At 61.0% G+C, this 48,450-nt stretch carries 44 protein-coding genes and 1 pseudogene; 22 read left to right on the forward strand and 23 right to left on the reverse strand.

Features of this window, described 5'->3' with window-relative positions:
- Positions 1–88 precede the first annotated feature (88 nt).
- The gene (gene xdhC / locus ACM5SV_RS35260; RefSeq protein WP_222014242.1) at positions 89–904 is read left to right on the forward strand and encodes a xanthine dehydrogenase accessory protein XdhC; all 816 of its coding nucleotides are present in this window, start codon (positions 89–91) and stop codon (positions 902–904) included.
- Here the strand turns inward: xdhC and ACM5SV_RS35265 are convergent.
- Positions 880–1,071 (reverse strand): hypothetical protein, encoded by a 192-nt coding sequence (locus tag ACM5SV_RS35265; protein WP_012758544.1) that lies wholly within the window; start codon positions 1,069–1,071, stop codon positions 880–882. The two genes, xdhC and ACM5SV_RS35265, sit on opposite strands and share 25 nt — an antisense overlap.
- 101 nt (positions 1,072–1,172) lie before the next feature.
- Between ACM5SV_RS35265 and ACM5SV_RS35270 the strand changes: the two genes are divergently transcribed.
- The gene (locus ACM5SV_RS35270) at positions 1,173–2,069 is read left to right on the forward strand and encodes a LysR substrate-binding domain-containing protein (protein ID WP_222014243.1); all 897 of its coding nucleotides are present in this window, start codon (positions 1,173–1,175) and stop codon (positions 2,067–2,069) included.
- A gap of 81 nt (positions 2,070–2,150) precedes the next feature.
- On the opposite strand, the gene ACM5SV_RS35275 is transcribed toward ACM5SV_RS35270, so the two are convergent.
- Together ACM5SV_RS35275 and ACM5SV_RS35280 are read right to left on the reverse strand one after the other, a co-directional pair.
- Complete coding sequence (locus ACM5SV_RS35275; protein ID WP_003565666.1) at positions 2,151–2,483, reverse strand: hypothetical protein; 333 nt, start codon at positions 2,481–2,483, stop codon at positions 2,151–2,153.
- Between the two features lie 163 nt (positions 2,484–2,646).
- Positions 2,647–3,333 carry a Type 1 glutamine amidotransferase-like domain-containing protein gene (locus ACM5SV_RS35280; protein ID WP_222014244.1) on the reverse strand — a complete coding sequence of 229 codons (687 nt, stop codon included), beginning with the start codon at positions 3,331–3,333 and terminating at the stop codon, positions 2,647–2,649.
- A 115-nt stretch (positions 3,334–3,448) separates the two neighbouring features.
- Between ACM5SV_RS35280 and ACM5SV_RS35285 the strand changes: the two genes are divergently transcribed.
- The 6 genes from ACM5SV_RS35285 to ACM5SV_RS35310 all read left to right on the forward strand — a co-directional run bounded on the left by ACM5SV_RS35285 (position 3,449) and on the right by ACM5SV_RS35310 (position 10,952).
- Positions 3,449–4,687: a urate hydroxylase PuuD gene (locus ACM5SV_RS35285; RefSeq protein ID WP_222014245.1), complete on the forward strand. Its 1,239-nt coding sequence runs from the start codon at positions 3,449–3,451 to the stop codon at positions 4,685–4,687.
- Entirely contained in the window at positions 4,684–5,994 is a 1,311-nt protein-coding gene (gene guaD / locus ACM5SV_RS35290) for a guanine deaminase (protein WP_017994882.1), read from the forward strand. Before ACM5SV_RS35285 ends, guaD begins: the two co-directional genes overlap by 4 nt.
- A gap of 121 nt (positions 5,995–6,115) precedes the next feature.
- Complete coding sequence (locus ACM5SV_RS35295) at positions 6,116–7,258, forward strand: alpha-hydroxy acid oxidase (protein ID WP_012758549.1); 1,143 nt, start codon at positions 6,116–6,118, stop codon at positions 7,256–7,258.
- Positions 7,259–7,388: 130 nt separating this feature from the next.
- Complete coding sequence (locus ACM5SV_RS35300) at positions 7,389–8,546, forward strand: PspA/IM30 family protein (RefSeq protein WP_222014246.1); 1,158 nt, start codon at positions 7,389–7,391, stop codon at positions 8,544–8,546.
- A gap of 4 nt (positions 8,547–8,550) precedes the next feature.
- Positions 8,551–9,198 carry an OB-fold-containig protein gene (locus ACM5SV_RS35305; protein ID WP_012758551.1) on the forward strand — a complete coding sequence of 216 codons (648 nt, stop codon included), beginning with the start codon at positions 8,551–8,553 and terminating at the stop codon, positions 9,196–9,198.
- Positions 9,195–10,952 (forward strand): flotillin family protein, encoded by a 1,758-nt coding sequence (locus ACM5SV_RS35310; RefSeq protein WP_222014247.1) that lies wholly within the window; start codon positions 9,195–9,197, stop codon positions 10,950–10,952. The genes ACM5SV_RS35305 and ACM5SV_RS35310 overlap by 4 nt, the downstream gene beginning before the upstream one ends.
- A gap of 126 nt (positions 10,953–11,078) precedes the next feature.
- Here the strand turns inward: ACM5SV_RS35310 and ACM5SV_RS35315 are convergent, their stop codons facing one another.
- The 8 genes from ACM5SV_RS35315 to ACM5SV_RS35350 form a co-directional block, all read right to left on the reverse strand.
- Positions 11,079–11,819: a metallophosphoesterase family protein gene (locus ACM5SV_RS35315; RefSeq protein WP_222014248.1), complete on the reverse strand. Its 741-nt coding sequence runs from the start codon at positions 11,817–11,819 to the stop codon at positions 11,079–11,081.
- A 3-nt stretch (positions 11,820–11,822) separates the two neighbouring features.
- A complete protein-coding gene (gene uraH, locus ACM5SV_RS35320; RefSeq protein WP_003541961.1) occupies positions 11,823–12,179 on the reverse strand; it encodes a hydroxyisourate hydrolase in 357 nt (118 codons plus the stop codon).
- Positions 12,176–12,697 (reverse strand): ureidoglycolate lyase, encoded by a 522-nt coding sequence (locus tag ACM5SV_RS35325; protein ID WP_012758554.1) that lies wholly within the window; start codon positions 12,695–12,697, stop codon positions 12,176–12,178. The genes uraH and ACM5SV_RS35325 overlap by 4 nt, the downstream gene beginning before the upstream one ends.
- Entirely contained in the window at positions 12,681–13,043 is a 363-nt protein-coding gene (locus tag ACM5SV_RS35330) for a DUF86 domain-containing protein (RefSeq protein WP_003541963.1), read from the reverse strand. The genes ACM5SV_RS35325 and ACM5SV_RS35330 overlap by 17 nt, the downstream gene beginning before the upstream one ends.
- Positions 13,040–13,540 carry a 2-oxo-4-hydroxy-4-carboxy-5-ureidoimidazoline decarboxylase gene (uraD, locus tag ACM5SV_RS35335; RefSeq protein ID WP_012758555.1) on the reverse strand — a complete coding sequence of 167 codons (501 nt, stop codon included), beginning with the start codon at positions 13,538–13,540 and terminating at the stop codon, positions 13,040–13,042. The genes ACM5SV_RS35330 and uraD overlap by 4 nt, the downstream gene beginning before the upstream one ends.
- On the reverse strand, positions 13,540–14,463 hold the full coding sequence (puuE, locus tag ACM5SV_RS35340) for an allantoinase PuuE (protein WP_222014249.1): 924 nt from the start codon (positions 14,461–14,463) through the stop codon (positions 13,540–13,542). Before puuE ends, uraD begins: the two co-directional genes overlap by 1 nt.
- Before the next feature lie 114 nt (positions 14,464–14,577).
- Positions 14,578–15,285, reverse strand: a complete 708-nt coding sequence (locus tag ACM5SV_RS35345; RefSeq protein WP_222014250.1) for a DUF1045 domain-containing protein — start codon at positions 15,283–15,285, stop codon at positions 14,578–14,580.
- Between the two features lie 114 nt (positions 15,286–15,399).
- Positions 15,400–16,578, reverse strand: a complete 1,179-nt coding sequence (locus tag ACM5SV_RS35350) for an NAD(P)/FAD-dependent oxidoreductase (RefSeq protein ID WP_222014251.1) — start codon at positions 16,576–16,578, stop codon at positions 15,400–15,402.
- Here ACM5SV_RS35350 and mnmD point away from each other — a divergent pair.
- Positions 16,577–17,335: a tRNA (5-methylaminomethyl-2-thiouridine)(34)-methyltransferase MnmD gene (mnmD, locus tag ACM5SV_RS35355; protein WP_222014252.1), complete on the forward strand. Its 759-nt coding sequence runs from the start codon at positions 16,577–16,579 to the stop codon at positions 17,333–17,335. The genes ACM5SV_RS35350 and mnmD overlap by 2 nt on opposite strands.
- A gap of 14 nt (positions 17,336–17,349) precedes the next feature.
- On the opposite strand, the gene ACM5SV_RS35360 is transcribed toward mnmD, so the two are convergent.
- A complete protein-coding gene (locus ACM5SV_RS35360) occupies positions 17,350–20,745 on the reverse strand; it encodes a response regulator (RefSeq protein ID WP_222014253.1) in 3,396 nt (1,131 codons plus the stop codon).
- Between the two features lie 320 nt (positions 20,746–21,065).
- Here ACM5SV_RS35360 and ACM5SV_RS35365 point away from each other — a divergent pair, with 320 nt between their 5' ends.
- Entirely contained in the window at positions 21,066–21,374 is a 309-nt protein-coding gene (locus ACM5SV_RS35365) for a hypothetical protein (RefSeq protein ID WP_113548388.1), read from the forward strand.
- A gap of 127 nt (positions 21,375–21,501) precedes the next feature.
- On the opposite strand, the gene ACM5SV_RS35370 is transcribed toward ACM5SV_RS35365, so the two are convergent.
- Both ACM5SV_RS35370 and ACM5SV_RS35375 read right to left on the reverse strand, forming a co-directional pair.
- Positions 21,502–22,887 carry an MFS transporter gene (locus ACM5SV_RS35370; protein ID WP_113548387.1) on the reverse strand — a complete coding sequence of 462 codons (1,386 nt, stop codon included), beginning with the start codon at positions 22,885–22,887 and terminating at the stop codon, positions 21,502–21,504.
- A gap of 193 nt (positions 22,888–23,080) precedes the next feature.
- Positions 23,081–24,028: a dihydrodipicolinate synthase family protein gene (locus tag ACM5SV_RS35375; RefSeq protein ID WP_012758565.1), complete on the reverse strand. Its 948-nt coding sequence runs from the start codon at positions 24,026–24,028 to the stop codon at positions 23,081–23,083.
- 163 nt (positions 24,029–24,191) lie between these two features.
- Between ACM5SV_RS35375 and ACM5SV_RS35380 the strand changes: the two genes are divergently transcribed.
- The 3 genes from ACM5SV_RS35380 to ACM5SV_RS35390 all read left to right on the forward strand — a co-directional run bounded on the left by ACM5SV_RS35380 (position 24,192) and on the right by ACM5SV_RS35390 (position 28,461).
- Positions 24,192–25,220, forward strand: coding sequence for a LacI family DNA-binding transcriptional regulator (locus tag ACM5SV_RS35380; protein WP_113548386.1), 1,029 nt, complete (start codon positions 24,192–24,194; stop codon positions 25,218–25,220).
- Between the two features lie 151 nt (positions 25,221–25,371).
- Positions 25,372–26,487: a DNA alkylation repair protein gene (locus ACM5SV_RS35385; protein ID WP_128406824.1), complete on the forward strand. Its 1,116-nt coding sequence runs from the start codon at positions 25,372–25,374 to the stop codon at positions 26,485–26,487.
- 246 nt (positions 26,488–26,733) lie between these two features.
- On the forward strand, positions 26,734–28,461 hold the full coding sequence (locus ACM5SV_RS35390; RefSeq protein WP_128406861.1) for a DEAD/DEAH box helicase: 1,728 nt from the start codon (positions 26,734–26,736) through the stop codon (positions 28,459–28,461).
- A 95-nt stretch (positions 28,462–28,556) separates the two neighbouring features.
- Here the strand turns inward: ACM5SV_RS35390 and ACM5SV_RS35395 are convergent, their stop codons facing one another.
- Positions 28,557–29,456: a DMT family transporter gene (locus tag ACM5SV_RS35395; RefSeq protein ID WP_128406825.1), complete on the reverse strand. Its 900-nt coding sequence runs from the start codon at positions 29,454–29,456 to the stop codon at positions 28,557–28,559.
- Positions 29,457–29,674: 218 nt separating this feature from the next.
- On the opposite strand from ACM5SV_RS35395, the gene ACM5SV_RS35400 reads away from it, so the two are divergent.
- The 5 genes from ACM5SV_RS35400 to ACM5SV_RS35420 all read left to right on the forward strand — a co-directional run bounded on the left by ACM5SV_RS35400 (position 29,675) and on the right by ACM5SV_RS35420 (position 34,435).
- Positions 29,675–29,842 carry a hypothetical protein gene (locus tag ACM5SV_RS35400; RefSeq protein ID WP_155248925.1) on the forward strand — a complete coding sequence of 56 codons (168 nt, stop codon included), beginning with the start codon at positions 29,675–29,677 and terminating at the stop codon, positions 29,840–29,842.
- Positions 29,824–31,233 (forward strand): circularly permuted type 2 ATP-grasp protein, encoded by a 1,410-nt coding sequence (locus tag ACM5SV_RS35405; RefSeq protein WP_012758570.1) that lies wholly within the window; start codon positions 29,824–29,826, stop codon positions 31,231–31,233. The genes ACM5SV_RS35400 and ACM5SV_RS35405 overlap by 19 nt, the downstream gene beginning before the upstream one ends.
- Positions 31,233–32,174, forward strand: a complete 942-nt coding sequence (locus tag ACM5SV_RS35410; RefSeq protein WP_003561792.1) for an alpha-E domain-containing protein — start codon at positions 31,233–31,235, stop codon at positions 32,172–32,174. Before ACM5SV_RS35405 ends, ACM5SV_RS35410 begins: the two co-directional genes overlap by 1 nt.
- A 12-nt stretch (positions 32,175–32,186) precedes the next feature.
- Positions 32,187–33,011 carry a transglutaminase family protein gene (locus ACM5SV_RS35415; RefSeq protein WP_012758571.1) on the forward strand — a complete coding sequence of 275 codons (825 nt, stop codon included), beginning with the start codon at positions 32,187–32,189 and terminating at the stop codon, positions 33,009–33,011.
- A 362-nt stretch (positions 33,012–33,373) separates the two neighbouring features.
- Complete coding sequence (locus ACM5SV_RS35420) at positions 33,374–34,435, forward strand: HD domain-containing phosphohydrolase (RefSeq protein WP_012758572.1); 1,062 nt, start codon at positions 33,374–33,376, stop codon at positions 34,433–34,435.
- A 90-nt stretch (positions 34,436–34,525) separates the two neighbouring features.
- Here ACM5SV_RS35420 and araD read toward each other — a convergent pair whose 3' ends face one another.
- The 6 genes from araD to chvE form a co-directional block, all read right to left on the reverse strand.
- Positions 34,526–36,265, reverse strand: a complete 1,740-nt coding sequence (gene araD / locus ACM5SV_RS35425; protein WP_017994899.1) for an L-arabinonate dehydratase — start codon at positions 36,263–36,265, stop codon at positions 34,526–34,528.
- Between the two features lie 61 nt (positions 36,266–36,326).
- Entirely contained in the window at positions 36,327–37,760 is a 1,434-nt protein-coding gene (locus tag ACM5SV_RS35430; RefSeq protein WP_012758574.1) for an aldehyde dehydrogenase family protein, read from the reverse strand.
- A 69-nt stretch (positions 37,761–37,829) separates the two neighbouring features.
- Positions 37,830–38,825, reverse strand: coding sequence for an AraD1 family protein (araD1, locus tag ACM5SV_RS35435; RefSeq protein WP_222014254.1), 996 nt, complete (start codon positions 38,823–38,825; stop codon positions 37,830–37,832).
- A gap of 118 nt (positions 38,826–38,943) precedes the next feature.
- Complete coding sequence (mmsB, locus tag ACM5SV_RS35440) at positions 38,944–40,155, reverse strand: multiple monosaccharide ABC transporter permease (protein WP_003561801.1); 1,212 nt, start codon at positions 40,153–40,155, stop codon at positions 38,944–38,946.
- The gene (gene mmsA, locus ACM5SV_RS35445) at positions 40,152–41,690 is read right to left on the reverse strand and encodes a multiple monosaccharide ABC transporter ATP-binding protein (RefSeq protein ID WP_012758576.1); all 1,539 of its coding nucleotides are present in this window, start codon (positions 41,688–41,690) and stop codon (positions 40,152–40,154) included. Before mmsA ends, mmsB begins: the two co-directional genes overlap by 4 nt.
- A 92-nt stretch (positions 41,691–41,782) precedes the next feature.
- Complete coding sequence (chvE, locus tag ACM5SV_RS35450) at positions 41,783–42,847, reverse strand: multiple monosaccharide ABC transporter substrate-binding protein (protein WP_012758577.1); 1,065 nt, start codon at positions 42,845–42,847, stop codon at positions 41,783–41,785.
- Positions 42,848–43,117: 270 nt separating this feature from the next.
- On the opposite strand from chvE, the gene ACM5SV_RS35455 reads away from it, so the two are divergent.
- The 3 genes from ACM5SV_RS35455 (at position 43,118) to ACM5SV_RS35465 (ending at position 45,967) form a co-directional block, all read left to right on the forward strand.
- Positions 43,118–44,122 (forward strand): LysR family transcriptional regulator, encoded by a 1,005-nt coding sequence (locus ACM5SV_RS35455; RefSeq protein WP_020487016.1) that lies wholly within the window; start codon positions 43,118–43,120, stop codon positions 44,120–44,122.
- A gap of 182 nt (positions 44,123–44,304) precedes the next feature.
- Positions 44,305–44,778: a hypothetical protein gene (locus tag ACM5SV_RS35460; protein WP_113548402.1), complete on the forward strand. Its 474-nt coding sequence runs from the start codon at positions 44,305–44,307 to the stop codon at positions 44,776–44,778.
- A gap of 310 nt (positions 44,779–45,088) precedes the next feature.
- Positions 45,089–45,967: a Hint domain-containing protein gene (locus tag ACM5SV_RS35465; RefSeq protein WP_012758580.1), complete on the forward strand. Its 879-nt coding sequence runs from the start codon at positions 45,089–45,091 to the stop codon at positions 45,965–45,967.
- 120 nt (positions 45,968–46,087) lie between these two features.
- Here ACM5SV_RS35465 and ACM5SV_RS35470 read toward each other — a convergent pair.
- Together ACM5SV_RS35470 and ACM5SV_RS35475 are read right to left on the reverse strand one after the other, a co-directional pair.
- Positions 46,088–46,314: pseudogene (locus tag ACM5SV_RS35470) on the reverse strand (hypothetical protein).
- Positions 46,315–46,484: 170 nt separating this feature from the next.
- On the reverse strand, positions 46,485–46,766 hold the full coding sequence (locus tag ACM5SV_RS35475; protein ID WP_026157448.1) for a hypothetical protein: 282 nt from the start codon (positions 46,764–46,766) through the stop codon (positions 46,485–46,487).
- Positions 46,767–47,079: 313 nt separating this feature from the next.
- Here ACM5SV_RS35475 and iolG point away from each other — a divergent pair, with 313 nt between their 5' ends.
- The gene (iolG, locus tag ACM5SV_RS35480) at positions 47,080–48,072 is read left to right on the forward strand and encodes an inositol 2-dehydrogenase (RefSeq protein WP_222014255.1); all 993 of its coding nucleotides are present in this window, start codon (positions 47,080–47,082) and stop codon (positions 48,070–48,072) included.
- Positions 48,073–48,450: the final 378 nt, after the last annotated feature.

Here is a 48,450-nt window from a genome sequence, read left to right on the forward strand (position 1 = left end):
GCCTCATACTGATCTCCCCCCTTGTGGGGGAGATGTCCGGCAGGACAGAGGGGGGTGACACACCCACCAACCCATCGGCAATCCACCGATGACAGACATCCTCCCCTTCCTCACCGCCCACCCCGACGCGATCCTGGTCGATATCACCGGCACGCAGGGCTCGACCCCACGCGAGGCCGGTACCTTCATGCTGGTATCGCAAACCGCATTGTGGGGCACGATCGGCGGCGGGCAGTTCGAGTTCATGGCGATCGCGAATGCGCGGGACATCTTGGAGGGAACCGGCGGGGTGGCGGAGATGGATATCCCGCTCGGGCCTGATATCGGCCAGTGCTGCGGTGGGCGCACGCAGTTGCGGTTTCGCCGGGTGACGCAGGTGGTTGCTGACGAAATCGAAGCCAGGCTAACCAGTGAGATCGAGCGTCTGCCAGAGGTCTATCTTTTCGGTGCCGGCCATGTCGGCCGGGCGCTGGCAATAGCCCTTGCGCCGTTGCCGCTATCGGTGACGGTCGTCGAGACGCGGCAGGAGGAACTCGCCAACCTGCCTCCCGAGACGAAAACGCGGCTCGTGCCGATGCCGGAAGCACTGGTGAAGGCTATTCCGGCCGGCGGCGCGGTTGTCATCCTGACGCACGATCACGCGCTGGATTTCCTCGTCGCCCGCGAAGCGCTTGAAAGAACGGATCTCGCCTATGCCGGTATGATCGGCTCGGCGACCAAGCGCGCCACCTTCGCCAGCTGGCTTTCCCGCGAAGGCGGCGGTGAGCGCGGCTGGATGGAGCGGCTGACGCTGCCGATCGGCGGCGCGGCGGTCAGGGACAAGCGCCCTGAAGTGATCGCCGCAATGACCGCCGCCGAGATCCTGACGGCGCTTGGCGCCTACCGCATGCGCTCGTCTTCGTAATAGGGATCGCGCCCGTCGAGGAAGCCGAGGTCGCGCTTGACGCGATCTGGCGCCGTATCGAGATCAAGGCTGGGCATGCGCCAGATCCGCGCCAGCCGGCCGCCGATGCGCCGGAAAATTCCGATGGTCGGCTGCGGCGGGCTCTGTTCGATAGCATAGCAATCCATGACATCACCTCGATGGTTTGATGGTAGGAGTTGCAGTTTGCGGCCAAAAATGCTGCAATTCCAATCGAACGACCGTCTGTTTGCATCAAGAGAACTTATCCATGAAACTGTCGAAACAATTCCCGCTGAATGCGTTGCGCGTCTTCGAGGCCGCTGCCCGGCTTGGAAGTTTCACCAAGGCAGGCAACGAGCTCGGCATGACGCAGACCGCCGTCAGCTATCAGATCAAACTGCTGGAGGAGAATGTCGCCGAGCCGCTCTTCCTGCGTCGTCCGCGCCAGATCGCACTGACAGACACCGGCGAGCGGCTGGCGCCGAAGGTAACCGAAGCTTTCGCCATGCTGCACGACGCGATGGCGACGGCGCGCGACAGCGTCGAAGGCACGCTCGCCATCAGTTCGACCCATACCTTCGCCTCGAAGTGGCTGGCGCCGCGCCTTGGCTCCTTCCACTTGAAACATCCGGCGATCGCTGTGCGGTTTCAGGCGAGTTCGGATATTATCGACTTCGGCCGCGAGCAGATCGATGTCGGCATCCGCTGGGGCGACGGCAACTGGCCGGGGCTGGCGCTGCACCGGCTGATGGGCCTGGAATTCACGCCGATGCTGAGCCCGAAGCTAGCGGAGACAGCAGGCGGCATCAATGAACCGCGAGATCTCCTGAAGTTCGATCTCTTCGACGCCGGCGACATCTGGTGGAAACAATGGTTCGAGGCAGCCGGCATCACGGAGACGGATCTCGATCGGCGCCCGCGCAACCAGCTCGGCTCCCAGGCGGTGGAAGCCGATGCGGCGATCGCCGGCCATGGCGTCGCCATTCTGCATCCGGCCTTCTATGCGGCTGAGATCGCGCTCGGCCGGCTCTATCAGCCCTTCGAACTGACCCGCAGCGACGGCAAGGCCTACTGGCTCGTCTACCCCGAAAACCGTCGCAACGTGCCCAAGATCAAGGCCTTCCGCAACTGGATCCTGGAGGAGATGAAGGCAGCCGGCAATTGATGCATGTCGCCTAAAAGTATTTTTCGGACAACGACATGCCGGACCCGGTTCGTGAGCCGGGTCCGGTCTTGTGCTCCACCCTCAATATCCCATCTCCGGCGCATAAAAACAGCGCGGCGTGTCCTCATTCGGGAACAGACAGAGATGGTAGTCATTGTCGCCGGATTGCATCGCCTTCGTCATCGGCAACAGGAAGACATGAGCATGCGTGACCAGCCGATGGTCGCCCGGCAGCAGCGTCACACGATATCCGCCCGGCGTCACCGCCACGCTTTTCGAAGGGATCATCTGGCAATCGCCATTATGACTGTCGCCGTTGCAACAATAGGGGTCATAACTCCACCCCGAAGGTGCGTCGTGAGCCGTCGCCAACGACGCATACGCAATCATCACACACGTCAGAATGCTGCGCATGGGCATCTTCTCCGTCGATGAATGCGCCGCCGATGATCTAACGGTTCTTATTTTATTCCGGCGGCCCGCAAAATAACTGTAATCGAGTCGTCGTAGTTCAAGGCCTGCTGAATTAGCAGATCAAGTATAAGGCAGGGATAATACACAGCCTTCTCGGCAGCTTTTAGGCACGCGACAGCAGATCGGCGATGCGGCTGCGATCGGCAGCTTCGGCAAAACCGCCGGAAATCATCAGCGGAGCGCCGAAGATCTCGACGAGTCCGTTGCCGAGGATGAGACCTTCGCCGTCCCGGCACGCGAGAATGGGTCTTGCCGTCGTCTCGCTGTAGCGCAGCAGCGCGGAGAGATAGCCGGGATCGTCGTTCAGATGCGGGAAGAATTCGAAGGGCAGGAGATCAAGAGCCGCGCCATCCTGCACCGCATCAGGCGAACCGCCGGAAAAGAACGCATCGATGGCGATTGTCGGCGCCATCAAAATCGCCCCGGCGCTGGTTCCGATGAGAATGCCATCGTCCAGTGCCCATGAGCGCAACTTGTCCAGCATGCCGCTTTGTCGCAGCCTTCTCAGAAAATCGCCGGTATGACCGCCGGAAAGATGGATGGCGTCGCAGGAAAGCAGCCGGTTGATCTCCTCGTCGCCGGAGAGTGTGTCGAGATCGACGAAAGGATCGAGAAGAAGCCCGTACGTCATGTAATAACGCCGCTTCTCATCGAAAAACGCCCGCTGCGGGTCCGGACCGGACGTGATATAGCCGACGCGGTTCCCACGCGAGAGGATGAGCGCGGCAAGCCGGCGGTCCATCGGCGCGTTTTCGGCGATGACTTGATCGCTGTAGAGCGCGGTGATCATTCCATTGCTCCTTTGGCCGCGCCGGTCGTTGCGCGTGTGCAGTCGTTCAATCTCCTCTTCCCTCCCCGCCAAAATTTCCGCAATGTCGCGAGTCGGAGGAAGATAGGGGAACTCGATGTATGAATATGCCATAGCATGGGAATGGCTCGCCTTCGCGGCGCGTTGGTTCCATGTCATTACCGCGATCGCCTGGATCGGATCGTCCTTCTATTTCATCGCGCTCGATCTCGGACTGGTGAAACGCCCGCATCTACCGCCCGGCGCCTATGGCGAGGAATGGCAGGTCCATGGCGGCGGCTTCTATCATATCCAGAAATATCTGGTGGCGCCCGCCCAGATGCCGGAGCACCTGACCTGGTTCAAATACGAGAGCTATTTCACCTGGATTTCCGGCTTCCTGATGCTGTGCATCGTCTATTACGGCGGCGCCGACCTCTTCCTGATCGATCGGCATGTGCTGGATATCAGCCCGCCCGTCGCAATCCTGATCTCGCTAGGGTCGCTTGCCCTCGGCTGGGTCGTCTACGATCTGCTCTGCAAGTCGCCGCTCGGGCGGAATACCTGGGGGCTGATGGCGGTGCTCTATGTCGTGCTCGTCTTCATGGCCTGGGGCTATACGCAGCTTTTCACCGGCCGCGCCGCATTCCTGCATCTCGGCGCCTTCACCGCGACAATCATGTCGGCCAACGTCTTCATGATCATCATTCCGAACCAGAAGATCGTCGTCGCCGACCTCATCGCCGGAAGGGTTCCCGATCCCAAATATGGGCAGGTCGCCAAGCAGCGTTCGCTGCATAACAACTACCTGACGCTGCCCGTCATCTTCTTCATGCTGTCGAACCATTATCCGCTCTCCTTCGGTACGCAGTTCAACTGGGTGATCGCGGCTCTGGTCTTTCTGATGGGCGTCACCATCCGCCACTGGTTCAACACGACGCATGCCAGGAAAGGCCGGCCGACCTGGACCTGGATCGTCACCGTCATTCTCTTCATCCTGATCATCTGGCTTTCGACCGTGCCGAAGCTGCTGACCGGCGAAACGGATGCGCCAGCCGTCGCGCCCGCCTTCCAGCAATTCGCCGGCGATCCGCATTTCCCCGCCGTCAAGCAACTGGTCTCGACGCGCTGTTCCATGTGCCACGCGGCCGAGCCGGTCTATGAGGGTATCGCGCGGCCGCCCAAGGGCGTGATGCTCGAAAACGACGCGGAAATCGCCGCCCATGCCCGCGAGATCTATATACAGGCGGGCCGCAGCCATGCCATGCCGCCCGGCAACATCACCGATATCACGCCGGACGAGCGCAAGCTGCTGGTCGCCTGGTTCGAGAGCGCAGTCGAAGGCAAGCAACAATGACGACGACACTCCTGCGCGGCCGCCTGCTTTCCTTCCATCGCGCGCCGCTGAGCCTCGCCGACAGCCAAAGCTATCTTTACGAAGAGGATGGCGGCCTGCTGGTCGAAGATGGGCTGATCGCGGCGGTCGGCCCCTATGCCGACGTCAAGGCAAAAGCATCCGCGGACACGGCCGAGATCGACCACCGCCCGCATCTGATCATGCCGGGCTTCATCGACATGCACCTGCATTTTCCGCAGATGCAGGTGATTGCCTCCTACGCCGCCAACCTGCTCGAATGGCTGAATACATATACCTTTCCCGAGGAGTGCCGTTTCGTCGAAAGCGCCCATGCTGAAAGGATCGCCACGCATTTCTATGACGAACTGATCCGCCACGGCACGACGACGGCGGTCGCCTATTGCTCCGTGCACAAGACCTCGGCCGACGCCTTCTTTGCCGAGGCGCTGAGGCGCAACATGCGCATGGTCGGCGGCAAGGTGATGATGGACCGCAATGCCCCGCAGGGCCTGCTCGACACGCCCGAGATGGGCTATGACGAGACCCGCCAGGTGATATCGGACTGGCACTGCAAGGGCCGCAACCACGTCGCCATCACTCCGCGCTTCGCCATCACCTCGACACCGGCGCAGATGGAAGCGACATCAGCGCTTGCCCGTGAATTTCCTGACCTGCACATCCAGACGCATCTTTCGGAAAACCACGACGAGATCAAATTCACCTGCGAGCTCTATCCCGACGCGCTCGACTATACCGACATCTACGCCCACTACGGCCTGCTCGGGCCGAAAAGCCTCTTCGGCCACGCCATCCACCTGTCCGAGCGCGAAGCCGATGCCATGAGCGAGGCGGGCGCCGTCGCCGTCCACTGCCCGACCTCGAACCTCTTCCTCGGCTCCGGCCTGTTTCCACTGAAGGCGCTGGCGCGGCGGGAAAAGCCTGTTCGCATCGGGGTAGCGACCGATATCGGCGGCGGTTCCAGCTATTCGATGCTGCGGACGATGGACGAAGCCTACAAAATCCAGCAGTTGCTCGGCGAACGGCTGAACCCGCTGGAAAGCTATTACCTGATGACGCGTGGCAATGCCGAAGCCCTGTCGCTGGCGGACCGGATCGGCACACTGGAACCCGGCACCGAGGCCGATCTCGTCGTTCTCGATGCAACAGCGACACCGGCCATGGCGCTGAAGATGGAAGTGGTGAAGACGCTGTCCGAAGAACTCTTCCTGCTGCAGACGATGGGCGACGACCGGGCGATCGCCGAGACCTATGTGGCCGGCATTGCGTTGAAGAAGGAGCTTCAATGACACGCCCTGTTACTCTCGAATTCGGACCGTGAAAGCAGCCCGGCACGGCCAGTTTCCCGTAACGCTCCTGCCAAATTCATGTTATGGCCGATGGCCGCATTCAGATGTGAAGGTTCGATTCATGGCCGCTCCGCTCACCATCGCTGACCTGAAAAAGCTCGCACGGCGCCGTGTGCCGAAGATGTTTTTCGACTATGCGGATTCGGGTGCCTGGACGGAATCGACCTATGCAGCCAACGAGAGCGATTTCAGCCAGATCAAGCTGCGCCAGCGAGTGATGGTCGACATGACCAACCGCACACTGGCGACGACGATGATCGGCCAGAAAGTGTCGATGCCGGTGGCGCTGGCGCCAACCGGCCTGACCGGCATGCAACATGCCGATGGCGAGATGCTGGCGGCACGCGCCGCCGAGGAGTTCGGCGTTCCCTTCACGCTTTCGACGATGAGCATCTGCTCGATCGAGGACGTGGCGTCAGCGACGACGCGCCCCTTCTGGTTCCAACTCTACGTGATGAGGGACAAGGATTTCGTCGTCAACCTCATCAACCGCGCCAAGGCCGCCGGATGCTCGGCACTGGTGTTGACCGCCGATCTGCAGATCCTCGGCCAGCGGCATAAGGATCTGCGCAACGGCCTGTCGGCGCCGCCGAAATTCACCCCGAAACACGTCTGGCAGATGGCGACCCGGCCCTTCTGGTGCCTGGACATGCTGCAGACCAAGCGCCGCAACTTCGGCAATATCGTTGGCCATGCGAAAAATGTCACCAATATCGCCTCGCTCTCCGCATGGACGCACGAGCAGTTCGATCCGCGGCTGTCCTGGGCGGATGTCGCCTGGATCAAGGAACAATGGGGCGGCCCGCTGATCATCAAGGGCATACTCGATCCGGAGGATGCGAAGGCAGCCGCCGACACCGGCGCCGATGCGATCGTCGTCTCCAATCATGGCGGGCGCCAGCTTGACGGCGCCCCCTCCTCGATCAGCATGCTGCCGAAGATCGTCGATGCCGTCGGCGACCGTATCGAGATCCATCTCGACGGCGGCATCCGCTCCGGCCAGGACGTGCTGAAGGCCGTGGCACTCGGCGCCAAAGGTACCTATATCGGCCGCCCCTTCCTTTATGGTCTCGGCGCCATGGGCAAGGAAGGCGTATCGCTGGCACTCGGCATCATCCGCAAGGAGATGGACATCACCATGGCGCTCTGCGGCAAGCGCGACATCAACGATGTGAATTCTTCAATCATCGACGGCCGGCAGTAAAGCTGCCAATAGCGACGTATGTAGCAACGGCTCCCCAAATATCTCGATACTGGACGCTGCCTCAGTCCTTCTAACCGCACGTTAAGCTTAGGTTGTATTTTTAGCGCGACCTCTTGAAAGCACAAAAGCGGTGCTTTATGTTTTACCCATGGCTACCACAGGCAAGACACCGCATCCATCGCTGCTGCGCTACACACTGACACCTGACGACACTGCCCGGCAGGCGCTGGACGACACCATTGCCGCCTATCTCAGGATGATCGAAATCCTGACCGGCCTCGTCTCCGACAGGACCGGCGCAAATCTCGTCGTGCTGCATGACCTTGCCTATGAAACCGTCCGCGACCAGACGGGCCTGCCGGCAAGGTTGGTCACGCTCGGCCTTCGCGATTTCGCCGCCAATCGCGGCGTCACCGCCGATCCGCTGCATCTGCCGCTCGACGACAAGCTCTTCGCCATCAAAGGTCCCTCGGACTTGACGATCGCCACGGTGCACGGACGTGTTGCCGTGCCCTTCGATGTCGCGGGTTATTCACGGGGATGGGAGAGTATTTTTCCGGCCTATCTCGTTGCAGGCCAGGATCGCTACGAGATTCACATTGGCGTTACGCCGAATTCCGCTCGGATGGAGGAAAACATGACGAACGAAGGCATTCTCTCACGCATGGGCCGTCTGATCGCGGGCATCGCGAATGCGGCGATCGACAAGGCGGAAGGCGTCAACAAGATTGCCGTCATCGAACAGGCGATCCGCGAGATCGACGCAGCGGCGGATGAGGCCCGCACCGATCTCGGCAAGGCGCGTGCGGAGGAATACCGCATCCAGAGCCGCAAAGACGAAATCGTCGAAGACCTGAACGCGCTCGACCAAAAGATCCGCATCGCCGTCTCGTCTCAGCGGGATGACCTGGCAAAGGCCGGCGTTGCCCGCCAGATCGATCTCGAATCCCAGATCGCAGCGCTCGATAAGGCACTGGCCGATGCTAGGGAACAGGTGGACGAAGGCCAGAAAGCCTTGCAGGCCGTGCTCGCCACGCGCCGCGAGGCGGACGCCCGCCTTGCTGATTTCAAACGCAGTCTCGCACGGCATCCCGAACAGGCAGCGGCCGGTCACAGCCAGCCCGCACCGGGTGCAGATGCTGCGCGCGCTGCTGCGGCGGTCTCGCGGCTGACCGGAGTTCCCGCTGGCGAGCATGGCCACAGTTCCGAATTGGACGAACTCGACCGGCTGCACCGCGAACAGGCAATCGAAGCCCGGCTCGCACGCTTCAAGGCGGATAACCGATAACACGATGGCACTCCTTTTCGCCCCTGAATGTGCGCCCTTCGCCATCGCCGCAGCGATCCTTGTCGGCCTGACCGCGATCGAGATGCTCGCGATGGTCATGGGTTTTTCGATGACGGAATTCCTAGGAAAGCCAGAGGTTCATGGCCATGACGGCATTCTGGCTTATCTCTCCTGGCTCAATCTCGGCGGTGTTCCGCTACTGATTCTCATGATGCTGACGCTCGGCTTCTTCGCGATGACGGGCTTTGCGTTGCAGGCCGTCGCCAACGCCTTCTGGGCGCCGCTGCCAAGCTTGATAGCCGTCATACCTGCCGCGCTCGCAACCATCCCCATGGTCAGGGCGTCGAGCAGAACCGTGGCGCGGATCGTACCGCACGACGAAACCTATGCGGTCGATCTCGACGCGTTGCTCGGCCGGACAGCCGAGGTGTCGATCGGCCCGCTCGATCAGGGATTGCCGGGCCGCGTCCGCGTCAAGGATCAGCATGGAAACTGGCATGTGCTTCGAGCCCGAGCCGCCAAGGGCGAAGGTCCACTCGCGATCGGCGCTTTGGTTCTTCTCGTCGATCACAAGGCAAATGTGTTTATCGCCATTCCCGCGCCGGTCGACCCCACCGATGCGGACAATCAATCTTTGAGGGAGCAGCAATGATGTACGACGTTATTCTACCAGCCGGCATTGGGATTGTTCTGATCTTCGGCATCGGTTTTGTCCTCGCTTCTCTTTACACGCGCTCCAGCCGCGATGAGGCCTATGTGCGCACCGGTCTCGGCGGCCAGAAGGTCGTGCTCGACGGCGGTTCGGTCGTTCTGCCGATCTTCCATTCGACCGCCCGGGTCAACCTGAAGACGCTGCGGCTCGAGGTTCGCCGCGGTGAAGGCGATGCACTGATCACCAAGGACCGCATGCGCGTCGATATCGGCGCCGAGTTCTATGTGCGCGTGAAACCCGATGCCTCCTCGATTGCGCTTGCAGCTCAGACACTCGGCAACCGCACCAACGACGCCGAGGCTCTCCGCATCCTGATCGAGGCGAAATTCGTCGACGGCCTTCGCTCGGTGGCCGCGACGATGAATCTCGACGCGCTGCAGGAACAGCGCATGGATTTCGTCAAGGCCGTGCAGGAAGCTGTCGGCGCCGATCTCCAGTCGAACGGCCTCGAACTCGAATCCGTGTCGCTGACACGCCTCGACCAGACCGATATCAAGCATTTCAACGCCAACAACTTCTTCGACGCGCAAGGCCTTGCGGCATTGACCCGCATCACCGAGGGACGCAAGAAGGAGCGGAACGAGATCGTTCGCGACACCGAAGTCGCCATCGCCCAGAAGGATCTCGAGGCCCGCCAGCAATCGCTGACCATCGAGCGGACCAAGCGGGAAGCCGAACTCAGCCAGGAACGGGACATCGCCAACAAATCCGCGGCGACACGCGCCGAAACCGCGCAGCAGGAGCAGGCCGCAAAACGCGCCGAGGAGGAAGCCCGCATCGCTTCCGAACAGGCGATCGCCGAACGCGAGGCATCTGCCAAACAGGCTCGCGAAAGCGCCAACATCGACGCCGCCCGCGCCGTCCAGCAACGCGAAACCGAAGCCAAGCGCGACCTCCAGATCGTGGCACAGGAAAGCTCCATCGCCGTTGCCAACAAGAGCCGTGAAGAATCCGAGGCGAAGGCGGCTGCGGAAACGGCCCGCGCGCTGGCGATAGCGGCGGAGGAAAAAGTCGGCACCGCCAAGGCGATCGAGATTGCCGAACGCGAAAAGCAGATTGCCGTCATCGACGCACGCAAGAAAGCCGAGACGGAAGCGACCGCCGTCACCGTCGGCGCCGAAGCCGAAAAACAGGCGGCAAGCGACCAGGCCGAGGCCATCAAGACGCTCGCGACCGCCGAGGCGGATGCGGCGATCATCAAGGCCAAGGGCATTCTCGAAACCGGCAAGGCCGCGGCCGAGAGCGAGGCATTGCTCAACGACGCGCGCAACAAGTTGAGCTCTGCTATCATCGAGTTCGAGATCACCCGCGAACGGATCCGCATCATTCCGCAGGCGCTCGCCGAAGCGGTCAAGCCGATCGAGAAGATCTCCGACATCAGGATATTCGATACCGGCGGCATGCTCGGCCGCGGAAACGGAGCGACCGGCGGAAACGGCATCGGGCTCGGCGAAGGACTGGCCAGCCAGCTCCTCTCCTATCAGGCGAACAAACCGATCCTGGACAAATTGCTGAAGGAAGCCGGCTTCGACGGCGACGATGCAATCTCATCCCTTCTTGGAAATCTCGATGGCGCAAAACCGGCAAGACCGGCAACGCCAGCTTCCGCCCCGGCAAAGACTGCAATGCCGACAGCAACTCCGACACAAACGATCATCCCTCCGGCGCCGAAGCCGGCACCGAAGAAGGACTGATCGCCGCGCAAGCGGATCTGGACTAGAACAGGATGATATTAGGCCGGTTCGGCCTAATATCTGAATCCTGTAAATAGTTAGAGCATGATGTCGCCCGAAAACCGCACACACTTTCGGCATCGTGCTCTATCTCACCCAACCCGTTGCCAGCGCGCCTGCCCAGTCGGCACGGCCCCTTTCGGCGGCCAGTGCCGACATCGCTATCTGGTCATAGGCGACGGTTCGGAACTGCCATGTCCATCCGGCTGCCGTCTTTTCCAGAATGGCGTAGCTCGCCAGCGGATGGCCAGCCTCCACCTTGTGGTAATAAGGCAGTTCGTCGTCATAGGCCGGGCAGCCGACGCTGCCCGGATTGACGATCAGGCGGCCATCGGAGAGGCGCACAGCGCGGGGAATGTGGCTGTGGCCACAGAGGATCAGCGGCAGGTCAGTGCCTTCGGCCAGCGCCTCGATCGCTTCGATCGACTTCAAGAAGACGACGCCCTCCGGCGACACCGATTCCAGCCAGTAGAGATTGTCGTCCTTCGGCGTTGCGTGGCAGAGATAGACCTCGCCGCGATAGACGGTATCGAACGGCAGGCTTCGGATCCAACTAAGATGAGACGGCGACAATTGACTGTAGGCGGCCGCATCCGAAATATGCATCGCCGCCGGGTCCTGTTCGATCAGGTAGCGGTCGTGATTGCCGCGAACCGAGGTCAGGCTAAGCGGCATCAGCAAATCTGCTGTCCTGCCGGCCTCCAGCGGGCCGCTGAAGAAATCGCCGAGATTGACGATCTCATCGATCCCCTGCGCATGAATATCCGCAAGCACGGCCTCGAGCGCCAGATGGTTTCCGTGGATATCGGCAATTGCTGCAAACCGCATTTTTTAACTCCCTCGGTAGGTGGAATAGCCATAGGGCGAAATCAGCAACGGCACATGGTAGTGCGCCGTGACATCGGCAATGCCGAAGCGGATCGGCACGAGATCGAGGAAAGCGGGATGCGGCAGCGGCGTGCCGCTGGCCCTCAGATAATCGCCGGCATGGAAGACCAGTTCATAGGTGCCGGCCCGAAAATTTTCGCCAATGAGGATGGGGCCGCCGTCGACCCGGCCGTCGGCATTGGTCTCCACCGTCTTCAGATGCCTGCGAATCTCGCCGTCAAGCTGGAAAAGATCGATCCTCAAGCCCTCGGCCGGCTTGCCGAGAGCGGTGTCGAGAACATGTGTGGTCAGTCCGGTCATGGGGCTGGCTCTTTGATGATATAAGGGGTTTCGAAGAAGTATTCTTCCAGATTATTGCCCGGCCCATCACGGTCGACGACAAGGAAATCTGAGGCTTGGCCGAGCGCCATCAGCGGATGGTGCCAGACGTTGCGGCGATAGTTCACGCCCTGATCGCCGCGCGCCAGAAACACTTGCGGCCTGCCCGGGCGACCGTTCTCATCCTCGGAGACGACGACGAGAAAAGGACGGCCCGAGACCGGCGAGAAACTCTGGCTGCCGAAAGGATGGCGCTCCATCATGGTGACTTCATAGGGGAAGTTGCGCGGCTGGCCGCGAAAGAGGTTGATGATGACGCGCGCACCCTCGCCCGTCGCCTCAGTGGCGGCGAGTGCATGGAAACGCTCCGTCGTGCCGCCATTGATGAGCCGCATCGAGGCGGGATCGGCTTCGATCACCTCACCGAAGGGAGCAAAGGCGGATCTCGTAAGCGGACGGATGTCGAGATGTGGGGGCAATCGCTCACTCACCTTCGGCATGCCAGTGACGGATGGCATCGATCGCCGAAAGAAGCTCCGGCAGTGTGCGATACGTTGCCTCCCAGATGTCGGAAGGATCGAGATCGAAGACGCCGTCGAGGATACGGTTGCCCGTGCCGCAGATTTTCGTCCACGGCAGATCGGGATGCTCGGTCGCAAATTCCGGATGAGTCACCAGCAAGCGGGATGCCGCGGCACCGATGGTGAAGTGGCAAAAGGTGACCGCCTTGAAAGTGAGCTTGTCCCCGGCAAACGCCGCCCCATCCATTCCGCCGACGAAAGACAGCGCTTCGGATGCTGCCTCATACATCTCATTGAGATAGTCGATCGCGCGCCGCTCGTTCATTCGGCCTCCGGCAGCATGGTCATCAGGCGCAGCAGCGCGATCCGCTCGACTTGCGCCGTCGCGGTCGCAAATTCTTCGCCCTTGCCATTGCCGATCCGTGTTTCGAAGGCCGACAGGATATCGTCCTTGCCGAGCCCCTTGACGGCGATGATGAAGGGAAAGCCGAATTTTTCGACATAGGCCGAATTGAGTTCGGTGAAGCGGGCATGTTCGGCTGGGCTCAGGCGGTCGAGACCGGCGCCGGACTGTTCCTTCCGGCTGTCTTCGGTGAGTTCACCTGCTATCGCGAGGCGCCCGGCAAGGTCGGGATGGGCGCTGAGCACGCCGAGGCGCTCCTGCGGGCTTGCCGCCCGGAAGACAGCGGTTAGCGACGCATGCACGCCGGTCGCCGTCAGCGGCTCCGTCACGTGGCCGGCGTCATAGGCGCGCTCGGCGATGAAAGGCGAATGTTCAAAGACGCCGCCGAAGCGGGAGACGAAATCCTCGCGCGACATCATCAGAGCGCTTCCGGCTGATGGTGCTTGTGCCAATGCTCGGCGATCTCGATGCGGCGCGGAATCCAGACCTTGTCGTGCTTCAGCACATATTCGATGAAGCGCTTCAGCGCTGCCGCCCGGCCGGGACGTCCGACGAGGCGGCAATGCAAGCCGACCGACATCATCTTCGGACTGCCCGCCTTGCCTTCCTCATAAAGTGTATCGAAGGCGTCCTTCAGATAGGTGAAGAACTGATCGCCGGCATTGAAGCCCTGCGGCGTCGCAAAACGCATGTCGTTGGTTTCGAGCGTATAGGGGATGATCAGGAAGGGTTTCCCGTCGACGCCCTTCACCCAGTAAGGCAGGTCGTCGGCATAAGAATCGGAGGAATAGAGGAAACCGCCCTCCTCCTGCACCAGCCGAAGCGTATTGTCGGAAGGCTTGCCCTGATACATGCCGTAGGGCCGCTCGCCGGTAAGTTCGGTGTGCAGGCGCACGGCTTCGAGGATATGCTTGCGCTCCAATTCTTCTGGAAAATCCTTGTATTCCAGCCAGCGGTAGCCGTGGCTGGCGATCTCCCAGCCGGCCTCCTTCATCGCAGCGACGGCCTCGGGGTTGCGGGCCATCGCCAGCGTCACGCCGTAGACAGTCGCCTGCACCTTGAGATCGGTGAACATCCGCCAGAGCCGCCAGAAGCCGGCACGCGAACCATACTCATAGATCGATTCCATGTTGAGGTTGCGCTGCCCTGGCCAGGCGGCCGCACCGACGATCTCCGACAGCAGGCTTTCCGAAGCCGGGTCGCCGTCGAGGATCGAGCTTTCGCCGCCCTCCTCGTAATTGATGACGAACTGCACGGCGACGCGTGCCTCGTCCGGCCATTTCGGATCGGGCGTCAGACGCCCATAACCGACAAGATTGCGCGGATAAGTCTCGGATACCATCAAATCACCTTCTGAAAAGACGGGGAACGGTAGCATCCGCAGCCGGAATGTCGAGACGGAAACTGCTCCGCCGGATTTGCCTTTACGGCACAAGCCTTTAGCTCATCTGCCGATTCAAGCGATTTTGCGCGCGCTGACCTTGCCCATCGGATGCAGCGAATGAACGCGGAAAGGACCGCCAGTGCCCTCTTCGATCATCAGGGCAACGTTGGAAACCATGACAGGTTCGCAGAGGACAGGCTCGAAGATCCTCCGCAACACCGGCTCGATGCGCGGCATGTCGATCGCGTTGACGGGGCCTGTCACCGGCATATGGAAGCGGAACTCCTCCATCACATAGGGATTGCCCCAGCGATGCAGATTGGAAAATTGCGTCGCCGACAGCCCGTCCGGATCGCTGCGTTCAATCTCGGCCTCGCTGAGCGGTGCGCGAAAACGATCGAATTCCTGCACGATCGCCGAGGCGAGATACTGGATCTGCTCGCAGGGAGTGCTCGGCAGCAGGCTGTAGAAATTGCCGAGCCGGGCGACTTCGATACGCGGAATCCGAAAAGGAACGAAGGTTCCGGAAAAACGCATCAGGTCGCGCAGGAGTTGCGATTCGGGCATGTCGTGGGACAGATGAAAGGGCGCCTTCAAAACACCATGAAAGCCGTAGCGCCGCGGCACGGCGGTATGGAAGGCGATCTCGTGAATACCGAGGCCACGAACTGCCGGAGGCTCCATCATATCGCCCGAAAACACGTTTCGGCCAAGCCAATTGGCGGCCACGAGCGACAACGGGTCGCTCGCCGGAGGCGTGAAGCAAATGGCATAGCGCATGCAATTTCCTCCATCAAGGAAGTGAGCGCCGTTCAGATCCGACGCTGTCGATGCGCAAGCAGATAGGTGATTTGCATGACAGAATAACGAAGCAGAGCAGCGGCTAATTCACGTTTAACGTGAAGCCACCGCGATATGGCTCGAAATCGCGAAGCTTTGCGGCAGCGAAAATTCGTGAGGTTCATCGCCTGCGATACATATCGCCGCCTCCGCCAGCAGGTGCGCGAGGCCGAAACTGACCTTGAAGCCGCCGGTCAGCGCGATCAGGCGCGGATGGTCAGGGTGGCAGCCCACCATTGGATCGCGGTCGATCGCCTTCGGGCGAAGCCCCGCCCAGCGCTCGACGACCGGCGCGGAACGAAGCGCCGGCACGATCGCACGCGCCGCGTCGATCAGTGCGTCGAGCTGGGCATCGGTGGAAGTAGGATCGTCGAAACGGTTCTCGCTGGTGCTGCCGATCGCGGCATGTCCGCCCTCATGGGCCACGACATAAAGCCCATCGAGGAAGATGGTCGGCAAGGCAGGATCGATATCGGCCTTGAGCAGCGCCGCCTGCCCCTTCACAGCTTGGCCGAGTGGCTGTTTCAGCCCCGGCGTCAGGCCTTCGAGCAGTGGAAAGGACCGGTGGCCGGCGGCGATGATGCAGCGCCCGAAGGCAATGGTCTCGCCGCCGACCTCGGCAATGCCGCGTTCGGGATCAAGGCCGGTGACCCCGGCATGCTCCATGAGCCTGACATGCCTTGCCCGCCGCAGGAAGGCTGTGTGCATCGCGATCAGCAAGCGGGGCGCAACGCGGGCGGCGAGCGTGTCGTGCACGAAGCCGCTCTCGCCGGCGGACGCCTCGATCCAGCCGTCGACCGGCGGCCTGTCAAGCACATACCACTGGAAACGGCGGTCGCCTGATCGCCAATGGTGTTCGGCGTCCTCGAAATGGCCGCGCGCTATTTTGTTGAGATGCGGCTTCGGCAGCGGGATCAGCCGTCCGGAACGGCGGTAGCCAGCGGAAAGTCCGGTCTCGGCTTCGAGCGCGGCGATCTCGGCTTCGAGCGAGACCAGCGCATCGAATTGGAACTGCTTCTTCTCCGACCACCGGTCCGGCATGTGCGGCATCAGCGCCCCGAGCAGGCCGCCGCTCGCACCTCCGCCTAGGCTGCCGGCGTCCGCGACAAAGGTACGGATGCCACGGCGCTCGGCATGGACGGCCGCCCAGAGCCCCATGATGCCGCCGCCGACGATCAGCAATTCGCAGGACGATTGACCTGAGACCGGCGCAGGACTATCGGCTTTTTCCATGACAGACGTGAACCCCGATCAGATTGGCGCAGGCGCCCCGCAGCCGCTCGAATGGCGCGACGGCGATATGCCCTATTCCACCGCCTTTGGCGATCATTTTTATTGCCAGACCGACGGGCGGCTGGAATGCGGCCATGTTTTTCTCGCCGGCAACGACCTGCCGGAACGATGGAGCGGGCGGAAGCACTTCCTGATCGGCGAACTCGGCTTCGGCACCGGCCTGAACTTCGCCGAGACCTGGCGGCAATGGAAGCTCCACCGTACGGACGGCCAGCACCTGCATTTCATCTCCTTCGAACTCCACCCGATGCGCGGCGAGGAGATCGGTCGGGCACTGTCGCACTGGCCGGAGATCGAGGCCGAGCGCGAGGCGCTGACAGCGGCGTGGCCGGAAATACCGGCCGGTATCGTGCGACTCGATCTCGATGCCCAGACGACGCTCAGCGTGGTCTGCGGCCATGCCTTGGAGGGCGTGGCGGCGGCCACGCCCGGCTTCGACGCCTGGTATCTCGACGGCTTCGCCCCGTCGCGCAACAGCGATATGTGGTCGGAGCAACTGATGCGGCTCGTCTGCGAGAAAAGCGCAGCCGGTGGCACCTTCGCCACCTATGCGGCGGCCGGCTTCGTGCGCCGCAACCTCATCGCCGCAGGCTTTGCCGTCGAGCGCCGCAAGGGCTTTGCCGGCAAGCGCGAAATGCTCTGCGGCGTAAAAATGTTGGGCGCTGAAGCACTACCCACCAACCATCACCGTTCATAAAAATTATCCGGAGGTCAGTAGCTGGTGCGCTCCGGCTGCTGCTCGCTCGTTCCGAGCCACTGGCGGATTTTTTCCTCGAGCAGTTCGGGGCTGATCGGCTTCGACATGTAGTCGTCCATGCCGGCATCGAGGCAGAGTTCGCGGTCGCTTTCGAGCGCATGGGCGGTGACGCCGATGATCGGCACCCGGTGGCCCTGCCCCTTTTCCCGTTCGCGGATCGTCTGGGTCGCCTGATGGCCGTTCATGACGGGCATTGAGACGTCCATCATGATAATGCGCGGCGTATGCCGCTCCCAGGCGGCGACCGCCTCCTTGCCATTGTCGACGACGAGGAAGGAAAGACCCGTGCCTTGCAGGATCTGCGTGAAGACGATCTGGTTGACCTCGTTGTCCTCGGCAACGAGCACGTCGACGAATTCAGCGGCCCGCTTCTGCGGCATAGGCGCCGGCTCCGGCGCGGCCGCTTCCGTCTGCAGCCGGGCAATCTCAGCTTCGGAAGCCTGCTTGACGCGGCTGGCGCGCACCACTTCGACGACCGTGTTGCGCAGCACGTTGGCGCGCGCCGGCTTCATCAGATGCGCGTGGCCGTTCAGCGCCGCGAATTCCTTTTCGGTGCCCGAAATATCCATCGACGTCAGGAAGATGATCGGCAGTTCGACGAAGCGGGGATCGGCGCGCAGCCGGCGCGCGACATCGGCGCCGTTCATATCGGGCATGTGATAGTCGAGCACGACAGCATCGACGGTGACGCCGAGACCGGCCGCCGCCTCCAGGATCGCAAGCCCGGTGCCGCCGCCCTCGGCGGCCACGCCGTCAAAGCCCCACAGAGACAGCTGCTCGGTGAGGATTCGCCGGTTTACTTCATTGTCGTCGACGACGAGGATACGCGCACCCTGCACATTGATCGGCAACGGCTTCGGCTCAAGGCGGGCGGCCGCCACCGCAAACGGCAGGTTAATGGTGAAGACGGAGCCCTTGCCCCATTCGCTTTCGACGTTGAGATAACCGCCGAAAAGGTCGACGAGCCCGGCGGTGATCGCAAGACCGAGGCCGGTTCCTTCATGCCGCCGGGTCGACGAGGCGTCCACCTGCGAGAATTTATCAAAGACCGATTCGAGCTTCTCCGGCGGAATGCCGATCCCGGTATCCTCGATGCGGATGCACGCCATGATCTCGCCGCCGGCGGCCGGTTGGAAGCCGACATCGACGAAGACATGGCCGCGCTCGGTGAACTTGACGGCGTTGCCGACGAGATTGGTGACGATCTGGCGGAAACGCCCGGCGTCGCCGATCACAGCGGCGGGCAGATCGGGTGCGGCCCGCACCAGGAGTTCGATGTTCTTCTCGGCGGCGTGCGAGGACAAGAGTGTCGCCACGTCCTCCACCGCTTCGGTGATATCGAAGGCGGCCTTGCGCAGTTTCATCTGCCCGGCGTCGATCTTCGAGAAGTCGAGGATATCGTTGATGATCGTCAGCAGCGCGTTACCCGACTTGACGATGATATCGACGAAGGTTTTCTGGCGCGTATCGAGATTGGTCTTGGCGAGCAGCTCCGCCATGCCGAGCACGCCGTTCATCGGTGTGCGGATCTCATGGCTCATATTGGCAAGGAATTCGGATTTGGCGCGATCGGCGGCTTCGGCGCGCGACAGCAGTTGGCGTAGCTCTTCCTCGCGGCCCTTGAGCTCGGTGACGTCGGTGAAGAGCGCCACCCAGTGTTGCCCCTTGCTGACCGTCGCATCCATGTTCACCCAGCGCTCGCCGCCGACATGGAAGGCCGTGGAGATCGGCAACCTGGCCGCGATATTGTCGCGCCAACCTTGCAGAATCTCGGCCGCGTCCTCGTGGAAGTCGCCGCGCGCCGCGCAGAACTCGAACATGCCGAGCCAACCCTGCCCGGTCTCGATATAGGTGGCGGGAATCTCCAGGATATGAGCCAACGCCTCATTGGACATCTTGATGATGCCGTCCTGAACAACGGCTAGGCCCTGCGGCATGGCATGGGTCGCATCGCGCATCATTTCGCCGAGCCGCTCCAGCGCGGCACGGGCCTCGTGGATCTCCTTTTCCCGCTCACGCACGGCCGTGATGTCGGCATAGGTCAGCAGGATCCGGTCGTTCGAGATACGGCGGCTATCGAAGATGACGGATTTGCCGCCCGCCCAGCCGAGCTCAATCGGCTCGGGCTCCTCGGTCTCGAACAGATGCTTGCGGAAATCGTAGATCTCCTCGGGCGTCTGAGTGCCGTCGTAACGACCGAGCTCATAATTGCGGCGGATGACGTCGATGAACGGGCGGCCGTCGAAGGGATCGTCGAGTGGCAGCTCCCAGATGCCGTAGAACTCGTCGTTGACGTAGAGGATCCGGTGGTCGTTATCGAGGATCAGCACGCCGACCGGCAGCGAGCGCAGGATATTCTCGATATCCCGGTGCAGCACCTCTTTGTGTTTCTGCGCTTCGATCAGCGCCTTCTCTCGGTCCTTGAGTGGCGAGATGTCCGAAAAAGAGCCGACGACATAGGGCCGTCCGTCCGCTGTCACGACGCGATTGACGCGCGAAAGGACGGAATAGATGTGGCCGTCCTTGCTCGGCAACAGGCTTTCGATTTCCTTAGACGTGCCGCCTTCCAGCGCCAGCAGGTTTTCCTGATAGATCGCCTCGCCGCCGTCCAGCCCGAACATTTCATGTTCGGTCAGCCCCAACACCCGGGAACGGCTATGGCCGCTGAAGGTCTCGTAATACTGGTTGGCATAGACGAGGCGATGCTTCTCGTCGCGCACGAAGGCTGCCACCGGCAGGTCCTCCAGAATGGTGCGCAGCAGGTCGAGTTCATTGACGCTCTCGTGCCAGGCCGCGTCGCTGACAGCCGCAGGCTTTGCGTCGTTGCGATAGGCGGCATTGACGACCAGGGGGCGGCCATCCCCCGCAAAGATGCCAATCGGATAGTCGAGCTGTTCCAGTGCCTCGCGCACACGAGCGAAATCGGCAGCGACGCCGGCGTCGCCCGTCATGCCAGGATCGCTAGCGATCCCTGGATCGCCGATCGCCCGGCGCGTCGGTTCGCGCACTTCAAAAATGCCGAGCACGTAGGCCCGATCCAGCGATGGCGAGAAGCTTTCGATCTGGATGCGTTCATGACTGAGGCCCGCCGCATCGAAGCAGATGGCGTTTTCCTCGGTGCCGAACACCAGCGCTCGGCGTTCCTTATCCTCACGATCCTCTTCCTCGGGGCGATCGAGGAGCTCGCGGCTGCGCCTGCCGATGAAATCGGAAATCTCGCGGCCCAGAAAACGGGCATAGGCCTCGTTGACGGCGACATAACGCAGCTCGCTGTTCTTGACATAGGCCGGGGTATCCAGATCAGCGATCCGGCGGCAAGCCAACTCAAGAAGTTCCCCGGCTGATTTCAAAAAATATCGCTCCCGCAATGAATGAAATATCGACTAGAAAAACTATAACGCCAAGGCTTTTAACAAGGTTTTAACCATAAATTTCGACAGCGGAATTTTAGGAGCCAGGCTCACCAAGCTGAAGACAATTCGAGATTACCAGCCCCGGCTTGCACGAGACTGAAAGGACGCCCGCCATAATTCCTTTCGATGTCGGGATCCGCTGAAATCATGACGAAAATTTAATGCCAAAACCGCTTGCGCGGCCATTGCGCCGCCGCGATCCGGGCCGAGTCTCCGGCATGGCTTTATGGAAGCCATGCCCATGAAAGGAAAATACTATGTCCGTTCTTCATAAGACCATGGCGACGGGCCTGATCACGCTGACCTTTGCCGGCGCCTCGCTCGCCACCGCCACCACCGCCGATGCCCGTCCACGCGATGCCTTCTGGGGCGGCCTTGCCGCCGGCGTCGTCGGTGGCGCCCTGCTGTCGGAGGCAGCCCGTCCCGCCTACCCGGTCTATCCGGCCTATCCCGCTTACCGCCCTTACCCCGTTTACCGTACCTATTACCGGCCGGACTATTGCCACTTCGAATGGTTGCACGACGATTGGGGCAATCCCCATCGCGTCAAAGTCTGCCAGCGATAGCGAAAACCGCATCCGGCGCCGCTTGACCCTCCCGGCGGCGCCGACCCAGTGCCCTCAACGGCGACCAAATGAAACTGGCGGATTTCCATCCGCCAGATCAAAGCTGAGCAGATCGCATTTTCAACCGTTACGGAGAAAGCTCCTCCAACACGCGGTCCTTGGTTTCGACCGCAAACAACATCGTGACGATTGCACCGACAATCAGAATGGCTGCGAAGCTCGCAAAGACATACTGGATGCCCATGGAAGACATCACCGTGCCGACGAGGATCGGGCCGGCCGATGATCCCAGGCGAAGCCAGGCACTGCCGGTTCCGGTTCCCAAAGCCCTGAGGCGTGTCGGGTAGATCTCTGCCGAGTACAGGTAAAGGGAGAATGTGACGGTCTGGACGATCGCATAAGCGAGACCGGCTAGAACCAAAACCTGGATAGGAGAGGTCGCGCCGAGCCATGCGAGAGCCAGCAGCGGCAGGGGAGCGAGAAGCAGCGCACCGGTGTACCAGCGCTTGCGTCCCACTTTGTCGATGAGCAGCGCGCAGATGACGGCGGCGATCACGCCGCCGACCGACGTCAGGAAACCATAGAAGATGCTGGTTTGAAGCGGCAGGTTGAAAACCTGTCGATACAGGGTCGGCAGCCAGGTGATCGTACCGTTGGCGACCGTATAGGCGGTAAACCACATGACCCAGATGGAAAGTGTCCGCTTCAAGTAAATGCCCTGGAAGAGTTCGCGCCAGTCCGACTGGCGGCGGGCCGGCGCCTGGATGAGCTTCGGTTCGGGCAATTCCTTGCCGGCTGCACGAGCACTTTCTTCCATGCGGGTAACGATAGCGTTTGCTTCGCCATAGCGGCCGTTGGCAGCTAGCCAACGCGGTGATTCCTTCAGGAACCAGCGTAGAGGAATCATGATAAGTGCGGGAACGAGACCGACGACGAACATCGCCTTCCAGCCGTAAACCGGCACCATGAAGTAGCCGATCAGCCCGGCGCCGACGAGGCCCAGCAGGAACATGACCTCATAAAGGAGGAAGAACTTGCCGCGCCCCTTCGATCCGATCAACTCGTTGATATAGGCGCTGGCGACCGGAACCTCGCCGCCCGTGCCGATCCCCTGGACGAAACGGAAGGCCATCATCATGCCGGCCCCGGCAGCGAACAGGCATGCCACATCCATGCTGACGAAAAGCAGGATAGTGAACAGAAGAACTTTCAGCCGGCCGACCTTCTCGGCGAGCCAGCCAAACAGGATCGCACCGATCAACTGCCCCAGATAGCCCATCGACAGGATCATGCCGGTCTGCGAGGGGGTCAGACCCCACTCGCGCACGAGGACGGGCATGGCATAAGCGATGGCGATGACCGTGTAGCCGTCGAAGAACGTTGCGGCGCCGACGATATTGCGCGCCCAAAATACCTCACGGGTGATGGGAAGGCGCTCCAGACGAGCGCTGATTTCGGCCTGTCGATCAGCGGCATTCGCCGTCTCAGCCGGCATAGGCTGCATGACATTCATTGGTTCCTCCTTCTCGCCCCGTGGCCTACCACTCTCCCGGCCAGGGGCGCTCCTGCTTGATGGTTGCTACTGCGTGTCAGTTCGTCCTGTCAGGGCAATGGCTTTCAAAGCTATTAAGCCTGACTCGGCGGGTTCCCATGGTTTCCTCCCATCGGAATGCGCCCCTGCGACCTGCGCAGGGGCGTCAAAGAGGTCACTCGGCAGCCAGCAACTGGTCAACGCGGCCAATTCCGGCGGCGTCGAAGGCGGCGAAGATCTCTGCTTCGGCCTTTTCGCCAAGGTTCTTCAGCGGCTCGCGGATCGTAGCGTGGTCAAGGATACCGCGGTGCACGAGTCCAAGTTTCAGGGCCACGGTGCCTTCCATGTGAGAGCCGCGGTGATAGACGGCACGCGTCACCGGAAGAAGGCGCTCGAAGATCTTGCGCGCTTCCGGATAGTCCTGCGCCTTGCCGGCTTTGATCAGGTCGATGAGCAGCTCCGGCGCAATATTGCCATAACCGACGAGCAGACCGTCGACATCGAACATGGTCGGCAGCAGCCATTCATCGTGGCAGCTCAGAACCTGCAGCTTTGGATTGGCCTTCTTCAGCTCTGGAATTTCGACATACCAGCGCTTCATATTGCGCACGCCGTTCTTGGTGGCGACGACGCCTTCCTGTGTGGCAATCGCAAGCTGTGTTTCGAGATCGTATGATGCTTTGGTGGCGTCGGGATACTGGAACAGGATGCACTGGAGGCCAGACTCCTGCCAGATTGCCTTGTAGCGATCCTGGGGCGCTCCCTTCTGAAAGCCGAAACGCAGCCAGCCGTGGTTCGGATAGACGAGTGCGCCGGTGGCACCCGCAGCCTTGCATTTCCTCGCCTCTTCAGCGGCGACCTTCGTGCCTTCACCGGTAATCCCGGCAATGATCGGAACGGCACCGTCGACAGCTTCGACATAGGTGCGGATGAGAGCAAGGCGCTCCTCTTCCGTGAGGAAGGTGCCTTCGCCGGCATGGCCGAGGATGACGAGGCTTTTGACGCCTTCCATCGAAACTAGCCATTTGGCGAGTTTGGCGTTGGCTTTGTGATCAACTTCACCGTCGCGGGTGAAAGCGGTAACGGGGGCCGGGCTCAGCCCGCGCATATCCATCGGTTGCATATTGGTCTCCTCCTTCGTGCGATCGCGGTTCACTCGCGACCGATATAGGATCGTTTACGGGAACGTTCCCACTATCGTTCTCGAATTCTCTGGAGTCAATATCTTTTTTGGTGCATGCTCAGAATGGCGACGGCCGATTGCCGACTCGAATGGAAAAGGCTCAATGAGTTCAAAGACGGATGAAGTTCCGGGACAGACCCGCGTCACTATTCACGGCGTCGCTGCCGCAGCCGGTGTCTCCAAATCTACCGTGTCCCGCATACTGGACGAGAGGCTTCCCCGCTCCGACAGCGAGACAGCGCGTCGCGTGCGCAAGGTTGCCGAAGAGCTCGGATACGTTCGGGATGTTTCCGCAGCGAGCCTCAGGCGCGGCAACACGATGACAATCGGGGTGATCGTGCCCAGGCTGACGGATACGGTCATGGCCATGCTTTATGAAGCACTGGCCAAGGCCTGCAGCCGTAGCGGCCGCTTCGCGATTGTCGCAACGACCGACGACAAGCCAAAGGCAGACCGGCTTGCGGCCGAGTCTCTGCTGAAACGCGGCGTCGATGGTCTGATTCTTTCGACAGCGCGGGAAGACGATGACTTTCCGGACGAGCTGGCAAAACGCGGTATTCCTTATGTCCTGGCGCTCCGGACGGATGGCCACAGCCTCTCGTCGGTCGGCGATGACAGGCTCGGTGGGTACCTCGCCGCCCGCCACCTCCTCGATCTCGGCCATCGCAGAATTGGCGTCATCGCCGGTCCATCCTATGCCTCCAGTTCGCGGGGACGCGTGGAGGGTTTCCGCCACGCCCTGGAAGAAGCTGGATTGAAGGCAGATCCCTCATACATCATTCCCTCGACATTCGGCATCGAGTCCGGTGCGGTGGCCGTCGAAACCCTGATGCATCTTAATCCCCGCCCAACCGCTATTTTCGCCGTCAACGACAATACCGCTATCGGCGCGTTGTCGGGACTGACGAAACTTGGTCTTTCCGTGCCGCAGGACATCTCGATCGTAGGCTATAACGACATTCCGATTGTCGGCCACCTCCCTACGCCGCTCACGACGTTGCGGGTGCCGTTTGAGCAAATTGCAGCAAACGCCCTCGATCTTCTTGCCGGCGACAACAGTCCCGCCGACGAGCGTATTCGGATCTCGGCCCCCACACTTATTCCAAGGAAATCGACGGCACCGCTACGCTAACTCGCGCCACACGCACACCCCCGCTATCTGCACACGATTGCTCGAGCGGGTGCGATCACTCTATTCTCCGATAGCAAATCGCCAGATGTTTCGCAGACCATGTTGCCCTTGCGGCCGGCATGCGGCGGCCGCATAGAGAGGAAGGACCAGCATGCCGGAACCGCTCAAGAACCTGCTGCATGAGGCATTGGTCGGCGATATGGCCGATCGCATTGCCGGCAACGCGCCAACTTTCGATAAAAAACGCTTCGTGATGCTGGCGACCGATGGCCTCGGAGCGCTGGAGCTGATGGAGCGCTCGGCGCTTATCCGCGACGCGCTGTTTGCCACGCTTCCCGGTGATTTCCGGGAGGCCGCAGCCATTTTCAAGGCCAGCCTGCCCACTGCCGGGAGTCCGGGGCTCTCCGGCTGGATGCTGCTGCCGATCAATCAGTTCATCGCCGCACGCGGCCTTGATCATTTCGATCTCGGGCTCGAGCTCCTGAAGGCGCTGACGCCGCATTTCACCGCCGAATTCGGTATCCGCCCCTTCATCCACCGCGACCAGCAGCGCGCGCTGGCCATCATTTCCGGCTGGGTCGACGATCCCGACCAGCATGTACGCCGGCTGGCGAGCGAGGGAACGCGGCCGCGCCTGCCCTGGGCGATGCGCCTGCCGCAGCTCGTCAAGGATCCGGCTCCGATCCTGCCCATCCTGACCGCGCTGATGGATGATCCGGAGGATTATGTGCGCCGCTCCGTGGCCAACAGCCTGAACGACGTCGCCAAGGACCACCCGGATCTGGTCGCCGCGTTCATCGCCAGTCATATCGAAGGCGCTTCGCCCGAACGCCGCTGGCTGCTGAAACATGCCTCACGCACGCTGATGAAGAACGGCCACGCGCAGGCGCTCGCCAATTTCGGCTTCGCGGCCAGCGATTCGCTCGAATGCGAACTGCGGCTCGTAAACGGCGAGGTGATGTTCGGCGAAGGGCTGGATTTCGAAATCCGGGTGACGAATGCAGGCGAGCGAGCGCAGTCGCTGATGATCGACTACGCCGTTCACCATGTGAAGAGCGACGGTTCGCTCTCACCCAAGGTGTTCAAGTGCAAGGCGATCTTGCTCGCTCCGGGGCAAAGCCATACAGTTGAGCGTCGTCACGCCATGCGGCCAATCACGACGCGGCGCTATTATCCAGGCGAACATCGCATCGCCATCCTCGTCAACGGCGCAGAGACAGCATCGCAAAGCTTCGTCCTCGTCATGCCCTCACCTGACCAAGGCTGAGGCTTTCTTGTGCACCGCACTTGACTTTCCACGCGAACTAGCCCAAATGCGGGTCAGCTTTCACCCTTCCGGCCGCCGCGTGAGCGTGCCCCTGCTGAAAAATACAGATGCAGGAAGAAGGGACAAAAGCGCATTTCGATAGAGCGCCGCACTCCCATGAGCGGCCAGAAGCGCTGGAAAGCTTTTTCCAACTCACAAGTTCCCACTTCACGCGGGGTTCTTGACGCCAGAATGAAACCGGATCGCATGGTGCGTTCCGGCGATAGTCATTGTGGCGCCCCGAAAGGTTATACCTTGACTAATTTTGAATCGCTTGGTGTCTCCAAGCCGATCGTCGCTACTTTGTTCCAGCTCGGCATCGAAACGCCGACGCCCATCCAGGAACATTCAATTCCTCTCCTCCTCGAAGGCCGCGACCTGATCGGCCTTGCCCAGACCGGCACCGGCAAGACCGCCGCTTTCGGCCTGCCGCTTATCGAAAAGCTGCTCGCCGATGAACGCCGCCCCGACAACCGCACGACGCGCACGCTGATCCTTGCGCCGACCCGCGAACTGGTGAACCAGATCGCCGAGAGCCTGAAGAAGTTCATCCGCAAGTCGTCGCTGCGCATCAATGTCGTCGTCGGCGGCGTCTCGATCAACAAGCAGCAGCTTCAGCTTGAAAAGGGCACAGACATTCTCGTCGCCACGCCCGGCCGCCTGCTCGACCTCATCAATCGCCGCGCGATCACGCTGACTGCCGTTCGCTATCTCGTGCTCGACGAAGCCGACCAGATGCTCGACCTCGGCTTCGTCCACGATCTGCGCAAGATCGCCAAGATGGTGCCGAAAAAGCGTCAGACCATGCTGTTCTCGGCGACCATGCCGAAGGCGATCGCCGATCTTGCCGGCGAATATCTCGTCGATCCCGTCAAGGTCGAAGTCACGCCTCCAGGTAAGGCTGCCGACAAGGTCGAGCAGTACGTTCATTTCGTCGCCGGCAAGAACGACAAGACGGAGCTGCTGCGCAAGTCGCTGACCGAAAACCCCGATGGCCGCGCCATGGTCTTCCTGCGCACCAAGCATGGTGCCGAGAAGCTGATGAAGCATCTCGAAAACATCGGCTATTCCGTCGCCTCGATCCACGGCAACAAGAGCCAGGGTCAGCGCGAGCGGGCGCTGAAGGCCTTCCGCGACGGCAGCATCAAGACGCTGATCGCCACCGACGTCGCCGCCCGCGGCATCGACATTCCGGCCGTCAGCCACGTCTACAACTACGACCTGCCTGAAGTGCCCGACGCCTATGTGCATCGCATCGGCCGCACGGCGCGTGCCGGCCGCGACGGCATCGCCATCGCTTTCTGCGCTCCCGACGAAGCCAAGCTGCTGCGTGATATCGAGCGCCTGATGGGCATCGACATCACTGTCGCAAGCGGCGAAGCGCCGGCAAACATCAGCGGCGGCCCCCGTCGCGCCAACGGCAACGGCAACAACCGCAATCGCAATGGCGGCCAGGGTCGCGAAGGTCAGGGTCGTGGCGAAGGCCGTGGCGACCAGAATCGCTCCGAGCATCGCGGCAACCGTCAGGAACGCCGCCCGCGCCGCGAAGGTGAAGGCAGCGAAGTCCGCGCCGGCGGCGAGGAGCGTCGTCCGCGTCCGGAACGCCAGACCAACCGCAACGAGGATTTCCGCGGTCAGCGCCGCGGTGAAACGACGCCGGATCTCGGCCCCGACAACGATCTGGCCTCGACCTCCGATTTCCGCGCCTCTGCAAAGCCGCAGCGTCCGGCCCATCACGGCGCCCATGCCAATGGTGAGCCGAGCGGTCATCACCGCGGCAACAGCCGCCATGCCCACGGCCGCCCGGCCCGCAAGCACGGCGAGGACCGCGGCCCGCAGCAGGCCCAGGCTGGCGAACCACGCCGCGACGGCAACGGCGGCAACCACCGCGGTGGCTCCCGCAACGGCGGCGGCCAGCGCCGCGAACGCGCCTGATCGTTGAAAGATTGAAAAGCAAAAGGCCGGGGATCTCCGGCCTTTTTGTTATCTAGCGCATCGTGCTTTGGGCGTCCGAAAGGACGCACGGCGCTCTAAACCTCCGCAGGCCTGTGCTCGCTGGACGCCCTGCGGTTCGTAAGATAGACGCCTGTCACGACCACCACGGTACCGACGACCAACGGCAGGGTCAGCGGCTCTCCGAAGGCGATAAAGGCTTCGAGAGCAACCGCTGGCGGCATCAGATAGATCAGCGAGGCGGCGCGTGACACCTGACCCCGGCGGATCAGATAGAGCAGCAGTCCGACGCCGCCCATCGACAGGCCGAAGACCGACCAGACCAGCGCGCCATAAGCCTGCGCGGCGCCGTCGAAATGCTGGTGCTCGAAGATCAACGACAGCGGCAGGGTGAGGATCAGTGCGCCGATATATTGCAAGGTCGCGATGGTTCTGAGGTCGCCGGATTGCAGGTGTTTCTTCTGATAAAGCGTGCCGTAGGTGACGGACGCCATGGCGACCAGGTTGATCGCCAGCGGCAGGGCGGCATGTGTGAGATCGGCGGTCGCCGGATCGAGTAGCTTCGGCGAAATGGCGATGGCAATGCCGATAAAGCCGAGGGCAAGGCCTAGTTTTTGTGCCGGCTGCAGCCGCTCGCCGATGAGGAAGGGAGCTGCCATTGCCGTCAACAGTGGCTGTAGCGCCGCGATGATGCCCGATATGCCGGCCGGCACGCCATTGGCGATCGCCCACCAGAGACCGGCGAGATAGAAACCATGAAGGAAGAAGCCGGAATAGACGGCGCGCAGCGCCCTCGCCCGGCTGGGCCATTGCGCCCGCACCACAAGGCAGAGTGCCAGGAATGCCGCCGCCGACAGCGCATAACGTATCGAAAGAAAGGTGAAGGGCTCGGAATGCAGCGAGGCATATTTCGCCACCACCCAGCCCGTAGACCAGAGCAGGACGAAAACGGCGGGGGCAAGGCGATCGAGGGACATGGGGCGCGCGGCTCGACAGAGGAGGGTTCGCCGTGCTGATAGCCCCACCCGGCGGCTGTAGTCAAAAGCGAAGGGTTGATGCTTATTTGAAATTTCACTGATGCAGAGACCGATGGCGGTTCGGCAAGGGGCGGCGAGCCTCGCACACATGACCATATTCGATCGCCTTGACAGAACGAAAAACGGTCACATGCTCAGATTTTGCGCAGACACCTTGGATGAATATCCGCCATGCCGCAGCGCATCACTTTAAATGCCCAGATTTTCACCCGTTTCCCGCAGCGCAAAATCTTTTCCCTGAACTGCGCATGGTTCTTGCATTGCCATTTGCGTTGTATTCAAATGAACAAAAAGGGGAGCCGCGCTTTTGGCATTTGATGAAATGATTACCGGGGACGAAAGCCCTCGCCCGCCTTACGACAAATACTTCGAGTGGTACAACAGCCAAGACCGGGCGCATCTGATTGCCAAGTCCCGCGATGCGGAAAACATCTTCCGGAAGACCGGCATCACCTTCGCGGTCTACGGCCATGCCGACAGTTCCGAAAAGCTCATCCCCTTCGACATCATTCCCCGCATCATCTCCGCCCGCGAATGGCGCAAGCTCGCCCAAGGCATCGAGCAGCGGGTGATCGCGCTCAACGCCTTTCTCGACGATATCTACCATAAGCAGGAGATCATCCGCGCCGGCCGCGTTCCGCGTGAGCTGATCGAGAATAACGTCACCTTCATCCCCGAAATGATCGGTTTCCGGCCGCCCGGCGGCGTCTATACCCACATCGTCGGCACCGACATCGTGCGCACCGGAGAGGACCAGTTTTACGTGCTGGAGGATAATGCCCGCACGCCCTCCGGTGTCAGCTACATGCTGGAAAACCGGGAAACCATGATGCAGATGTTCCCTGAGCTCTTTCATGAGAACAAGGTGCAACGTGTCGAGGATTATCCCTACCTGCTGCGTCAGAGCCTCGCCTCGCTTGCCCCTCCCGGCTGCAAGGGCAAGCCGCGCGTCGCCGTGCTGACGCCGGGCATTTACAATTCCGCGTATTACGAGCATTCGTTCCTCGCCGACATGATGGGCGTCGAACTGGTCGAAGGCGCGGATCTGCGCGTCATCGACGGCAAGGTGAAAATGAGGACGACACGCGGTTACGAGGCGATCGACGTGCTCTACCGCCGCGTCGACGATGACTTCCTCGATCCCCTGACCTTCCGGTCCGATTCCGCGCTCGGCATTCCCGGCATCATGGATGTCTACCGCTCCGGCAACATCACCATCGCCAATGCGCCGGGCACCGGCATTTGCGACGACAAGGCGATCTACTCCTATATGCCCGAGATCGTCGAATTCTATACCGGCCGCAAGGCGCTGCTCGAAAACGTGCCGACCTGGCGCTGTTCGGAAGCCGACAGCCTGAAATATGTGCTGGAACACCTGGAAGAGCTGGTGGTCAAGGAGGTGCACGGCTCCGGCGGCTACGGCATGCTGGTCGGCCCGACGGCATCGAAGAAGGAGCGCGCCGATTTCGCCGAAAAGCTGAAGGCCAAACCGAACAATTACATCGCCCAGCCAACGCTGTCGCTCTCCACGGTGCCGATCCTCGTCAACAAGGGCATTGCGCCGCGCCATGTCGACCTTCGCCCCTATGTGCTTGTATCCGACAAGGTGCAGATCATTCCGGGCGGGCTCACCCGCGTAGCGCTGAAGCAGGGCTCGCTGGTGGTCAATTCCAGCCAGGGCGGCGGCACCAAAGACACTTGGGTATTGGAGGACTGATGCTCGGAAGAACAGCAAACGGCCTCTACTGGATGTTTCGTTACATCGAGCGCGCCGAAAATATAGCCCGCCTGATCGATGCGGGGTTGCGCATGTCGCTGACCCGCAGCAGCACCGGTGATGACAATTGGGATGGCGTTCTACAAAGTGCGGGCGTGCGCGAGGCTTATGATGAGGGCCATAACAAGCTGACCAACGCCGACGCGATCGACTATCTCCTGCGCGATCGCACCAATCCGTCGAGCGTCATGTCTTGCATCGATTCCGGCCGCAACAATGCCCGCATGGTGCGCACGGCGCTGACGCGGGAGACCTGGGAAGCCACCAACGAATGCTGGATCGACTTGAAGTCGCTGCTCGAAAAGCGCGTCAAGGCGGCTGAAATGCCCGAGGTGATCGATGTCATCAAGCGCCGCGCCGGCCTCATCCGCGGTGCCTTCCATGGCTCGACACTGCGCAACGAGCTCTATAATTTTGCCCGCATCGGCACCTTCATCGAGCGGGCCGACAATACCAGCCGCATCCTCGACGTGAAATATTACGTGCTGCTGCCCTCGGTCTCGGCCGTCGGCTCCTCCCTCGACAATGTGCAGTGGGAATCGATCCTGCGATCGGTCTCCGCGCACCGCGCCTATAGTTGGGCCTATGACGGCGAATACCGGGCGATGAACATCGCCGACTTCTTGACGCTGAATGTCCAGATGCCACGCTCGCTTGCCTATTGCTACGAGAAGATCGTCAGCAATCTCGGCTATCTTGCCCAGGATTACGAGGCGCGGCTCCCTGCCCACGATACCGCGGATTCAATCCGCACCACGCTGCAGACGAGGGCGATCCGGGATATCATGGATCAGGGCCTGCACGAGTTCCTGGAGGATTTCGTCTCGCGCAACAACAAGCTCGGCGCGGAAATTTCCGATGGCTACCGGTTCTATGTATAAGCGGATAACAACATGAGACTGAAGATCAGCCACCTCACCGAATACCGCTACGACGAACCGGCGCAGTTCTCGCTGCAACGGCTGCGGCTGACGCCGCCAACGAACTCCACTCAAAAAGTACTCGGCTGGGCCCTGAAGGTCGAGGGCGCTACGCCGGAGGTCGAATATGACGACCAGTACGGCAATCACGTCAATCTAGTCTCGCTGGAAGGCGAACAAGAGGTGACGCGTATCCTCGCCGAAGGCGAGGTCGAGACGGGGGACAACAACGGCGTCACCGGTCCGCATACCGGCTTCTGCCCGCTTTGGCTCTTCCTGCGCGACACACCGCTGACAAAGGGTGGCAAGCTGGTGAAGGAACTGATCAAGGGCGTCGGTGGCGATAACGAGCTCGCCCGCATGCATGCGCTGATGGCGGCGATCCACGAAACGGTCGATTATAGGCCCGGCACCAGCAATACCGAGACGACGGCCGAGCAGGCGCTGGAGAGGAAGAGCGGCGTCTGTCAGGACCATGCGCATATTTTCATCGCCGCCGCCCGCGCCCTGCAGGTGCCGGCGCGTTACATCTCCGGTTATTTGATGATGGAGGAAAAGATCGAACAGGCGGCGACCCATGCCTGGGCAGAGGCCCATATTCCCGGCCTCGGCTGGGTCGGCTTCGATCCCGCCAACGAGATCTGCCCGGATGCCCGTTACATCAGAGTCGCCTCCGGCCTCTGCTATCGTGATGCCGCGCCGATTTCAGGCATGCGCATCGGCACGCCGGGCGAAACGCTGACGGTCACCGTGAAGGTCGAGGACGGCGGACAGATGCAAAGCCAGAGCCAGAGCTGAACATACATGCAGCTTTATCGCACCCTGCGATTGGCCGGTAGAATAGCTGCCGAACTCGTCGCGAAACAAACATGTTGGACTTGAATATAGCGACCGACGGTCTCGAAATTCCGCTGTTTTCCGACACCCATCACACGTCATAATTGCCGTTCGTCAATTTTTCATTGCAGACTAACTCTATTTTAAGGCCGCAGGCACAAGCTTGTCTGCGGCGACGCCTAGTGTATTTCGGCAGGCGTCGTTTAAGAAGCGGCATGATGCAAGCTTTCATAATGATCTTCAGTTGCCGGCATGGATGAGGCGACGAACGCGCCCTCCGATGAGGGCAGCCTGTTTGCTTCTGGGATTTAACGGGATCGTCCATGCCTCTTCTTATCGTCGACGACAGCGAATCCAGCCTTCTCGCCCTTGAGACCGCAGTCTGTGGTTTCGCCGGCTGTGTGGTCGAAAGCTTCACCAATCCGCTCGAAGCCCTTGCCCGCTGCCGGGAGGTCGATTTCGACGTTGTGCTGGTGGATTATATGATGCCTGAGATGAACGGTATCGAGATGATCCGCAGGCTGCGGCGCCAGCCGGGTTATGAGGATGTGCCCGTCGTGATGATCACCTCGCAGGCGAAGCGGTCGGTTCGGCTGGAAGCGCTGGAGGCCGGCGCCACGGATTTTCTCGCCAAGCCCTTCGACCCCTTGGAACTGCAGGCACGCGTCCTCAACCTGATGGCCCTGCACAAGGCCCAGCTGGCGCTTGCCGACCGGGCGAAATCACTGGACATGGCCTTCCGCCACGCCACCGAACAGGCCGACATGCGCGAGCAGGAGATCATCTGGTGCCTTGCCCAAGCGATGGCCTCGCGCGACGGCAATACCGGCGACCATATCGAGCGCGTCGCCAATATCGCCGAGCTGATCGCCGAAGGCCTCGGCCTCGATCGCATCCAGCGGCGCAATATCTATCTCGCTGCTCCCCTGCACGATATCGGCAAGATCGCCATTCCCGATGCCATCTTGCAGAAGCCGGGCAAGCTCGAGCGGCACGAGATCGAACGCATGCGCGAGCATGTCCCAATCGGCGTCGCCATTCTGGCCAACAGCTCCGCCGAGCTCTCCCGCGTCGCGACCGCCATCATCGCCGGCCATCATGAGAAATGGGACGGAACCGGCTATCCAAAGGGCCTGTCCGGCGACGCCATCCCGATCGAAGCGCGCATCGTCGCCGTCGCCGACGTCTTCGAAGCGCTCTGCTCCGACCGGCCCTACAAGCAGGCCTGGCCGATCGAGCGGGCTTACGAGGAAATCATCGCCTGCAGCGGATCGCATTTCGACCCCGCCTGCGTCGCCGCTTTCCGCCGCAAATGGCCGGCAATCCGCGCGCTCTTCGAACATGGCGCCGACGAAGATCACAGCATGGTGGTCTCAAACGCCTGATCACCATTAGCCTGCAAGGAACCGGCGGACAAAAAAAGAGGCGGGGTGATACCCCGCCTCTTCGTCGATTCACTGTCCTGATTGCACCTGTTAATGGCTGTCCTTGCCGACCGCGTTTCCACGACATCCCTTCAGGAAGTCGAGATCGGCGCCGGTATCGGCCCCTTCGACATGCTGCTGATGCAGGAAGGCATAGCCGGATGTGGGCAGATCATGGTTCGGCTGCCACTCAGCGAGCCGCCGCGCCAGTTCCTCATCGGAAATGTCGAGATGCAGACGACGGTTCGGCACATCCAGCTCGATCATGTCGCCGTTTTTCACGACTGCGAGCGGACCGCCGACCGCCGCTTCCGGCGAGGTGTGCAGCACGACGGTACCGTAGGCAGTTCCGGACATGCGGGCGTCGGAAATACGCACCATGTCGAGGATGCCCTTCTTGAGCACCTTCGGCGGCAGACCCATGTTGCCGACCTCGGCCATCCCGGGATAGCCCTTCGGCCCACAGTTCTTCATGACCATGATGCAGGTTTCGTCGATGTCGAGGTTCTCGTCGTTTATCTTGGCCTTGTAGTCGTCGATGTCCTCAAACACGACCGCCCTGCCCCGGTGCACCAGCAGATGTGGCGAAGCCGCCGAAGGCTTCAACACCGCGCCCTTCGGCGCGAGATTGCCGCGCAGCACGACGATGCCGCCCGAAGCTGTCAGCGCCTTTTCGGCCGGAAGGATAACGTCTTCGTTCCAGTTGACGACGTCCTTGACCTCGTCCCAGACGGTTTCGCCGGATACCGTCAGCGCATCCTTGTGCAGCAGGCCCGCCTCGCCGAGGCGCTTCAGCACCACCGGCAGGCCGCCGGCATAGAAGAACTCCTCCATCAGATACTTGCCCGACGGCATCAGGTTGACGATGGTCGGGACGTCACGGCCGCAGCGATCCCAGTCGTCAAGCGAAAGATCGATGCCGACACGGCCGGCAATGGCGAGCAGGTGGATGACGGCGTTGGTCGATCCGCCGATGGCCGCGTTGGTGCGGATGGCATTCTCGAAGGCTTGCTTCGTCATGATCTCGGAGGGCTTCAGGTCATCCTTGACCATCTGCACGATACGCCGGCCGGTCAGCTGCGCCATGACCTTGCGGCGGGAATCGACGCCCGGGATCGCGGCGTTGCCTGACAGAGCCATGCCGAGTGCCTCGGCCATGGAAGCCATGGTGGAGGCGGTGCCCATGGTGTTGCAGGTGCCCGACGAACGGCTCATCGAGGCCTCAGCCTCGAGGAATTCGGCCTGCGTCATCTCGCCGGCCTTCACCATTTCGGAAAACTTCCACAGATGCGTGCCCGAGCCGACCCGTTCGCCACGGAAATAGCCGTTTAGCATCGGTCCGCCTGTGACGACGATAGAAGGCAGGTCGCAGGAAGCCGCCCCCATGATAAGCGACGGCGTGGTCTTGTCGCAGCCAACCAACAATACGCAGCCATCCATCGGCTGGCCGCGGATCGCCTCTTCTACCGCCAACGCGGCAAGATTGCGGTACATCATCGCGGTCGGGCGGAAGGTGTTTTCGGATGCCGAGAACACCGGCACCTCGAGCGGGAAGCCGCCGGCCTCCCATACGCCCGCCTTCACCTTCTCGGCGAGCTCTCTGAGATGACCGTTGCAGGGGGTCATATCCGACCAGGTGTTGAGGATGCCGATCACCGGCCGGCCGTCGAACAGGTCGTGCGGATAACCCTGGTTCTTAAGCCAGCCGCGGTGATAAATCACGTCGCGGCTCGTACCGCCGTACCATTCCTGCGACCTCAGCCTGCGCGGCCATTCCGCTTTCTTTTTCATAGTCTCTATCCTTCAGGATATCGCCGGACCGCCTCGTACGGCCCGGGTTATCGCACTTGTCTCAAGCCAGGGTGTAGGCGGTCTTGACGGTTGTGTAGAATTCGGCGGCGTACTTGCCCTGCTCGCGCGGGCCGTAAGACGAGCCCTTGCGGCCGCCGAACGGCACGTGGAAATCGACGCCTGCCGTCGGCAGGTTGACCATCACCATGCCGGCCTCGGAATTGCGCTTGAAATGCGTGGCATGTTTCAGGCTAGTCGTGGCGATGCCGGCCGAAAGGCCGAACGGCGTGTCATTGGCCGTCGCCAGCGCCTCGTCGTAATCCTTCGCCCGGATTACCGACACCACGGGCCCGAAGATCTCCTCGCGCGAGATCCGCATCTGGTTGGTCGCTTCGGTGAACAGCGTCGGCTGCAGATAGAAGCCGGGCGTTTCGCGGGAGATCACCTCGCCGCCAAAGGCGAGTTTGGCGCCTTCCGACTTGCCGATCTCGATATAGTCCGTATCGGTCTTCAACTGCCGCTCATCGACGACGGGGCCGATATGAGTGCCGGCCTTCAGGGCGTTGTCGACGACCAGCGTCTTCAGCTTATCGGTCAGCGCGGCGACGAACTTGTCGTGAATGCCTTCGGTGACGATCAGCCGCGAGGAAGCGGTGCAACGCTGGCCGGTCGAGAAGAAGCCGGAATTGGCGGCCGCCTCGACGGCGACGTTGAGATCGGCATCGTCGAGCACGACCATCGGGTTCTTGCCGCCCATTTCCAGCTGGAACTTGCGGTTATGCTCGATGGAGGCGGCGGCGACGCGTCTGCCGGTGCCGGTGGAACCGGTGAAGGTGATGCCGTGAACGTCGGGGCTTTCGAGCATGGCCTGGCCGACGACCGAGCCCTTGCCCATGACGAGGTTCAGCACGCCCTTCGGCAGGCCGGCGCGGTGCAGGATATCGACGATCGCCCAGGAACAGGCGGGCACCAGTTCGGCCGGCTTGAAGACGATAGTGTTGCCGTAGCAGAGCGCCGGCGCGATCTTCCAGGCGGGAATGGCGATCGGGAAGTTCCACGGCGTAATGATGCCGATGACGCCGAGCGCCTCGCGGGTGATCTCGACACCGATATTCGGGCGAACCGACGGAAGGACCTCACCGGCCAGCCGCAGTGCCTCGCCGGCGAAGAATTCGAAAATCTGCGACGCGCGGATCACCTCGCCGGTGGCTTCCGGCAGCGTCTTGCCTTCTTCGCGGGCAAGCAGCGCACCGAGCTCATCCTTGCGCGCCATGATCTCGTCGCCTGTCTTCTTCAGGATGACGTGGCGCTCCCAGATGCCGGAGCGCGACCAGGCTGGGAAGGCAGCCTTGGCGGCAGCAATGGCGTTTCTCGTGTCGTCTGCGCTGCCATCGGCATAGAGGCCGACGACCTCATTCGTATCCGATGGGTTGATATTCTTCGTCGCGTTCGAGCCGACCCATTCGCCGGCGATCAGGTTTTGATAAATGGTCATGGGCTTAACAAGCCTCCTTTACCGTTTACGAGCAAAGAGCCGGCCGCCGGATGCGGCCAGGTCTTGAATTCAGAGCTGCCTGACGGCGATCTCTTCCTCGGCGGCCACCTTCAGCGGATTGCGGAGCGCCAGGCCGAATTCGGCAACTTCGATCTCGAAGACGTCGCCCTCTTCGGTCTTGACGCCGTCGGCAAAGGAAAGGGTCGCCGTGCCGAACATATGGACATGCACATCGCCCGGAGCACGGAAGAGGCCATATTTGAAATGGTGATATTCCAGATTGGCGAAGGTGTGCGACATGTTCGCCTCACCGGATAGGAACGGCTTTTCGAAGATCACCTTGTCGCCGCGCTTGATGCGCGAGGTGCCGCGAATATCCTCCGGGGCAGCGCCGACACGGATTTCCGGGCCGAAGCTGGCCGGGCGCAGCTTCGAATGGGCGAGATAGAGATAGTTGATCCGCTCGGTGACGTGATCGGAAAATTCGTTCGACAGCGCAAAACCGATACGGAAGGGCGAGCCGTCCTTGCCGATCACGTAGATGCCGGCCATCTCCGGCTCTTCACCGCCGTCGAGCGCGAAGGAGGGCGAGAGGAGGGGCGCGCCAGGGGCTGCGGCGCCATGGCCGTTGCCCTTGTAGAACCATTCGGGCTGGACGCCCTTTTCGCCGGCCTTCGGCTTGCCGTTCTCAAGGCCCATCTTGAACATCTTCATCGAGTCCGTGAGGGTTTCCTCGGCGGCCTCGGTGGTCTTCTTGTGCATGGAATCGCGCGTTGCTGCCGAGCCCAAATGTGTCAGGCCGGTGCCGGTCAGATGCAGGTGCGCGGCATCTGGATGGGTGATCGGCGGAAGGAAGCGGTCTTCCGCATAGGCCTTTTCAAGATCGACGGCGTCCCCGTAGCCATGCGCTTCGATGACTGAGGCAAGAGACTTGCCGCCGTCTGCGGCTTCCATCGCCAGCGCATAGACGCTGACGGCGTTCTTGATCGACCTTGCAGCGCCGCCCTGCTCACGCACGGCGACGATGATCTCTCCGTTTACAGCCTTGATCTGTGAAATAAGCACGTCTTCGATCCTTCTCGTTTCGGCGAAGACAGGAAAAAGCTCCGCCTGTCCGGCTCCATCAGGAGCCGGAATCCATCATTCATATGACTGCGAATGCCTGGCTGACGCCTTGAGACGCTCAGCCCTTGTTTTTATTGTAGACGTCGAAGAACACGGCAGCGAGAAGCACCGCACCCTTGACCATCTGCTGCGAGTCCGTGCCGAGACCGTGGATCGACATGCCGTTGTTCATGATGCCCATGATCAGAGCCCCGATAACAGCGCCGGTCACCTTGCCGACGCCGCCCTGGGCGGATGCGCCGCCGATGAAGCAGGCCGCGATCACGTCGAGTTCAAGACCAAAGCCGCCCTTGGCCGTCGCCGAGTTGAGACGCAGGGCAACGATCAGTCCGGCCAGTCCGGCAAGCAGACCCATATTTGCGAACGTCAGGAAGGTCAGCCGCTCGGTGTTGATACCGGAAAGCTTCGTCGCCTTCTCATTGCCGCCCATGGCGTAGATGCGGCGGCCGATCGTCGTCCGGCGGGTAATGAAGGCATAGGCGGCCACCAGAACAAGCATGACCATCAGCACGTTCGGGAAGCCGCGATAGATCGACAGCTGGTAGCCGAGCGCCAGAATGGCGAGCGTGACGAGGGCGTTCTGGGCGAGGAAAAAGCCCAGCGGCTCGACATCATTGCCATGCTTTTCATTCGATAGGCGCTTGCGCCATGCCAGATAGAAGAGGGTTACGGCGCCGACAACGGTCAGAATGATCGAGGTCGAGTTGATGCCGCCCATATCGAAAGCGTTCGGCAGGAAGCCGATGCTGATCAGCTGGAAAGCCGGCGGGAAAGGACCGATGCTGGTGCCGGTCCCCGATGCCGTCATCACGAACAGCGTCAGGCCGCGGAAGACCAGCATGCCGGCCAACGTGACGATGAAGGACGGGATCTTGTGATACGCGACGAAATAGCCCTGGATGCCGCCGACAAGCGCGCCCATGGCAAGGCAGACGATACCCGCCAGAACATAATTGGTGTGCCATTGCACCGTCATTACGCCGGCGATAGCGCCGATAAAGCCGACGACCGATCCCACCGAAAGATCGATATGGCCGGCAACGATCACCAGCAGCATGCCGAGCGCCATGATGACGATGAACGAGTTCTGCAGAATGATGTTTGTCAGGTTGAGCGGCCTGAAGAGAACGCCACCGGTCGAAAACTGGAAGAACACCATGATCGCGATAAGCGCGATAAACATGCCATATTCGCGGATGTTGCCGCGAACGTAGTCTCCGATGGAGACGACACGCCCTTGCTCTGCGATGGGTTGATTGATCGGCGTCATTGTTTCTTCTCCCCTGAGCGCATGATAGCGCGCATGATGGTTTCCTGGCTTGCTTCTCCCTTCGGCAGTTCCGCGACGATGCGTCCTTCGTTCATCACGTAGATGCGGTCACACGTGCCGAGCAGTTCGGGCATTTCCGACGAGATCATCAGAACGCCCTTTCCATCGGCGGCAAGCTGGTTGATGATAGTATAGATTTCGTATTTTGCGCCAACATCGATGCCGCGCGTCGGCTCGTCGAGGATCAAAATATCGGGATTGGAGAACAGCCATTTCGACAGCACCACCTTCTGCTGGTTGCCGCCGGAAAGATTGACCGTCTCCTGGAAAATGCTGGAGGAACGGATACGCAACTTCGACCGATAGTCGGTCGCAACCCGCGCTTCCTTGAAGCTGTCGATAACGGACGCATTCGACACCGCCGCCAAATTGACGAGCGTCGTGTTGTGCAGGATCGTGTCGTTGAGCACGAGGCCGAGCTGCTTGCGGTCTTCGGTGACGTAGGCGAGCCCGGCATCGATTGCCTTGCGCACGGTGCTGACATCGACCGGCTTGCCGTGCATCAGCGCCTCGCCCGAAACCTTGTGGCCATAGGCCTTGCCGAACAGGCTCATGGCGAATTCTGTGCGCCCTGCCCCCATCAGGCCGGCGATGCCGACGACTTCGCCCTTGCGGACGGTGACGTTGATATTGTGCAGGACCTGACGGTCGCGGTGCTGCTGGTGGTAGGCGTTCCAGTTCTTCACTTCGAGAATGGTTTCGCCGATCGGCACCGAACGCGGCGGATAGCGGTCTTCAAGATCGCGGCCGACCATGTTGCGGATGATGATGTCTTCGCTGATCTCGTCCGCGTGACAGTCGAGCGTCTTGACCGTCATGCCGTCGCGCAGGACCGTGATCTGGTCGGCGACCTTGCGGATCTCGTTCAGCTTGTGGGAAATGATGATGGAGGTGATGCCCTGCTTGCGGAACTCCATGAGCAGAGTGAGCAGCGCGTCGGAATCGCGTTCATTCAGCGAGGCGGTCGGCTCGTCCAGGATGAGCAGCTTGACGCTCTTCGACAGCGCCTTGGCGATCTCGACGAGCTGCTGCTTGCCGACGCCGATGTCGGTGACCAGCGTGTTCGGAGATTCGGACAGGCCTACTTTCTTCAGCAGCTGCTTGGTGCGGTTGAATGTCTCGTCCCAGCTGATGACGCCGCTCTTGGCATTCTCGTTGCCAAGGAAGATGTTTTCGCCGATCGACAGCAACGGCACGAGCGCCAGTTCCTGGTGAATGATGACGATGCCGATTTCTTCGGAGTCCTTCAGGACCTTGAAGTTGCGCGTCTCACCTTCGTAGATGATGTCGCCTTCATAGCTTCCTGTCGGATAGACGCCGGATAGCACCTTCATCAGGGTCGATTTGCCGGCCCCGTTTTCGCCCACCAATGCGTGGATTTCACCCTGGCGAACCTTGAGGTTCACATTCTCCAGCGCCTTGACGCCCGGGAACGTCTTGGTGATGCTCCGCATTTCGAGGATAGTATTGTCCATAGTCAAAGTTCCAGCGCCTGCAGCCGTTAACCAGCCGGGCGATCATAAAATCGAAGACCGGAACCCGCAAGCGCGGGCTCCGGTCCTTCTCATTACTTCAGCTTGTCTTCAGAGTAGTAACCGCTGTCGACGAGAATCTGCTTGTAGTTGGTCTTGTCGACGGCAACCGGCTTCAGCAGATAGGACGGGACGACCTTGACGCCGTTGTCGTAGGTCTTCGTGTCGTTGACCTCCGGATCCTTGCCGGACATCACAGCGTCGACCATGGCAACAGTGACCTTGGCGAGTTCGCGGGTGTCCTTGAAGATCGTCGAGTGCTGTTCGCCAGCGATGATCGACTTGACCGACGGGATTTCAGCGTCCTGACCGGTGACGATCGGGAGCGGCTGAGCCGCAGTACCGTAACCAACGCCCTTCAGCGAGGAGATGATACCGATGGACAGACCGTCGTAAGGCGACAGAACGGCATCGACCTTGGCGTCGGTGTAGTTAGCCGAGAGCAGGTTGTCCATGCGGGCCTGGGCCGTTGCCGGATCCCAACGCAGCGTGCCGACCTTGTCCATGCCGGTCTGGCCGGACTTCACGACGAGCTTGCCGCTGTCGATGTAAGGCTGCAGGACGGACATGGCGCCATCATAGAAGAAGAAGGCGTTGTTGTCGTCAGGCGAGCCGCCGAACAGTTCGATGTTGAACGGGCCCTTGCCGTCCTTGAGGCCGAGGCCGTCAACGATGGAGCCAGCCTGCAGAACGCCGACCTGGAAGTTGTCGAACGTCGCGTAGTAGTCGACGTTGCCCGAATCGCGGATCAGACGGTCATAAGCGATGACCTTGATGCCGGCGTCGTGTGCCTTCTGGAGAACGTCGGAAAGCGTCGTGCCGTCGATCGAAGCGATGACGAGAACCTTGGCACCCTTGGTGACCATGTTTTCGATCTGCGAAAGCTGGTTCGGAATGTCGTCGTCGCCATACTGCAGGTCAGTGCCGTAACCGGCAGCCTGGAGCTGCTTGACGATGTTGTTGCCGTCGTCGATCCAGCGGGCAGAAGCCTTGGTCGGCATTGCGATGCCGACAGTGCCCTTATCCGCGGCCAGAGCCGGTGCAACGAACGAAGCGACGCCGAAGGCAGCCGCAGCCATCAATGAGATAATGGATTTCATTTCTCTCTCCCTTGTTAATAAGCAGCGGACGAAAAATCGCCCGCCCCGAAACTGTGGCAGGTTCCGTATTGGATAGTTACTTCAGATGGTGAGAAACGAAGTAGGTCTCCTCCACGATCTCACACGTGTTGAGTGCCAACCAGCACACGGCGGCAAACTGGTATGGATTCCTATAACTGTCAAATAGAATAAGTGCTAACGTGCATAACAATTTTGGTATATCGTTAAAAAGTATTACTTTTGATGGAGCGCAGCGAGGAGGCTGCAACCATGACGGTTATTTCTGAGCCATTTTTGATGGATCACGTCGATATCCACAGCGATAATTTCGGCGATGACAGCCTTTTGCGTGCAGGACTTAAGCTGAATCACCTGCGCATGATCGTCGCAATCGAAGATAGCGGACAGATTTCCGCAGCTGCGGAAGTCCTGAACATTTCGCAGCCCGCCGCATCGCGGATGTTGTCCGAAATGGAATCGATCACCAAGACGTCGCTCTATGAGCGGGTGGCCCGCGGCGTGGTTCTGACGACCTTCGGCGCAGCGCTTGCCCGAAGGGCTCGGAAGATCCTCCTGGAGCTGCGCGAGGCGAGCCGCGAGATTGGCGAATTGAAAAGCGGCAAGGGCGGTTCGGTCTTCATCGGCGCGGTGACCGCGCCGGCCATGAGCCTCGTCGTGCCGGCGATCAACAAGGTGCGCAAGGCTTATCCCGGCATCGAAATCAACATCCAGGTGGAGACGAGCAATGTGCTTGCCCGCGAACTGCTCGCCGCCCGCCATGACTTCATCATCGGCCGCATTCCCGATGATCTCAACCCGCGCCTGTTCGAGGTGACGGAGATCGGCATCGAGCGGGCTTGCCTGATCGTGCGCAGCCGCCATCCGCTTATGAAGCACAAGATGAGCAGCCTCGCCGACGTCAGGGATTACGACTGGGTGTTCCAGCCGCCCGGCACGCTGCTGCGCCGCACGATCGAGGACGTTTTCCTGTCGCGTGGCGTGGCGCTGCCCGAAAACATCGTCAACACCTCCTCGCTGCTTCTGACCTGCGCCATCATCTGCGAGACCGATGCGATCGCTCCGGTCGCCGTCGACGTCGCCCAGTTCCTTGCCAGCCAAGGCTCGAATGCCTCGGATGTGCGCATGCTGCCGATCGATTTCGACATCAACGTCAAGCCCTACAGCATGATCACGGCGAGGGAACGGGCGCTGCCGCCGAGCGCAAGGCTGCTCTACGACATCATCCTTGAGGAGAGCCGCAAGCAGGCCGGCTGACGACACCCGCAAGCCCTGCACCATCTTGCTCTCTTTTAATGCGCCTCGAGCAATTCCAGCAAAAGTGTGCAGCGGTTTTGCCGGGAAAAGCGCGAAGCGACTTTCCCAGGAATTGCGTGAACAAGGAGATAGAGCATTTCCGTGGTTCGAAGAAAAACGGAAATGCTCTCAAGGAAGGCGGGATGCTGTTCGGACAGTCGGTATTTCAATCAGTCCTCGAGCGGCTGAAGGCGGAGGACGAGACGGCCGAAGACGCCGAAGCGCCGGCCGTCCATCGCGTCTCCGGTCTTGGCACCGGGCTTGCCTTCGATGTCATGGAGGGCGTCTCGGCCGTCTCGCAACGCGTCGGCCAGGCCTATTTCGACAATCTGGAACTCGATCCCGCCGCCGCGATCGCGGAGGAACCGGCGCCTGCGCCCCCACCCGAGCCCGTCATGCCGGACCATCTCGCCCGCATCGCTCCGGAAGAGATCGCCGCGGAACTCGCGATCGCTGCCGCCGATACCCAACAGACGCTGAACGAGAAGCGGCGCGCCTTTGCCAAGGCCAATCATCCTGATGGCATCGCAGAGCCTTTCCGCGACAATGCCAACAGGCGCATGATGATCGCCAATCTGCTGATCGACGAGGCGATGCGCCGGCTGCCGCACAGCTGAAGCTTTCTCGAACGCAGACAAACGTTCCGAGGCTTTGGAAGAGCCGCCGTTTCCGGCTCGATTCGCGAATTCTATATGGGCTGCTTTTCCTGCGTTTCAACCTGTGGCCATGGTAATCAGTTTGATTCTTTCGCGTTCGGGTAGCAGATAAATCTTCCGCTTTTTGGCAGCGGCAATAGCGTATTTCGGGACCCCAATAGACCATGCCTACGCCCTTTTCGGTAGGACCTAGCGCAATTTAGCGAAATTGAATGCGATACAACCCAGTGTAACATAGGGCGGTGTAAATGTTTTTCAGGAGAGCGCCGACATGTCATCTACGGAAGATCCGAAGCTACCACGCAACACTGCGCGCAGACATTTTCTAGGTGTAGCCGCAGCCGCCGGAGCTCGTATTGCCGGCGTGGCCGCCTTGGCCGCAGCAATTACCACCTCTCCGGCCAATGCGCTGGGGCGGCTTTGGGGACGGGGCGGCTCCGGTGGAGGCTCTGGCGGGAGCGGTGGCTCAGGCGGAAGTGGTGGCTCCAGTGGCGGTGGCGGCAGCGGGAGCGGCGCACAATGTTTCCTGCGGGGAACGGCGATCCTCACGGATTGCGGTGAGAAGCCTGTCGAGGATCTGCGCATCGGCGATCGCGTTGCCCTTCCTGACGGTAGCACGCGTTCCGTAAAGTGGGTCGGCCGCCAAAGCTTCAAGAAGAGCGGCGCGCGCTGGCAGAAGGACGTCGTGCCTATCCGGGTTTCACGCCACGCACTGGGCGGGCACGCACCCCATTCGGATCTCTATCTGTCGCCTGGCCATGCGCTGCACCTGAACGGCATTCTGATCCAGGTAAAGGACCTCGTGAACGGCACGACGATTGCATCGGTCACTCCCGCCGCCGACGTATCGATCGAGTACTATGCCGTCATGCTCGATACGCACGAAGCTATCCTTGCCGAAGGTGCTGAGGCCGAGTCCTTCCATCTGAAGAACAGCAATCACGAGAACTTCTGCAATTTTCCAGAGTACGAGCGTCTCTATGGCAAGGAACGCATCGTGATGACATCCTTTGCGCCGTTGCTGGGAGGTGGCTGGTCACATTTGAAGGCGCTTCTCCTGCTCGGCGTTTCGCCGCTGGTACCGATGCACGATCCATTCGGGAATGCCTGCGAAAAGATCGACGCGCAAGCCAAGGAATTGTCACTCTGACAGGACGGGAATGCGCCAGGGATCGGGCTGGCTGCACGCGAAGCCGTGCGTCGGTTTTGCGAGAGTATCAAGCCAGACGTCAAGCGTGGCGCGCATCGGAAAGATCGCGGCACGCTTTGATTATTCGGCCTTCTTCTCTTCGTCACCTGCCGGCTCGTTCCCGTCCGCGTCATCGGGTGTGACGACTGCAGTCTCGGGCGGCGCCGGATCGAAGGCCAGATCAGCATATAGCCAGATCGGCATATAGAAGGAATAGACACCCGCACCGCCGGCCAGCACGCCCAGAAAGGGTCGCCGCCGACGAATTCGACGATCGCCCATCCAAAACAGACGACGACAATGAGCACGCGGAACCAAAGGTGCCGGTAGGCCGCTGACGCTCCGTGAAAAGCGCCGCGCCTTCACGCGCGCCAATCATCCCGATGGCATAGAATTGCTCTTTCGCGACAATGCGACGAAGCGCATGATGCTGGCCAATCTGCTGATCGACGAAGCGCTGCGGCGATTGAGCCGCTGACTATTCCGCCTGCCCGTCCTTAGGAGGTTTTTCAGCGGCCGCCGCGGGTTCGTCCTCGTCCTCGGGGTCCGGCTGCACGGGCAGCTCGATGGCCGGAGGCTGCGGATTGAAGGTCCAGAACAATATATAGAAGGAATAGGCGCCTGCCCCGCCGGCCAGCACCGCCCAGAACGGATCGCCGGTGACAAGTTCGACCACGGCCCAGCCGAAGCAGACGGCAACAATGGCAATTCGCACCCAGAGGCGCCGATATGCCGGATGATTCGGATCTATGAGTTGCATTCCTGCCCCGCGGTCGCATTTGTCGCACTGCCTTCGGCCCATGCCGTGATTGTCTCTAGAGCCTTTCCTGGTCAGATTAAAGTATTCTCTTGGCTGAAAGGCCGGGCATCTTTCCGCCAGGATCAGAAGCGATCGGCTCTGCCCTGACCAAAACCTGCTCCGGCAGAATAGTTCAATCCGACCAGGACAGGCCTGGTTCGAATCTTGCAAATGTGAAAGATCCGCGGGCTTGACGCGGTCCACAGAAGGTGGAATGAAAATTCCATAATTTTGGCAGTTCGGTTTATTTGTTCCGAATTCAAGGGAGGTTAGAATGACAGTGAGATTTGGTCTTCTCGGCGCCGGCCGCATTGGCAAAGTTCATGCAAAGGCTGTCAGCGGCGACGCCAATGCAAAGCTCGTTGCGGTCGCAGACGCCTTTCCGCAGGCAGCCGACGCGATCGCCTCCGCCTATGGCTGCGAGGTCCGCACCATCGAGGCGATCGAGGCAGCCAAGGATATCGACGCCGTCGTCATCTGCACGCCGACGGATACCCATGCCGACCTGATCGAGCGCTTCGCCCGCGCCGGCAAGGCGATCTTCTGCGAAAAGCCGATCGATCTCGACGTCGCCCGCGTCAAGGCCTGCATCAAGGTGGTGGAAGAGACCGGCGCCAAGCTGATGGTTGGCTTCAACCGCCGCTTCGACCCGCATTTCATGGCTGTCCGCAAGGTCATCGACGAAGGCAAGATCGGCGATGTCGAGATGGTGACCATCACCTCGCGCGATCCCGGCGCCCCGCCGGTCGATTACATCAAGCGCTCGGGCGGTATCTTCCGCGACATGACGATTCACGATTTCGACATGGCCCGCTTCCTGCTCGGCGAAGAACCGGTGTCGGTTTTCGCGACCGCTGCTGTTCTCGTCGACAAGGCGATCGGCGAAGCTGGCGACTATGACAGCGTTTCGGTGATCCTGCAGACCGCATCCGGCAAGCAGGCGATCATCTCCAACTCCCGCCGCGCCACCTATGGCTATGACCAGCGTATCGAGGCACACGGCTCCAAGGGCCTCGTCTCGGCCGAAAACCAGCGTCCTGTTTCGATCGAAGTCGCAAACGGCGACGGCTATACCCGCCCGCCGCTGCACGATTTCTTCATGACCCGCTACACCGAAGCCTATGCCAACGAGATCGCCAGCTTCATTTCGGCGATCGAGAAGGGCTCGAAGATATCTCCATCAGGCGCCGATGGTCTCGCAGCGCTGGCACTCGCCGATGCCGCGGTCCAGTCCGTCAAGGAAGGCAAGCTCATCAAGATCGGCTGACGGCCCTCTCCCGACCGGAAGCCATGCATGAGATGGCCGGGCTCCCGCCCGGCCATTTCGCGTATCAGAGATCTTTTGGCGAACCGCCTGCCGCGGTCGCCCCCCTCTGCCCTGCCGGGCATCTCCCCCACAGGTGGGGAGATTGGTTGGCTGCACCGGCTTCCCCAAACAATCAGCGTCGCAACACAGCAAAACGATAGATGAGCAGGAAGGTAGGCCACTTGTGATCTCCCCACCCGTGGGGGAGATGGCCGGCAGGTGTCCGACCCGGATAGATAGGTAACAGAACGGACCGTTTACATAGGTGACAGTTCTCTAGCAGCCGGGAGGGCCCGGCGATGGTTTGGAGAGAGACTGGCATCATGGACGAGCGGCTGC

The sequence above is a fragment of the Rhizobium sp. CRRU65 genome (genome assembly GCF_048551595.1).
GTDB lineage: Bacteria > Pseudomonadota > Alphaproteobacteria > Rhizobiales > Rhizobiaceae > Rhizobium > Rhizobium leguminosarum_J.

What these genes read in the sequence shown, in the direction of transcription:
- puuE (WP_222014249.1), bottom strand. Translation starts at nt 14,463, where the DNA reads ATGGTATCCGAGACTTATCCGCGCAATCTTGTCGGTTATGGGCGTCTG.
- mnmD (WP_222014252.1), top strand. Translation starts at nt 16,577, where the DNA reads ATGACAGACGTGAACCCCGATCAGATTGGCGCAGGCGCCCCGCAGCCG.
- ACM5SV_RS35350 (WP_222014251.1), bottom strand. Translation starts at nt 16,578, where the DNA reads ATGGAAAAAGCCGATAGTCCTGCGCCGGTCTCAGGTCAATCGTCCTGC.
- ACM5SV_RS35410 (WP_003561792.1), top strand. Translation starts at nt 31,233, where the DNA reads ATGCTCGGAAGAACAGCAAACGGCCTCTACTGGATGTTTCGTTACATC.
- xdhC (WP_222014242.1), top strand. Translation starts at nt 89, where the DNA reads ATGACAGACATCCTCCCCTTCCTCACCGCCCACCCCGACGCGATCCTG.
- ACM5SV_RS35430 (WP_012758574.1), bottom strand. Translation starts at nt 37,760, where the DNA reads ATGACCATTTATCAAAACCTGATCGCCGGCGAATGGGTCGGCTCGAAC.
- ACM5SV_RS35365 (WP_113548388.1), top strand. Translation starts at nt 21,066, where the DNA reads ATGTCCGTTCTTCATAAGACCATGGCGACGGGCCTGATCACGCTGACC.
- ACM5SV_RS35315 (WP_222014248.1), bottom strand. Translation starts at nt 11,819, where the DNA reads ATGCGGTTTGCAGCAATTGCCGATATCCACGGAAACCATCTGGCGCTC.
- uraH (WP_003541961.1), bottom strand. Translation starts at nt 12,179, where the DNA reads ATGACCGGACTGACCACACATGTTCTCGACACCGCTCTCGGCAAGCCG.
- ACM5SV_RS35310 (WP_222014247.1), top strand. Translation starts at nt 9,195, where the DNA reads ATGATGTACGACGTTATTCTACCAGCCGGCATTGGGATTGTTCTGATC.
- ACM5SV_RS35400 (WP_155248925.1), top strand. Translation starts at nt 29,675, where the DNA reads ATGAATATCCGCCATGCCGCAGCGCATCACTTTAAATGCCCAGATTTT.
- ACM5SV_RS35375 (WP_012758565.1), bottom strand. Translation starts at nt 24,028, where the DNA reads ATGCAACCGATGGATATGCGCGGGCTGAGCCCGGCCCCCGTTACCGCT.
- ACM5SV_RS35305 (WP_012758551.1), top strand. Translation starts at nt 8,551, where the DNA reads ATGGCACTCCTTTTCGCCCCTGAATGTGCGCCCTTCGCCATCGCCGCA.
- ACM5SV_RS35270 (WP_222014243.1), top strand. Translation starts at nt 1,173, where the DNA reads ATGAAACTGTCGAAACAATTCCCGCTGAATGCGTTGCGCGTCTTCGAG.
- mmsB (WP_003561801.1), bottom strand. Translation starts at nt 40,155, where the DNA reads ATGACGCCGATCAATCAACCCATCGCAGAGCAAGGGCGTGTCGTCTCC.
- ACM5SV_RS35345 (WP_222014250.1), bottom strand. Translation starts at nt 15,285, where the DNA reads ATGCGCTATGCCATTTGCTTCACGCCTCCGGCGAGCGACCCGTTGTCG.
- iolG (WP_222014255.1), top strand. Translation starts at nt 47,080, where the DNA reads ATGACAGTGAGATTTGGTCTTCTCGGCGCCGGCCGCATTGGCAAAGTT.
- ACM5SV_RS35455 (WP_020487016.1), top strand. Translation starts at nt 43,118, where the DNA reads ATGACGGTTATTTCTGAGCCATTTTTGATGGATCACGTCGATATCCAC.
- ACM5SV_RS35330 (WP_003541963.1), bottom strand. Translation starts at nt 13,043, where the DNA reads ATGAACGAGCGGCGCGCGATCGACTATCTCAATGAGATGTATGAGGCA.
- uraD (WP_012758555.1), bottom strand. Translation starts at nt 13,540, where the DNA reads ATGATGTCGCGCGAGGATTTCGTCTCCCGCTTCGGCGGCGTCTTTGAA.
- mmsA (WP_012758576.1), bottom strand. Translation starts at nt 41,690, where the DNA reads ATGGACAATACTATCCTCGAAATGCGGAGCATCACCAAGACGTTCCCG.
- ACM5SV_RS35395 (WP_128406825.1), bottom strand. Translation starts at nt 29,456, where the DNA reads ATGTCCCTCGATCGCCTTGCCCCCGCCGTTTTCGTCCTGCTCTGGTCT.
- ACM5SV_RS35275 (WP_003565666.1), bottom strand. Translation starts at nt 2,483, where the DNA reads ATGCGCAGCATTCTGACGTGTGTGATGATTGCGTATGCGTCGTTGGCG.
- ACM5SV_RS35280 (WP_222014244.1), bottom strand. Translation starts at nt 3,333, where the DNA reads ATGATCACCGCGCTCTACAGCGATCAAGTCATCGCCGAAAACGCGCCG.
- chvE (WP_012758577.1), bottom strand. Translation starts at nt 42,847, where the DNA reads ATGAAATCCATTATCTCATTGATGGCTGCGGCTGCCTTCGGCGTCGCT.
- ACM5SV_RS35475 (WP_026157448.1), bottom strand. Translation starts at nt 46,766, where the DNA reads ATGCAACTCATAGATCCGAATCATCCGGCATATCGGCGCCTCTGGGTG.
- ACM5SV_RS35285 (WP_222014245.1), top strand. Translation starts at nt 3,449, where the DNA reads ATGTATGAATATGCCATAGCATGGGAATGGCTCGCCTTCGCGGCGCGT.
- ACM5SV_RS35415 (WP_012758571.1), top strand. Translation starts at nt 32,187, where the DNA reads ATGAGACTGAAGATCAGCCACCTCACCGAATACCGCTACGACGAACCG.
- ACM5SV_RS35370 (WP_113548387.1), bottom strand. Translation starts at nt 22,887, where the DNA reads ATGAATGTCATGCAGCCTATGCCGGCTGAGACGGCGAATGCCGCTGAT.
- ACM5SV_RS35420 (WP_012758572.1), top strand. Translation starts at nt 33,374, where the DNA reads ATGCCTCTTCTTATCGTCGACGACAGCGAATCCAGCCTTCTCGCCCTT.
- guaD (WP_017994882.1), top strand. Translation starts at nt 4,684, where the DNA reads ATGACGACGACACTCCTGCGCGGCCGCCTGCTTTCCTTCCATCGCGCG.
- ACM5SV_RS35460 (WP_113548402.1), top strand. Translation starts at nt 44,305, where the DNA reads ATGCTGTTCGGACAGTCGGTATTTCAATCAGTCCTCGAGCGGCTGAAG.
- ACM5SV_RS35265 (WP_012758544.1), bottom strand. Translation starts at nt 1,071, where the DNA reads ATGGATTGCTATGCTATCGAACAGAGCCCGCCGCAGCCGACCATCGGA.
- ACM5SV_RS35295 (WP_012758549.1), top strand. Translation starts at nt 6,116, where the DNA reads ATGGCCGCTCCGCTCACCATCGCTGACCTGAAAAAGCTCGCACGGCGC.
- ACM5SV_RS35390 (WP_128406861.1), top strand. Translation starts at nt 26,734, where the DNA reads ATGGTGCGTTCCGGCGATAGTCATTGTGGCGCCCCGAAAGGTTATACC.
- ACM5SV_RS35380 (WP_113548386.1), top strand. Translation starts at nt 24,192, where the DNA reads ATGAGTTCAAAGACGGATGAAGTTCCGGGACAGACCCGCGTCACTATT.
- ACM5SV_RS35325 (WP_012758554.1), bottom strand. Translation starts at nt 12,697, where the DNA reads ATGCCGAAGGTGAGTGAGCGATTGCCCCCACATCTCGACATCCGTCCG.
- ACM5SV_RS35385 (WP_128406824.1), top strand. Translation starts at nt 25,372, where the DNA reads ATGCCGGAACCGCTCAAGAACCTGCTGCATGAGGCATTGGTCGGCGAT.
- araD (WP_017994899.1), bottom strand. Translation starts at nt 36,265, where the DNA reads ATGAAAAAGAAAGCGGAATGGCCGCGCAGGCTGAGGTCGCAGGAATGG.
- ACM5SV_RS35465 (WP_012758580.1), top strand. Translation starts at nt 45,089, where the DNA reads ATGTCATCTACGGAAGATCCGAAGCTACCACGCAACACTGCGCGCAGA.